At 72.7% G+C, this 57,671-nt stretch carries 36 protein-coding genes and 3 pseudogenes (2 of these 39 cut by a window edge); 27 read left to right on the top strand and 12 right to left on the bottom strand.

What is annotated here, in order from left to right; translation table 11 throughout:
- A protein-coding gene (locus ACIGNX_RS00490; protein ID WP_396534716.1) for an ABC transporter substrate-binding protein crosses the window boundary here: on the bottom strand, positions 1-73 show its 5' portion. 1,280 nt of this gene lie to the left of the window's left edge; 73 of the gene's 1,353 nt are visible here — the first part of the coding sequence; the start codon lies at positions 71-73; its stop codon lies beyond the left edge, outside the window.
- Positions 74-176: 103 nt separating this feature from the next.
- On the opposite strand from ACIGNX_RS00490, the gene ACIGNX_RS00495 reads away from it, so the two are divergent.
- The 8 genes from ACIGNX_RS00495 to ACIGNX_RS00530 all read left to right on the top strand — a co-directional run bounded on the left by ACIGNX_RS00495 (position 177) and on the right by ACIGNX_RS00530 (position 11,366).
- Positions 177-1,340 (top strand): LacI family DNA-binding transcriptional regulator, encoded by a 1,164-nt coding sequence (locus tag ACIGNX_RS00495; protein ID WP_396534718.1) that lies wholly within the window; start codon positions 177-179, stop codon positions 1,338-1,340.
- A 423-nt stretch (positions 1,341-1,763) separates the two neighbouring features.
- Positions 1,764-3,410, top strand: a complete 1,647-nt coding sequence (locus ACIGNX_RS00500) for a glycoside hydrolase family 27 protein (RefSeq protein WP_396534720.1) — start codon at positions 1,764-1,766, stop codon at positions 3,408-3,410.
- 63 nt (positions 3,411-3,473) lie between these two features.
- On the top strand, positions 3,474-4,907 hold the full coding sequence (locus ACIGNX_RS00505) for a family 43 glycosylhydrolase (RefSeq protein WP_396534722.1): 1,434 nt from the start codon (positions 3,474-3,476) through the stop codon (positions 4,905-4,907).
- A gap of 41 nt (positions 4,908-4,948) precedes the next feature.
- Positions 4,949-6,322 carry a glycoside hydrolase family 43 protein gene (locus ACIGNX_RS00510; protein WP_396534724.1) on the top strand — a complete coding sequence of 458 codons (1,374 nt, stop codon included), beginning with the start codon at positions 4,949-4,951 and terminating at the stop codon, positions 6,320-6,322.
- A 399-nt stretch (positions 6,323-6,721) separates the two neighbouring features.
- Positions 6,722-7,987: an ABC transporter substrate-binding protein gene (locus ACIGNX_RS00515; RefSeq protein WP_396534726.1), complete on the top strand. Its 1,266-nt coding sequence runs from the start codon at positions 6,722-6,724 to the stop codon at positions 7,985-7,987.
- Positions 7,984-8,943: a carbohydrate ABC transporter permease gene (locus tag ACIGNX_RS00520; protein ID WP_396534728.1), complete on the top strand. Its 960-nt coding sequence runs from the start codon at positions 7,984-7,986 to the stop codon at positions 8,941-8,943. The genes ACIGNX_RS00515 and ACIGNX_RS00520 overlap by 4 nt, the downstream gene beginning before the upstream one ends.
- Positions 8,940-9,788, top strand: coding sequence for a carbohydrate ABC transporter permease (locus ACIGNX_RS00525; RefSeq protein WP_396534730.1), 849 nt, complete (start codon positions 8,940-8,942; stop codon positions 9,786-9,788). The genes ACIGNX_RS00520 and ACIGNX_RS00525 overlap by 4 nt, the downstream gene beginning before the upstream one ends.
- 24 nt (positions 9,789-9,812) lie before the next feature.
- Complete coding sequence (locus ACIGNX_RS00530) at positions 9,813-11,366, top strand: glycoside hydrolase family 43 protein (protein WP_396534732.1); 1,554 nt, start codon at positions 9,813-9,815, stop codon at positions 11,364-11,366.
- Between the two features lie 8 nt (positions 11,367-11,374).
- Here the strand turns inward: ACIGNX_RS00530 and ACIGNX_RS00535 are convergent, their stop codons facing one another.
- Positions 11,375-12,301 (bottom strand): zinc-binding dehydrogenase, encoded by a 927-nt coding sequence (locus tag ACIGNX_RS00535; RefSeq protein ID WP_396534734.1) that lies wholly within the window; start codon positions 12,299-12,301, stop codon positions 11,375-11,377.
- 83 nt (positions 12,302-12,384) lie between these two features.
- Here ACIGNX_RS00535 and ACIGNX_RS00540 point away from each other — a divergent pair, with 83 nt between their 5' ends.
- Positions 12,385-13,038, top strand: a complete 654-nt coding sequence (locus ACIGNX_RS00540) for a TetR/AcrR family transcriptional regulator (RefSeq protein WP_396534736.1) — start codon at positions 12,385-12,387, stop codon at positions 13,036-13,038.
- Positions 13,039-13,630: 592 nt separating this feature from the next.
- Here ACIGNX_RS00540 and ACIGNX_RS00545 read toward each other — a convergent pair.
- Positions 13,631-14,416: a FadR/GntR family transcriptional regulator gene (locus tag ACIGNX_RS00545; RefSeq protein ID WP_396534738.1), complete on the bottom strand. Its 786-nt coding sequence runs from the start codon at positions 14,414-14,416 to the stop codon at positions 13,631-13,633.
- A 126-nt stretch (positions 14,417-14,542) separates the two neighbouring features.
- Positions 14,543-17,401, bottom strand: coding sequence for a glycosyl hydrolase family 95 catalytic domain-containing protein (locus ACIGNX_RS00550; RefSeq protein ID WP_396534740.1), 2,859 nt, complete (start codon positions 17,399-17,401; stop codon positions 14,543-14,545).
- A gap of 418 nt (positions 17,402-17,819) precedes the next feature.
- Between ACIGNX_RS00550 and ACIGNX_RS00555 the strand changes: the two genes are divergently transcribed.
- The 3 genes and pseudogenes from ACIGNX_RS00555 to ACIGNX_RS00565 all read left to right on the top strand — a co-directional run.
- A complete protein-coding gene (locus ACIGNX_RS00555) occupies positions 17,820-20,636 on the top strand; it encodes a PQQ-dependent sugar dehydrogenase (protein WP_396534742.1) in 2,817 nt (938 codons plus the stop codon).
- Between the two features lie 79 nt (positions 20,637-20,715).
- Positions 20,716-22,413, top strand: coding sequence for a ThuA domain-containing protein (locus ACIGNX_RS00560; RefSeq protein ID WP_396534744.1), 1,698 nt, complete (start codon positions 20,716-20,718; stop codon positions 22,411-22,413).
- A gap of 17 nt (positions 22,414-22,430) precedes the next feature.
- Positions 22,431-23,804: pseudogene (locus ACIGNX_RS00565) on the top strand (RICIN domain-containing protein); the annotation flags it as partial.
- Positions 23,805-23,862: 58 nt separating this feature from the next.
- On the opposite strand, the gene ACIGNX_RS00570 reads toward ACIGNX_RS00565, so the two are convergent.
- Positions 23,863-24,909 carry a LacI family DNA-binding transcriptional regulator gene (locus tag ACIGNX_RS00570; RefSeq protein ID WP_396534746.1) on the bottom strand — a complete coding sequence of 349 codons (1,047 nt, stop codon included), beginning with the start codon at positions 24,907-24,909 and terminating at the stop codon, positions 23,863-23,865.
- A gap of 277 nt (positions 24,910-25,186) precedes the next feature.
- Here ACIGNX_RS00570 and ACIGNX_RS00575 point away from each other — a divergent pair, with 277 nt between their 5' ends.
- The 7 genes from ACIGNX_RS00575 (at position 25,187) to ACIGNX_RS00605 (ending at position 35,442) form a co-directional block, all read left to right on the top strand.
- A complete protein-coding gene (locus ACIGNX_RS00575; RefSeq protein WP_396534748.1) occupies positions 25,187-26,455 on the top strand; it encodes an ABC transporter substrate-binding protein in 1,269 nt (422 codons plus the stop codon).
- Positions 26,456-26,458: 3 nt separating this feature from the next.
- The gene (locus ACIGNX_RS00580; protein WP_396534750.1) at positions 26,459-27,424 is read left to right on the top strand and encodes a carbohydrate ABC transporter permease; all 966 of its coding nucleotides are present in this window, start codon (positions 26,459-26,461) and stop codon (positions 27,422-27,424) included.
- Complete coding sequence (locus ACIGNX_RS00585) at positions 27,424-28,251, top strand: carbohydrate ABC transporter permease (RefSeq protein ID WP_396534752.1); 828 nt, start codon at positions 27,424-27,426, stop codon at positions 28,249-28,251. The genes ACIGNX_RS00580 and ACIGNX_RS00585 overlap by 1 nt, the downstream gene beginning before the upstream one ends.
- A 1-nt stretch (position 28,252) precedes the next feature.
- Entirely contained in the window at positions 28,253-29,470 is a 1,218-nt protein-coding gene (locus ACIGNX_RS00590; RefSeq protein ID WP_396534754.1) for a mandelate racemase/muconate lactonizing enzyme family protein, read from the top strand.
- Positions 29,471-29,864: 394 nt separating this feature from the next.
- Complete coding sequence (locus ACIGNX_RS00595; RefSeq protein ID WP_396534756.1) at positions 29,865-32,252, top strand: ricin-type beta-trefoil lectin domain protein; 2,388 nt, start codon at positions 29,865-29,867, stop codon at positions 32,250-32,252.
- A gap of 198 nt (positions 32,253-32,450) precedes the next feature.
- A complete protein-coding gene (locus ACIGNX_RS00600) occupies positions 32,451-34,274 on the top strand; it encodes an alpha-galactosidase (protein WP_396534758.1) in 1,824 nt (607 codons plus the stop codon).
- A 64-nt stretch (positions 34,275-34,338) separates the two neighbouring features.
- A complete protein-coding gene (locus ACIGNX_RS00605) occupies positions 34,339-35,442 on the top strand; it encodes a ricin-type beta-trefoil lectin domain protein (protein WP_396534760.1) in 1,104 nt (367 codons plus the stop codon).
- A gap of 96 nt (positions 35,443-35,538) precedes the next feature.
- On the opposite strand, the gene ACIGNX_RS00610 is transcribed toward ACIGNX_RS00605, so the two are convergent.
- From ACIGNX_RS00610 to ACIGNX_RS00620, 3 genes are all read right to left on the bottom strand, one after another.
- On the bottom strand, positions 35,539-35,838 hold the full coding sequence (locus tag ACIGNX_RS00610) for an STAS domain-containing protein (protein ID WP_396534762.1): 300 nt from the start codon (positions 35,836-35,838) through the stop codon (positions 35,539-35,541).
- The gene (locus tag ACIGNX_RS00615; RefSeq protein ID WP_396534764.1) at positions 35,835-39,965 is read right to left on the bottom strand and encodes a SpoIIE family protein phosphatase; all 4,131 of its coding nucleotides are present in this window, start codon (positions 39,963-39,965) and stop codon (positions 35,835-35,837) included. The genes ACIGNX_RS00610 and ACIGNX_RS00615 overlap by 4 nt, the downstream gene beginning before the upstream one ends.
- Positions 39,966-40,150: 185 nt before the next feature.
- The gene (locus tag ACIGNX_RS00620; protein WP_396534766.1) at positions 40,151-41,125 is read right to left on the bottom strand and encodes a PaaX family transcriptional regulator C-terminal domain-containing protein; all 975 of its coding nucleotides are present in this window, start codon (positions 41,123-41,125) and stop codon (positions 40,151-40,153) included.
- Positions 41,126-41,315: 190 nt separating this feature from the next.
- Between ACIGNX_RS00620 and ACIGNX_RS00625 the strand changes: the two genes are divergently transcribed.
- Positions 41,316-42,680, top strand: a complete 1,365-nt coding sequence (locus ACIGNX_RS00625) for a PHB depolymerase family esterase (protein WP_396534768.1) — start codon at positions 41,316-41,318, stop codon at positions 42,678-42,680.
- Positions 42,681-42,732: 52 nt separating this feature from the next.
- Here ACIGNX_RS00625 and ACIGNX_RS00630 read toward each other — a convergent pair whose 3' ends face one another.
- On the bottom strand, positions 42,733-45,084 hold the full coding sequence (locus ACIGNX_RS00630; protein WP_396534770.1) for a family 43 glycosylhydrolase: 2,352 nt from the start codon (positions 45,082-45,084) through the stop codon (positions 42,733-42,735).
- 479 nt (positions 45,085-45,563) lie between these two features.
- Between ACIGNX_RS00630 and ACIGNX_RS00635 the strand changes: the two genes are divergently transcribed.
- Entirely contained in the window at positions 45,564-46,550 is a 987-nt protein-coding gene (locus ACIGNX_RS00635) for a LacI family DNA-binding transcriptional regulator (RefSeq protein ID WP_396534772.1), read from the top strand.
- 459 nt (positions 46,551-47,009) lie between these two features.
- Here the strand turns inward: ACIGNX_RS00635 and ACIGNX_RS00640 are convergent, their stop codons facing one another.
- The 3 genes from ACIGNX_RS00640 to ACIGNX_RS00650 all read right to left on the bottom strand — a co-directional run bounded on the left by ACIGNX_RS00640 (position 47,010) and on the right by ACIGNX_RS00650 (position 51,377).
- On the bottom strand, positions 47,010-48,017 hold the full coding sequence (locus ACIGNX_RS00640; protein ID WP_396534774.1) for an SMP-30/gluconolactonase/LRE family protein: 1,008 nt from the start codon (positions 48,015-48,017) through the stop codon (positions 47,010-47,012).
- 63 nt (positions 48,018-48,080) lie between these two features.
- Positions 48,081-50,138, bottom strand: a complete 2,058-nt coding sequence (locus tag ACIGNX_RS00645; RefSeq protein ID WP_396535638.1) for a PQQ-dependent sugar dehydrogenase — start codon at positions 50,136-50,138, stop codon at positions 48,081-48,083.
- A gap of 429 nt (positions 50,139-50,567) precedes the next feature.
- Complete coding sequence (locus tag ACIGNX_RS00650) at positions 50,568-51,377, bottom strand: alpha/beta fold hydrolase (RefSeq protein WP_396534776.1); 810 nt, start codon at positions 51,375-51,377, stop codon at positions 50,568-50,570.
- Between the two features lie 294 nt (positions 51,378-51,671).
- Between ACIGNX_RS00650 and ACIGNX_RS00655 the strand changes: the two genes are divergently transcribed.
- The 6 genes and pseudogenes from ACIGNX_RS00655 to ACIGNX_RS00680 all read left to right on the top strand — a co-directional run.
- On the top strand, positions 51,672-52,427 hold the full coding sequence (locus tag ACIGNX_RS00655; protein WP_396534778.1) for a GAF and ANTAR domain-containing protein: 756 nt from the start codon (positions 51,672-51,674) through the stop codon (positions 52,425-52,427).
- A 253-nt stretch (positions 52,428-52,680) separates the two neighbouring features.
- A pseudogene (locus tag ACIGNX_RS00660) lies at positions 52,681-53,175 on the top strand (hypothetical protein); the annotation flags it as partial.
- Positions 53,176-53,347: 172 nt separating this feature from the next.
- A pseudogene (locus ACIGNX_RS00665) lies at positions 53,348-53,521 on the top strand (DNA ligase); the annotation flags it as partial.
- Positions 53,522-53,526: 5 nt separating this feature from the next.
- Complete coding sequence (locus ACIGNX_RS00670) at positions 53,527-55,119, top strand: M20/M25/M40 family metallo-hydrolase (protein WP_396535640.1); 1,593 nt, start codon at positions 53,527-53,529, stop codon at positions 55,117-55,119.
- A gap of 187 nt (positions 55,120-55,306) precedes the next feature.
- A complete protein-coding gene (locus ACIGNX_RS00675; protein WP_396534780.1) occupies positions 55,307-56,362 on the top strand; it encodes an HD domain-containing protein in 1,056 nt (351 codons plus the stop codon).
- Positions 56,363-56,420: 58 nt separating this feature from the next.
- On the top strand, positions 56,421-57,671 hold the 5' portion of the coding sequence (locus ACIGNX_RS00680; protein WP_396534782.1) for an ATP-binding protein. 1,233 nt of this gene lie beyond the right edge of the window; 1,251 of the gene's 2,484 nt are visible here — the first part of the coding sequence; its start codon is at positions 56,421-56,423; the stop codon falls past the right edge of the window.

The raw sequence follows: 57,671 nt of genomic DNA on the forward strand, positions 1-57,671 counted from the left end.
AGCCGGCGAGCAGCGACGCGGCCAGCGCGGCGGCGGCGATCGCGTGTGGACCGAAGCGTCGTGGACGGGACAAGAGCCTCCCTCTCGTGAGCTAAATCGTGTTAGCTTCCCAGGGTTTCGGGACGTCGCCGTCCGGGTTCCGGGGTCGGTGCGTCCCTTGGGGACGGAGGATCCCGGTGGGGCGACGACGCATCACGCTGGCCGACGTGGCCAAGGCGACCGGTGTCTCGACCACGACCGTGTCGCTCGTGCTGGCCGGTCGCGGCGCGGAACTGCGCATCTCCGACGAGGTGCAGCAGCGCGTGCGGTCGACCGCCCAGGAGCTGGGCTACCGGCGCAACACCCTCTCGGTGGGGCTGCGCACCGGGCACACCCAGACGATCGGCTTCGTGTCCGACACCGTGGCGTCCTCGCTGCTGGCCGGGAACATGATCAAGGGCGCGATGGAGGCCGCGCACCGGCGGGGCTTCATGCTGTTCTGCGGCGAGAGCGGCGGTGACCCGGACGTCGAGCGCGCGCTGGTCGAGGCGATGCACGACCGACGGGTCGACGGGATCATCTTCGCGGCCATGTACACCCGCAAGGTCGCCGTGCCGGAGGGGTTGGACCACGGTCCGGCCGTCCTGCTCAACGCGCTGCCCGCGGCCTACTCGCCCGTGCCCGCGGTGCTGCCGGACGAGGTGGAGGCGGGTCGGGCCGCGGCGCGCGTCCTGGTCGAGGCGGGGCACCGGGAGGGCGTCCACCTGGTCGGCGCCGGGCCCGGGCTCGACGACGTGCCGCCGAACAGCATCGCCGCCCGGGAGCGCCTGATCGGCATGCGCCAGGTGTTCGAGGGCGCGGGCGTGTCCGTCGTGAGCGCGCACCAGTGCCCGAAGTGGATGCCGGAGAACGGCTACGAGACGACCCGGCGCATCCTGCGCCACCACCGGCCGAAGGCCCTCGTCTGCCTCAACGACCGGCTCGCGTTCGGCGCCTACCAGGCGCTCGCCGAGGTCGGGCTGTCGGTGCCGGACGACGTGTCGGTGGTGTCGTTCGACGACCACCCGATCGCCTCGTGGATGCGGCCCCGGCTGACCACCGTCGCCCTGCCGCACCACGAGCTGGGCGTGCGGGCGGTGGAGGTGCTGTTCGCGGCGGCGGAGCGGCGCAGGCGTGCCCGGGGTGCTCCCGCCGTGCACCGCGTGCCCATGTCCGTCAAGCCCGGTGAATCGGTCAAACCCGTGTCCGCGCCCTCGCGCCGGCTCGACCTCCCGGCTGTTGTTCACGCTCACAAGACGAAACGACAAAGCGGGTTGGTTCAAGGGACCGAACGGCGTAATCCCGCGCCGGAGAGCTTTTAGCAGCACGAATCACCGCAGGCTGCGCCGAGCCGGGCGCGAGGTTCCGCACGTCGTTGCTAAAGTTAGCGCTCACAGTTTTAGCTTTGACCTCGCTTCGGCGCCCTGGCTACATTGGCGTGACAACGAAGGCCGCCGGCGCTCCGGGCGTCATCCCGCCCGCTCCCGCCGAGCGTCGCCGTGATCGCCGTCGACGATGACGTGGGGAATCCGATGCGACGAAGCCCAGTGGCACCGATCGCGGCCTTCCGCCGGCCCCGCGCGGTGCGCCGAAGAGCCGTGGCGACCCGCACCCGGCGGCGCTGACCGCCTGCCGACCCGCTCGCTGTCCGGTGGCGCACCCGGCCGCCGGACGGCTCTCGCACGCCCGTGCACCGGACACCCCTGCCGCCGACGCACCGACCCGTGAAGCTGAAAGAGGCGATGATGCCCACCCGTCAACGCGGACGACTCCTCCACCTCGCCACGGCGGCCCTCACGGCGCTGGGCGTGCTCACCGCGGCGCCCACCGCGCTCGTCGCCGAGGCCGCGCCCGGCAGCCCGGCCCTCACCCCGCCGATGGGCTGGAACAGCTGGAACAGCTTCGGCTGCGGCATCACCGAGGGGCAGGTCCGGCAGGCCGCCGACGCGATGGCGTCCTCCGGCATGCGCGACGCCGGCTACCAGTACGTCGTGGTCGACGACTGCTGGTTCGACCCGAACCGCGACAGCGCGGGCAACCTGCGCGCCCACCCGACGAAGTTCCCCAGCGGCATGAAGGCGCTCGGCGACTACATCCACGGCAAGGGCCTGAAGTTCGGCATCTACCAGGCGCCCAACGAGAAGACCTGCGCCCAGGGCACGGGCGCGCACCCCGGGGCCACCGGCAGCAAGGGCCACGAGGCGCAGGACGCCCGGTCGTTCGCCTCGTGGGGCGTGGACTACCTCAAGTACGACTGGTGCTCGGGCAGCGGCACGCGGGACGAGCAGGTCGCCCGGTTCACGATCATGCGCGACGCGCTGCGCGCCACCGGCCGCCCGATCGTCTACAGCATCAACCCCAACAGCTTCCACGCGATCACCGGCGACAAGTACGACTGGGGCGAGGTGGCCGACCTGTGGCGGACCACCGAGGACCTGCTCGACATCTGGCAGAACGGCAACACCAACAGCTACCCGATGGGCGTGGGCAACGTCCTGGACGTCACCGCGCCGCTGGCGGCCCAGACCGGTCCGGGCAACTGGAACGACCCGGACATGCTCGTCGTCGGCCGCCCCGGGCTGACCCTCACCGAGTCGCGCACCCACTTCGCCCTGTGGGCGCTGCTGGCCGCACCGCTCATGGCGGGCAACGACATCCGCACCATGTCGTCCGACATCAGCGCGGTGCTGCGCAACCCGCGCCTGATCGCGGTCAACCAGGACCGGTTGGGCGCGGGCGGCAGGCGGGTGCGCGACGACGGTGACGCCGAGGTCTTCGCCAAGCCCCTGGCGGACGGCTCCGTGGCCGTCGGCCTGATCAACCGGGGCGGCGGCACCGCCACCATCGCCACCACCGCCGCGCAGGTCGGCCTGACCGGCACCTCGTTCACCCTCACCGACCTGTGGACCGGCGCCACGTCCGGCAGCGGCGGCCAGATCTCGGCGAGCGTGCCCGCGCACGGCTCGGCGGTCTTCCGGGTCTCGGGCGGCTCCCCGTCGCCCGCCACGACCTCGCGCCTGCGCGGCACCGGTTCCGGCCGCTGCGTGGACGTGGACAACGCGGGCACCGCACCCGGCACGGCGACGCTCATCTGGGACTGCCACACCGCGGCCAACCAGCTGTGGACGACGTGGGGCAACGGCGAGATCCGGGTCTTCGGCGACAAGTGCCTCGACGCCTACAACCAGGGCACGACCAACGGCACCCGGGTGATCATCTGGACCTGCAACGGCCAGGACAACCAGAAGTGGACGCTGACCTCCGACGGGTCCGTCCGCAACGCCCGCGCCGGCCTGTGCCTGGACGTCAACCAGGCGGCCACCGCGAACGGCTCGACGCTGATCCTGTGGACCTGCAACGGGCAGAACAACCAGAAGTGGACCCGCGCCTGACCGACCGCGCGACCCGACACCACCGGCCCGACACCACCGGCCCGACACCGGGGGAGGAGCACCGTGCCCACCTGCCACGCGACCGTGACCGGCGGGTCGCTCCCCGACCCCAGCGCGTGCCGGGTCGGTGAGGACTACTACCTGGTGTGCTCGAGCTTCGAGTACTTCCCGGCGGTGCCGCTCTTCCACAGCCGCGACCTGCTCGGCTGGCGGCAGATCGGCAACGTCCTCGCCCGGCCGGAGCAGGTGCGGCTGCCCGCCGACGCGTCCGCCTCCCGCGGCATCCACGCGCCCGCCATCCGCCACCACGGCGGGCGGTTCCACGTCGTGGCGACCAACGCGTCGGCGGGCCGGGCCTTCCTGGTCACGGCCGACGACCCGCGGGGGCCGTGGTCGGACCCGGTGTGGCTCGACGTGCCCGGTGGCGCGGTCGACGTGGCGTGGGACGAGGACGGCGGCTGCTGGTGCGCCACGCCTGACGGCCTGGTGGCGCGCCTCGACCCGGCCACCGGGGCGGTGGTGGAGGGGCCGTGGCGGGCGTGGACCGACCACGGCCCGGACGGCTGCGCGCCGCCGCGCCTGCACCGCGTCGGCGACTGGTGGTACCTGCTCGCCGCCCGGGGGGACGGGCTCGTCGTCGCCCGCGCCCGCAGCCCGCGCGGGCCGTTCGAACGCGCGCCGGCCACCGGTGGCGCGTTACCGGGCTCCGGCCGCGTCGACCTGGTCGGCACGCCGGAGGGCGACTGGCGGCTGGTGCTGCCGGGAGCCGGTCGGCCGGGGCAGGAGGCGGTCCTGTCGCCGGTGCGCTGGGAGGAGGGGTGGCCCGTCGTCGGCGGGGGAAGCGCGACGACGGGCCACCCGCCGCCCCAGCCGGCGCGGGAGGACTTCGACGGGTCGACCCTCGCCCCCTGCTGGATCACCCCGCGCGAGCGCCCCGACGACTCGTGGTCGTTGACCGAACGCCCCGGCTGGCTGACCCTGCGCGCCACCGGCGACACCCTCGACCGGCCCGGCTGCACGTTCCTCGGGAAGCGCCTGCGGCACGCCGACTCGCGGGTGTCGGTGCGCCTGGAGCCCGGCGCGGCGCGGGCCGGGGTCAGCATCCGGTGCGACGAGGCGCACCACTACGACTTCGAGGTCGTGGCGGGCCGGGTCGACGTGGTGGCGAGGATCGGCCCGGTGCGCCAGGTCGTGGCGAGCCGGGCGGTCGACCCAGGCCCGGTCACGCTCACCGTCCTCACCCGCACCACCGAGCTGGTGCCGCCGTCGTCCGTGCGGCCGACCGACGAGCCGACGGGTGTCGACCCCGCCGGCCCGGACACCATCGCCTTCCACGTGGACGACGACCCCGCGCCCCTGGCCGAGCTGAGCGGGCGGTACCTGTCGCCCGGTTGCGCGGACGGCCTCCCCGGGCGGGTCGTCGGCATGTACGTCACCCGCGGGGTCGCGGCGTTCGACTGGTTCGACCACCGCGACCGGCTCTCACCGACCGGGTGAGAGCAGCGGGCCAACCGAGGTCCCCACCCGGAGGTTCACCCATGAAACCGTTCCCGGCCATCCCGCGGCGGGCGGCCGCCCTGCTCACCGCGCTGCTCTGCGCCCTGGTGCTCGCACCCGCCGCGGCCAGGGCCGACAACCCGATCGTCCAGCACATCTACACCGCCGACCCGGCCCCGTTGGTCCACAACGGACGCGTGTACCTCTACACCGGGCACGACGAGGACAACTCCACCTGGTTCACCATGAAGGAGTGGCGCGTCTGGTCCTCCGACGACATGGTGAACTGGACCGACCACGGCTCGCCGATGAACCTGGCCACGTTCTCCTGGGCCAAGCAGGACGCGTGGGCGGGCCAGGCGATCGAGCGCAACGGCAAGTTCTACTGGTACGTGCCGGTGGTCAACCGGGCCACCGGGCGGATGGCGATCGGGGTGGGCGTCGCCGACAGCCCCACCGGCCCGTTCCGCGACGCGATCGGCCGGCCGCTGGTGGAGAACGGCGAGATCGACCCGACCGTGTTCATCGACGACAACGGCCAGGCGTACCTGTACTGGGGCAACCCGAACCTGTGGTACGTGCGGCTCAACGCCGACATGACCTCGTTCTCGGGCAGCCCCACGCAGGTGCCGCTCACCACGGCGGGCTTCGGCTCGCGGTCCGGTGACGCCAACCGGCCCACCCTGTACGAGGAAGGCCCCTGGGTCTACAAGCGCAACGGCCTGTACTACAACGTGTTCGCGGCGAAGTGCTGCTCGGAGTTCATCGCCTACTCCACCGCGCCCAGCCCCACCGGGCCGTGGACCTACCGCGGCACGGTCATGCCGACCCAGGGCGGCAGCTTCACCAACCACGCCGGGATCGTGGACTTCAAGGGCGGTTCCTACTTCTTCTACCACAACGGCGCGCTGCCCGGCGGCGGTGGTTTCACCAGGTCGGTGGCCGTGGAGAAGTTCACCTACAACGCCGACGGCACGATCCCGACGATCAACATGACCACCGGTGGCGCACCGCAGGTGGGCACGCTCAACCCGTTCGCCCGGCAGGAGGCCGAGACCATCGCCTGGGGCTCGGGCATCGAGACCGAGCCGGCGTCCGAGGGCGGGATGAACATCGGCTGGATCGAGAACGGCGACTACGTCAAGGTGAAGGGCGCGGCGTTCGGCTCGGGCGCGCGGTCGTTCAGCGCGCGGGTCGCCTCGGCCGGGTCCGGCGGCACGGTCGAGGTCCGGTTGGACGGCCCGAACGGCACGGTGGTGGGCCGCTGCGGCGTGTCCGGCACCGGCGGCTGGCAGACCTGGACCACGGTGTCCTGCCCGATCAGCGGCGCGACCGGCACCCACGACCTGTACCTGCGGTTCACCGGTGGCAGCGGCTACCTGTTCAACGTGAACTGGTGGCAGTTCACCGCCTGACCGGCGTGCGGTGGTCGCGGGCGCCCGGCCCGCGACCACCGGTCGGCCGGGACCGTCCACTCAGGACCGAAGCGGCTGCGGCACCCCGAAGCTCCGGCGGGGCGGGTCCGCCTGGATTCCGAACCGATTCCGACACCTTAGATATTTCGCGTTCACAAAGTGATCCGGAGAAACGCTCACTGCGGGAGGTCGGAGTCGCGGAAACCGCGCGGTGCAAGGGTTCTTGACGGCCCCTGTGACACAGCTTACTGTCGTGAGCGCTAACAATCGGAGTTGAGAGCGAAACTTTCGGCCGCACGGTGCGGTGGGCACTCGACCCGGTTCACGCGATCGCCGGCCCGCGGCGCCCAGCCGCCGCGCGGCGATGCCGCCTGTTCTCGCACACCCTGGAGAAGCGTCGTGAAACTCCGCTCGCCCCTGCTCGCCGCCGCGGTCCTGGCCCTGCTCACCGCCTGCACGCCGGGCACGGGAGGCGGCGGCGGGGGAGGCGATGACAAGTCGTTCGACTTCTGGTCGTTCTCCGCCATCAACCAGAAGCTGACCGTGGACGCCTACCAGGCGAAGCACCCGGACGTCCAGATCAAGCTGACCGAGGTCGGCACGTCGACCGAGACCGCCCAGTCGCTGACCACCGCGCTGGCGGGCGGCAAGGTGCCGGACCTGGTGCTGATCCAGGGCGACAACCTGCCGCAGTTCGTGGAGCAGCCCCAGAACTTCGTCGACCTGCGCACGCTGGGCGCGGACGACATCAAGGGCGACTACCTGGATTGGGTGTGGAAGCAGAGCGTCGCCAAGGACGGCGAGGTGCTGGGCGTGCCCACCGACGTCGGCGGCATGGCCGTGGCGTACCGGACCGACCTGTTCGCCGCCGCCGGGCTGCCGACCGACCGCGAGGCCGTCAGCGCGCTGTGGCCGACCTGGGACGCGTTCATCGAGACCGGCAAGCGCTACAAGCAGGCCACCGGCAAGGCGTTCACCGACAACGCGGCGACCAGCGTGTTCTACCAGGCGGTCAACCAGGTCTCGGAGAAGTACTACAGCGCCGACCGCAAGCTGGTCTACAGCACCAACCCGCAGGTGAAGGCCGCGTTCGACCTCGGCATCAAGGCCGCCACCGCCGGGATCACGGCCGGGCAGTCCTCGTTCGAGAGCGCCTGGAGCGCCGGCATGGCGCAGGGCCAGTACGCCGCCGTGTCCGCCCCGTCGTGGATGCTCAACAGCATCCGCAGCACCGCGCCCGACACCAAGGGCAAGTGGGACATCGCGAAGATCCCCGGCGGCTCGGGCAACTGGGGCGGCAGCTACCTGGCCATCCCCAAGCGCGCGAAGAACCCGCAGGCGGCCTGGAACTACATCAAGGAGATGCAGTCGCCGCAGGGGCAGCTGGAGCACTTCGCCCGCGTCGGCGCGCTGCCCTCGACCCCCTCGGTGTACCAGGACGCCAAGCTCGCCGACGCCAAGGACCCGTTCTTCGCCGACGCGCCGACCGGCAAGATCTACACCGACTCGCTGCTGGGCCTCAAGCCGTTCTACATCGGCCCCGACAGCGCCGCCATCGGCCAGGAGTTCCTCAACGCCATCACCAACGTCGAGCAGAGCGGCGGCAACCCGGCCACCGCGTGGGACGACGCGGTGCGCAACATCAAGACCGCCATCGGCGAGTGACCACCGTGACCGCCACGCTCACCCCGGCACCGTCGGCCGCGCTGCCGCCCCCGGCCACGCCGAAGGGCCGGGGGCTCGTCGACCGCCTGTCGCCCTACGCCTACGTCGCACCCTTCTTCGTCATCTTCGGGGTGTTCGGGCTGTTCCCGTTCGCCTTCACGTTCTACGTCGCCCTGTTCGACTGGAACCCGATCGGCGACCAGGTGTTCATCGGGGTGGACAACTTCACCCGGATGCTCGGCGACCCCCGGTTCTGGAACGCCGCCGGGAACACGGTGAGCATCTGGGCGCTGTCGACCGTGCCGCAGCTGCTGCTGGCGCTGGTGCTGGCGCACGTGCTCAACCACGCGCGGCTGCGGTTCGCGCTGTTCTTCCGGATGTCGGTGCTGGTCCCGTACATCACGTCGGTGGCGGCCACGGCGATCGTGTTCGCGCAGCTGTTCGACCGGGACTACGGGCTGCTGAACTGGCTGCTCGGGCTGGTCGGCGTGCAGCCGGTGGACTTCGTGCAGTCCACCTGGGGCAGCCACCTGCTCATCGCGACCATGGTGACGTGGCGGTGGTTCGGCTACACCACCCTGCTCTACCTCGCCTCGTTGCAGGCCGTGCCCCGCTCGGTGTTCGAGGCGGCGGCCATCGACGGCGCGGGACCGTGGCAGCGGTTCCGGCACATCACGATCCCCTCGCTGCGACCGGTGATCATCTTCACCGTCGTCACCTCGACCATCGGCGGGCTCCAGATCTTCACCGAACCGCTGCTGATCGCCTCGGGCGCGCCGCTGACCTGCGGCGCGGTGCGGCAGTGCCAGACGTTGACGCTGTTCCTCTACGAGCAGGGCTTCGGGCAGTTCGAGTTCGGCTACGGCTCGGCGGTCGGGGTGGCCCTGTTCGTGATGGTCGTGGTGATCGCGGCGATCAACTACCTGCTGTCGACCCGGATCAAGGCGGACCGATGACGAGCACCGCGCCGCGCGGACGGCGCCCCGGCCGGGTCCGCTGGTACACCTACCTGCTGCTGTGCGCGGCGACGGCCGCGTGCCTGTTCCCGCTGTACTGGATGTTCATCGTCGCCACGACCGACACGGCCACCGCGACGAAGATGCCGCCCGAGATCGTGCCCGGCGGCAACTTCTTCCACCTCGTGGACCTGGTGCTCGACACCGTGCCGTTCGTGCAGGCGCTGCTGAACAGCCTGGCCGTGGCCACCGCGATCGGCGTGGGCCAGGCCGTGCTGTGCGCGCTGGCCGGGTTCGCCTTCGCCAAGCTGCGCTTCCGCGGCCGCAACGCGCTGTTCCTGGTCGTCGTGCTCACCATGACCGTGCCGACGCAGCTGTCCGTCATCCCGCAGTACATGATCATGTCGGAGCTGGGCTGGGTCGACACGTTGCAGGCGCTGATCGTGCCCGGCCTGGCCAGCGCGTTCGGCATCTTCTGGATGCGCCAGCACATCACCGCGACCATCAGCGACGAGCTGATGCAGGCCGCCCGGATCGACGGCGCGTCGACGTGGCAGGTGTTCTGGCGCATCGCGTTCCCGATCGTGCGGCCGGCGGCGTTCGTGCTGGGCCTGTTCGGGTTCGTCACGGCGTGGAACGACTTCCTGTGGCCGTTCATCGTGCTCAAGTCGCCCGAGCGCTACACCGCGCAGATCGCCATCAAAGCGCTGCAGAACAGCTACGACGTCGACCTCGGCCTGGCCATGTCCGGCTCGTTCCTGGCCACCATCCCCCTGGTCCTGCTGTTCGTCCTGGTCGGCCGGCGCATGGTCGCCGGCATCCTCGAAGGCGCCTTCAAGGGCTGAGAACCCCGCACGACAAGGAAAACGATGACTGCACCGAAGCCCGAGGCGTCCCACTACGACAACCCCGTGATCCCCGGGTTCCACCCCGACCCCAGCGTGTGCCGGGTCGGCGAGGACTACTACCTGGTGTGCTCCAGCTTCGAGTACTTCCCGGGCGTGCCGATCTTCCACAGCCGCGACCTGGTGAACTGGCGGCAGGTCGGCAACGTGCTGGACCGCCCGTCCCAGTTGCCGCTGCCGGCCGACGCGATGGCCTCCGACGGCATCTACGCGCCCACGATCCGGCACCACGACGGCCGGTTCTGGGTCATCACCACGAACGTCTCGCACGGCGGCAACTTCACCGTCACCGCCGAGCGGCCCGAAGGGCCCTGGTCGGACCCGGTGTGGCTGGACCTGCCCGGCATCGACCCCGACCTGGCCTGGGACGAGGACGGCAACTGCTGGTGCGCCTTCGCCGGTGCGCACGGGCCGACGTTCAACGGCGTGCAGGTCGCCCGCGTCGACCCCGCGGCGGGGAAGGTGCTGGAGGGACCGGTGCCCGCGTGGGAGGGCACCGGGTTGCAGTGGCCGGAGGCGCCCCACCTGTACCGCGTCGGCGACTGGTGGTACCTGCTGATCGCCGAGGGCGGCACCGAGCGCGGCCACACCGTGGCGGTGGCCCGCGCCCGCTCGCCGCGCGGGCCGTGGGAGTCGGCCCCGGCCAACCCCGTCCTGTCGCACCGCAGCACGAGCAGCCCCATCCAGAGCACCGGTCACGCCGACCTGGTCACCACCCCGGACGGGGACTGGTGGATGGTGCTGCTGGCCACCCGCCCGGTCGGGTACAGCCCCAAGTTCCACGTCCTGGGCCGGGAAACGTTCCTCACCCCCGTGCGGTGGGAGGACGGCTGGCCGGTCGTCGGCCCGGTGCGGGAGCGGGAGCAGGCGCCGCCCGGAGCCGGCCCGCGGGAACCCGCGCCGCGGCGGGACGACTTCGACGGACCCGCGCTCGCGCCGCAGTGGATCTCGCCGCGGTCGCGCCCGGACGGCGCGTGGTCGTTGACCGAGCGGCCGGGGTGGCTCGCCCTGCACGCCACCGGTCCCACGCTGGACGAGCCGGGCTGCACGTTCCTCGGCCGGCGCCAGCAGCACCCGGAGAGCCGCACCGACGTCCTGCTGGACCCCGCCGCCGGTCGCGCCGGCGTGACGGTCCGACTGGACGAGGGGCACCACTACGACCTGGAGGTGGCCGACGGGCAGGCCCGCGTCGTCGCCCGGATCGGACCGCTGCGCCAGGTCGTGGCCACCCGCGCCGTGCCGCCCGGCCCGGTGCGGCTGGTGATCACCACCCGGGCGGCCCGGAAGTGGTCGGCGGGGCAGGAGCGGCGGTCCGGCCTGCACGTGGCCGGGCCGGACTTCATCGCCTTCCACGCGGGTGACGACCCCGAGCCGCTGGCCGAGCTGGACGGCAGGTACCTGTCCACGGAGGTCGCCACCGGCTTCACGGGCCGGGTGATCGGCCTGTACGTCACCGAGGGCACCGCGTGGTTCGACTGGTTCGACCACGGGCCGCTCGACGAGCCGGGGAGCGACTGACCGGCGCGTCAGTCCAGCTCCAGCACCGCCTTGCCGTGCAGCCGCCGTTCCACCAGGGCCCGGACGGCGTCCTCGGCGTCGCGCCAGCTGCCGCGCCAGGACACGTTCGGGTCCAGCGCGCCCGCGTGCACCCGGTCCGCCAGCCAGGTCAGGTCCGGCCCGAGGTCCGGGCAGTCCAGCAGGAAGAAGGTGACCAGGGAGCGGTCGTGCCCGCCCGTGCCCTCGAGGGCTCCGGGCGGGAACACGGCCGGCTCGCCGGAGGAGCGGCCGACCGAGACGACCGTGCCGTGCGCGGCCAACCGGGCGTGTGCCGCGACCAGGTGCGGCCCGCCGACGACGTCGAGGGCGCCGTGGACCGGGTCGGCGAGTTCCCGGGGGTCGGCGACCACCTCGTCCGCGCCCAGCGCGCGCAACCGCTCGCCGTGGCGGTCGGGGTCGCCGGTGGTGGCGACGACGTGCGCCCCCGCTCGGTGGGCCAGCTGCACGGCGTAGCGGCCGACCCCGCCGGTGGCCCCGGTGACGAGCACCCTCCTGCCGAGGACCGGGCCCAGCCGGTGCAGGCCGCGCAGGGCGCTCAGCCCCGCCACCGGGATGGTGCTCATGGCCCCGGCGTCCGCGTCCGCCGGCACGACGCCCAGCAGGTCGGTGGGCACGGCGCGCAGCTCGGCCCAGCCGCCCGCGGGGGCGAGGGTGACCACCGGCGTGCCCTCGGCGGGTCCGGAGCCGTCGGCGGCGGCGCGCTCGACCACGCCCGCCGCGTCCCAACCGAGGACCGCGCCGTCGGGTGAGCCGGGGACCAGGCCCTTGACCTCGCCGGAGTTCAGCGAGGTCGCGGTGACCCGGACGAGCGCCTGGTCCGGGGCGGGCACGGGGTCGGGCGCCCGGCCGAGGCGCAGGCCGGCGGGGGCGGAGCGGTCGACGAGCAGTGCGCGCATGGCGGCCCTTCCCGGTTGTGGTGGCGCAAAGTGCCACTCAGTGGCAGAAGCGTATCAGTGGCCTGTGGGTTAGGCTGTCCCCGATGAGCGTCCCCGCCGTGCCCGAGACCCACCTGCCGCTGCGCGAGCGCAAGAAGCGGCGCACCCGTGAGGCGTTGCTGGCCACCGGGCTGCGCCTGTTCGCCGAGCGCGGGTTCGCCGAGACGACGTTGGACGAGCTGTGCGCCGCGGTCGAGGTCTCGAAGCGCACGTTCTTCCGCACGTTCGCCGGCAAGGAGGAGTTGGCCAACGCGCCGCTGCACGACCTGTGGACGCGGTTCCTGCGGGAGCTGGGCGAGGCGGAGCCCGCGGGGGAGGGGCTGGCGGACTTCCTGCTCGGCGTGCTGCTGGGCGTGCTGGACGGGATGGCCGACCCGGACTGGCCGGGCCGGGTGCTGACCTCGCGCCGGCTGGCCGAGCGCAACCCGTCGATCGAGGCGGACGGCCTCTACTTCTGCGACCGCACCACCCGGGCCGCCGTGGCCGTGCTGCGGGAGCGCTTCGACCTGCCGGACGAGCTGCCGGTGCTGCTGGCGCTGGACGTCCTGGTCGCCGTGTTCCACCGGGCCCAGGAGGCGTGGGCGGCGGCGGGCGCGGCTACGCGGGACTCCCTGCGCGACCACGTGGTCGCGGCGTGGGCGGCGGTGCCGGTCGGGCTGGGCACGCCCCTGCGACCGGTGCGGGGAACCGGCGGCTGAACCGCGGAGCTGCCGGAGCCCCGGGAGCTGTCGGAGCCCGGGGAGCTGTCGGGACCGCCCTGGCCGCCCGACCGGCGCGGCGGGTGCGGTCCGGTGGTCAGGCCCGGGCCCAGCGCTGGTTGGCGCCGGCGTGGCAGGTCCGCACGATCACGGCCGTGCCGTTGGCGGTCGCACCTGTCCCCGCAGCGATCCCCGGCGCCGATGTCGTCCGAGATGCCGTGGATGCCGAGGTACGCCACGGGCTGCGTGCCGCCGGCGCACCCGCTGATCTCACCGGGCGCGGCGATGGCGGCGACGGTGCGGAACGCGGTCACCCGCGCGCACGCCGGCGAGTAGCTCATCACGCCGCCGTAGCCATGGCGGCGTGGCGGCGGACAGCGCACCCGGGCGAGCCGGCGCGGCGCGCGACACCGCGCCGGCCCGGGTTCGGATTCCAGGCAGCCCGGGACCCGGTGCGAGAGGTCCCGGGGCGACCGCCGCGAACCGGCGGTCGAGGGCGACGAACCGTCGTGTGTCGTACCTGGACGAGGGTCGTCACTGCGATTTGTAGCACACATCCGCGCGGACGGTCCAGCCGCGCGCGGGCCGGGCATCAGCCGAACAGGCGACGCTGGATCTCGCTGCGGTAGTCCTGCAGGGTGTTGTCCAGGTGGACGGCGGCGGCCTGCGCGGCGGCTTCCGGGTCGCCGTCGCGGATGGCCTGGTAGATGGCGAGGTGCTCCTCGACCGCCTCGGCGGCGTGCCCGCCGATGGTGCCCCGCAGCCCGATGGTGCTCGACTGGCGCTGCAACCGGCGGGCCTCGCGCACGGCGGCGACGAAGAACTGGTTGTGCGAGGCCGCCGCCACGGCGAGGTGGAAGTCCTCGTCACCGCGGTCGAACAGCGCGGCCTCGCCGGTCAGGTGCCCCTCGCGGCACGCCTCGGCGGCGGCGCCGATGGCGCGCAGCTCGGCCGGGGTCGCGTGGATGGCGGCCAGCCGGCTGGCCGCCGTCTCCTGCACGCGGCGGAACTCGAACAGCATGTAGACGTGGTCGAGGTTGGTCGGCAGGAAGAACCCGCCCCACCGGGCCGAGCCCAGCATGCCCTCGTCGTCGGCCACGTAGAGCCCGCGGCCCTTCTGCGCCCGCACCCGGCCGATCGCGGACAGGATCTTGACCGCCTCGCGCACCACCGTGCGGCTGGTGCCCATCCGCGTGGCCAGCTCGTTCTCGGTCGGCATCCGGTCGCCGGGCCGCAGCTCCAGCTCGGCGATCAGCTGGAGGATCTGCTCGGCCACCAGCTCGTAGCCGGGCCGGTAGGGACCCGTCGACCCGGCGGTGCCGGGCTGCCCGGCCGACGCGTCCGCCTCGACCCCCGGCACCACTGCGCCATCCGTCAACGCCGCTCCTCCGTGACGGGTCGCCTGCACGAGCACGACGGCCAACACCGTCCGGACAGCTTACATCCGGCCGGGTCCCCGAGAGCAGCGAGGGGTCGCCTATGTGTATTACTTATCGAAGCTGCGTCAGGCCCTCCGGAGTTGGAATCGCTGGTTCGTCGCACCGGTCAGCGCCCACTGCGAGATGCGCGCGCCGTCGGCGGTGGAGGCCGACCACACGTCCATCGCGAGGCCGCTCTGCTGGTTGACCAGGCTCACCACGCCGCCGCCGTGGTCGACCAACCGCCACAGCTGGTTGGGCGTGCCGGCGTCGCGCTGCTGGGTGATGTCGGCCCCGCTCGCGGTGCCGGAGACCTGGAGCACCAGGCCGCTGTGCCTGGCCCGGACGCGGTAGTGGTCGCCGCTGGGCAGGAAGTCGAACTGCTGGTTGAGGCCGGTGGTGGCCGACCACTGGACCAGGGCCGCGCCGGCGGTGGTGGACGCGCCGTTGACGTCGGCGCGCTTGCCGCTGTGCTGGGCCACGAGCTGGTAGTACACGCCCGGCTCGACCAGCGGCGGCGGGCCCTGCGAGGTCACCCGGTAGGTGTGGCCCGCCTGCCCGGTGAACCGGACCAGGTCGGCCTCGACCCGCTCGGGCGTGATGACCGCGCCGCTGGTCGCGTCGCGCAGCTCGTAGGTCCCGGTGAACACCCGGCTGCGCACCCGCACCGGGCCGTCCCGGTCCGGGGTGACGGACAACTCCGTGGCGTAACCGCCGCTCCACACCGCACCGACCGCGTACCCGCCCCGGCCGCGCAGTCCCGCGACCCGGCCGCTCGGCCAGGCGGGCGGCAGCGCGGGCAGCAGGTGCAGCTCGCCGTTGTGGCTGTGCAGCAGCATCTCGGCCACGCCGGAGGTCGCACCGAAGTTGCCGTCGATCTGGAACGGCGGGTGCAGGTCGAACATGTTGGGCGCGAGGCGGTCGGGCGTCACCAGGGAGCGGATCAGGTCGTGCGCCCGGCCGCCCTCCTCCATCCGCGCCCAGTAGTTGATCTTCCACGCCAGGGACCAGCCGGTGCCGGCGTCACCGCGCAGCTGCAGGGTCCGGCGGGCGGCCTCGAACAGCTGGGGCGTGCCCCGCTTGGTGATCTGGTTGCTCGGGTGCAGGCCGTACAGGTGGGAGACGTGCCGGTGGTTCGGCTCGGTCTCGACCCAGTCGTACAGCCACTCCATGACGTTGCCGCGCGAGCCGACCCGCGTCGGCGCGAGCCGCTGGCTCGTCGCCCGGACCCGGCCGCGGAAGTCGTCGTCCACGCCCAGCACCTCCGAGGCGCGGGCGCAGCCCTCGAACAGGTCGCGCAGGATCTGCATGTCCATCGTGGGACCGGCGCACACGCTGGCGTTGGCGTGGTGGGGCAGTTCCGGCGAGTTCGACGGGTTGGTGACCAGCCACTTCAGCGTCGGTTCCTCCACGAGGGTGTCGAGGAAGAACTGGGCGGCGCCCTTCAGCGCGGGGTAGTAGGAGCGCAGGAACGCCACGTCGCCGGTGAACAGGTAGTGGTCCCAGATCATGGTGGCCAGCCACGCGCCGCCGGTCTGCCACATCCCCCACAGCGCGCCGTCGACCACGGAGGAGCCCCGCCAGCCGTCGGTGTTGTGGTGGGTGACCCAGCCCCCCGCGTTGTACTGGGCCTTCGCGGTGCGCGCTCCGGTGACGGTCAGGTCGTCGATCATCCGGAACACCGGCTCGTAGCACTCGCCGAGGTTCGTCGTGTCCGCCGGCCAGTAGTTCATCGGCAGGTTCGCGTTGATCGTGTACTTCGAGTCCCACGACGGCGCGAGCTGGTCGTTCCAGATGCCCTGGAGGTTCGCCGGCTGCGTGCCCGGCCGCGACGACGACAGCAGCAGGTACCGGCCGTACTGGAACAGCAGCGCGGAGAACTGCGGGTCCGCGACGCCGTTGTGCTGCGCGATCCGCACGTCGGTCGGCTGGTCCGCCGCCGGGGTCCGGCCCAGGTCGAGGGTGACGCGGCCGAACAGCCTCTGGTGGTCGGCCACGTGCCGGGCGCGCAGCACGTCGTAGGACGTGCCCTGGGCGGCGTTGAGGCGGCCGCGGGCGATGCCCTGGTAGTCGCCGGCCACGTTGCGGTAGTCGACGTAGCTGGTGCCGATCGAGATCAGCAGCGTGGCGCTGGTCGCGTTGGAGACCCGCAGCGTGCCGCCCGAGCTGCTCGTCGTCCCGCCCTCGGCCACGACCTTGGCCAGCACGAGGAAGCGGACCGAGCCCGCGATGCCGCGCTGGTCGCCCGACCGGCCGTCCAGGGCGATCGTGGTGCCGTCCGGGCTCGACGCCGTCGCCCGCTGGGGCGTGCTGAACGAGGCGGTGAACGTGATCGAGCCCGGGGTCTCGGCCGTCAGCCGCACGGCGATCACCTGGTCCGGCGCGCTGGCGATCACCTCGCGCCGGTACCGGACGTTGTTCGCGGTGTAGGTGACCGCCGTCGTGGCGGTGGTCAGGTCGAGCCACCGCTGGTAGCCCGACACCGTCCCCGGTGAGGGGAAGGCGAGCCGCAGGTCGCCGACCGTCTGGTAGGCCAGTTGGCCCGCCGGGTTGCCGAGCATGGCCTGGTCGATGAGCGACTGGGCCTGCGTCCACTGGTTGGCGAAGACCAGCCGCCGGATCTCGGCCAGGTTCGCCGCGCCGCGCGTGTTGGTGTAGTCGTGCGGACCGCCCGCCCAGACGGTGTCCTCGTTGAGCTGCAACCGCTCCGTGTCGGCGTTGCCGAACACCATCGCGCCGAGGCGGCCGTTGCCGACCGGCAGCGCGCGCAACCAGTCCGAGCCGGCCGGCCCGTCGTACCAGAGCGCCAGGTCGTCGACGGCGCGGACCTCGGGAGGCGCGGCCGACCCGGCCCGGGCCGAGGCGGTCCAACCCCCCGACGCCAGCGCGGTCCCGGCGCCCACGGCGCCGATCTTCATCAGCCGCCGTCGTGGCAGATCAGGCATGTGACCCTCCAAAGTGGACGTCATCGTCGACGCGCCGAGGCCCGTGGGCAAGGTAGCCACCGGTGAACCCGACCGTCAATCGGCGGCGAACGGTCGGTGTGAGCGATAACATCATCACGCGTGCGCTGACCTGGTCGAATCCACATTCGACGGCGGGACGTAACCGCTGGATCGGCGGAATTAGCTCATTCGGCCCAGCGGGTTAGCGCTAACAATTTTAGCAATTCCGGACATTGACGCCACGTGTCGCCGCCGTTACGGTGCCGAAAAGGCCCGGATGCTCGCCGAAGGCCCTCCACTGAGGACTTCCTCCAGCGATTCCCAGCATTCCCGCCCCCGTGCACCGCACCTCGTCGTCGCCGCGTCGCGCGCCCCGCGTCGAAGTACCCCGAACCCGCTCGAAGGGTGTGAGCCTGCCATGAGACACCGACTCCGGGCGGCGATGAGCGCCGTCCTCCTGGTGGCCGCCGGCGTGGCGGTGACCGCGGTCGGCTCCGCGCCGCCCGCCGCCGCGCACGCGGTCAACCCGAACGACTTCCAGCAGGTCGAGCTGGCCCGCGGGGTCGCCGAGGTCGGCGAGCCGATGACGCTCGCGGTGCTGCCGGACCGCTCGGTGCTGCACACCTCCCGCAACGGGACGCTGCGCCGCACCACCGCCGAGGGCGTCACGAGCGTGATCGGCACCGTGCCGGTCTACTCCCACGACGAGGAGGGCCTGCAGGGCATCGGGGTCGACCCGGGGTTCGCCACCAACCGGTTCGTCTACCTGTTCTACGCGCCCCCGCTGAGCACGCCGGGCGGCGACGCGCCCGCCACCGGGACCAACTTCTCGACGTGGAAGGGCGTCAACCGGCTGGCCCGGTTCACCCTGAACGCCGACTACACGCTCAACCTCGCCAGCCAGGTCACGGTGCTGGAGGTCGGCACCGACCGGGGCATGTGCTGCCACGTCGGTGGTGACATCGACTTCGACGCGGCCGGCAACCTGTACCTGTCGACCGGCGACGACTCGAACCCGTTCGACTCGGCCGGCTACACCCCGATCGACGAGCGGACCGACCGCAACCCCGCCTACGACGCCCAGCGCAGCGCCGGCAACACCAACGACCTGCGCGGCAAGGTGCTGCGGATCAAGGTGAACGCCGACGGGTCCTACTCGATCCCGCCCGGCAACCTGTTCCCGGTCGGCACGGCCGGGACGCGGCCGGAGATCTACGCGATGGGCCTGCGCAACCCGTTCCGCTTCAACGTGGACAAGGCGACCGGCACGATCTACCTCGGCGAGTACGGCCCCGACGCGGGCACGAGCAGCTCCACCCGCGGCCCGGCCGGCCTGGTGGAGTTCAACCGGATCACCGCCGCCGGCAACTTCGGCTGGCCCTACTGCGTCGGCTCGAACACCTCCGCCGAGGCCTACGTCGACTACGCGTTCCCCTCCGGCCCGTCCGGCAGCCGGTTCAACTGCGCCGCGCCGGTCAACAACTCGCCGCGCAACACCGGCCTGACCACGCTGCCCGCCGCACGGGCCGCGTGGATCAAGTACGACAACTGCTCCTTCGCCGCGTTCGGCTGCGGTTCGGAGTCCCCGATGAGCGCGCCGGTGTACCGCTACGACCCGGCCAACCCGTCGTCGGTGAAGTTCCCGGCGGCGCTGGACGGGCACGTGTTCGCGACCGAGTTCGGCCGGCGCTGGATCAAGACGATCGACGTCAACGCCGACGGCTCGCCCGGCCAGGTCAGCGACTTCCCGTGGCGCGGCACGCAGGTCATGGACGCCGCCTTCGGCCCGGACGGCGCGCTGTACGTGCTGGACTACGGCACGGGCTGGGGCAGCGGTGACGCCAGCAGCGCGCTGTACCGCATCGAGTACAACCCGGCCGGCAACAGGGCACCGACCGCGCGGGCCGCCGTCGACCGCACGTCCGGCAGCGCGCCGCTGTCGGTGACCTTCTCCTCGGCCGGCTCCTCCGACCCCGAGGGCGGCGCGCTGACCTACTCGTGGGACTTCGGCGACGGCGGCACGTCCGCGGCGGCGAACCCCACCCACACCTACACCGCCAACGGCCAGTACACCGCCACGCTCACGGTGACCGACCCCGGTGGCCGCACCGGTTCGGCCACCGTGGGCATCTCGGTCGGCAACACCGCGCCGGTGGTCCGGATCGACACGCCGGCCAACGGCTCGCTGTTCGCCTTCGGCGACTCGGTGCCGTACACGATCACGGTGACCGACCAGGAGGACGGTGCGGTCGACTGCGCCCGGGTGAAGCTGAGCTACGTGCTCGGCCACGACAGCCACGGCCACCCGATCAGCACGCGCACCGGGTGCTCGGGCACCATGCAGATCCCGGTCGACGGCGAGCACGACACGGCGGCGAACCTGTTCGCGGTGTTCGACGCGGAGTACACCGACCTGGGCTCGAACGGCCAGCCGCCGGTGACCACGCACACCCAGCACGTGCTCCAGCCGCGGCACCGCCAGGCCGAGCACTACTCGGCGCAGTCCGGCACCGGGCTCTACGACAAGGCGACTGCGGAGGGCGGCCGGACCGTCGGCGACATCCAGAACGGCGACTGGATCGCGTTCGAGCCGTACGCGCTCGGCGGGACGAACCGGTTCACCGCGCGGGTGTCCTCCGCCGGTGCGGGCGGCACGCTGTCCGTGCGGACCGGCTCGCCGACGGGCCCGGTGCTGGGCACGGCGACCGTGCCGGTGACCGGCGGCTGGGAGACGTTCACCGACGTGTCCGCCGCGCTGTCCACCGTCCCGACGGGCACGGTGACGCTGTACCTGACCTTCGCCGGCGGCAGCGGCACCCTCTTCGACGTCGACGCGTACACCTTCGGCACGGCGACCGGCACCCGGTCCGGGCCGATCGTCGGGTCCTCGGGCAAGTGCGTGGACGTCAACGGCGGCAGTTCGGCCGACGGGGCGAAGGTGCAGCTGTGGACGTGCAACGGTGGTGCCAACCAGCGCTGGGCGGTGAGCGGGACGACCTTGCGGGCGCTGGACAAGTGCCTGGACGCCTCGGGCACCGGCGACGGCAGCGTGGTGCGGCTGTGGACGTGCACCGGCGGTGCCTCCCAGAACTGGGCGCCCGGCGCGAACGGCTCGCTCGTCAGCTCCCAGTCGGGCAAGTGCCTCGACGCCAACGGCGGCAGCTCCGCCGACGGCACCCAGCTGATCGTCTGGACCTGCCACGGCGGCACCAACCAGCGGTGGACCCTGCCATGACCGGCGGCAAGCCCACCCCGGGCGCACCCACCCCGACCCCCAATATCCCCGAACCCAGGCCCGGCGAGGACGGTCCGAGATGAAGCGCTCCCTCACCCGACGCGTGGTCGCCGCGGCCGCGACCGCGCTCACCGTCACCGCGCTGGGCTCCGGCCCGCGGGCCGCGGCGGCCGACCAGCCCTACGACGTGCTGGTGTTCTCCAAGACCGCGGCCTTCCGCCACGACTCGATCGGCGCGGGCACCCAGCTGGTCCGGGACCTCGGCGCGGCGAACAACTTCACGGTCACCGCCACCGAGGACTCCGCCCAGTTCACCGCGACCAACCTCGCCCGCTTCGAGGCGGTGGTGTTCCTCAACACGACCGGTGACGTGCTGAACGCGACCCAGCAGACCGCGTTCGAGTCCTACGTCCGGGGCGGTGGCGGCTACGTCGGCGTGCACTCGGCGTCCGACACCGAGTACGACTGGCCGTTCTACGGCGAGCTGGTCGGCACCTACTTCACCTCCCACCCGGCGATCCAGCAGGCCACGATCCGGGTGGAGGACCGGGCGCACGCGGCCACCGCGCACCTCGGGGCGACCTGGACCCGGACCGACGAGTGGTACAACTTCCGCGGCAGCGTCCGCTCCACCGCCCGCGTGCTGGCCTCGCTGGACGAGTCGAGCTACTCCGGCGGCACGATGGGCGGCGACCACCCGCACACGTGGTGCAAGACCGTCGGCGGCGGGCGCTCGTTCTACACCGGCAGCGGCCACAGCCAGGCGAGCTACGCCGAACCCGGTTTCCGGGCGGTGGTGCTCGGGGGCATCCGGTACGCGGCCGGCCGCGCCAAGGCCGACTGCCGACCGGAGAACGGCTACACCGCGCTCTACAACGGCTCGACCGCCGGCTGGTCGCAGGCCGGACCGGGCGGTTTCACCAGCGGCGACGGCACGTTGACCTCGTTCGGCGGCCCCGGCCTGCTCTGGCACAGCGCGCGGGAGTACCGCTCGTACTCCCTGAAGCTGGACTGGCGCGTGGCCGGCGACGACGAGTCCGGCGTCTTCGTGGGCTTCCCGCCGAGCAGCGACCCGAACTCGGCCGCGGCCAACGGCTACGAGGTCCAGATCGACGCCACCGGGACCGACGACCGGACCACCGGCGCGATCAACGGCGTCAAGGCCGCCGACCTCGCCGCCCGCGACGCGGCGCTCAACCCGCCGGGCGAGTGGAACACGTTCGAGCTGCTCGTGGAGGGCGAGCGGCTGCGGGTGTTCCTCAACGGCGCGCTGGTCAACGACTTCACCAACACCGACCCGGCGCGGTCGCTGGTCTCCGGGCACGTCGGCCTGGAGAACCGTGGTGACGGCGACGAGGTGTCGTTCCGCAACGTCCGCATCAGGGAGCTGGGCGGCACGACCCCGCGCACCGGTCCCATCGTCGGGTCCTCGGGCAAGTGCGTGGACGTCAACGGCGGCGGTTCGGCCGATGGCGCGAAGGTGCAGCTGTGGACGTGCAACGGCGGCGCCAACCAGCGCTGGGCGGTGAGCGGGACGACCTTGCGGGCACTGGACAAGTGCCTCGACGCCTCCGGCACCGCCAACGGCGCGGCGGTCCGGTTGTGGACGTGCACCGGCGGGGCCGCCCAGAACTGGGCACCCGGCGCGAACGGCTCGCTGGTGAACGCGCAGTCGGGCAAGTGCCTCGACGCCAACGGCGGCAGCTCCGCCGACGGCACCCAGCTGATCCTCTGGACCTGCCACGGCGGCACCAACCAGCGGTGGACCCTGCCCTGAACCGAAGGAGCGCTCCGATGAGAACCACCGGCGAGGCGACCGCCTCCCGACAGACCCGACGACGGCCCGTGACGACCGCCGTGGCGGCCGTGCTGCTCGCGGCCGGCACGGTCACCGCGGTCGGCACGACACCGGCGGCCGCGGCGACGGTCGACACCACCGCGTGGTACGTCCTGGTCAACCGCAACAGCGGCAAGGCCCTGGACCTCTACAACTCGGCGACGAACGACGGCGCGCGCGTCACCCAGTGGACGCGCCACGACGGGACCAACCAGCAGTGGCAGTTCGTCGACTCCGGCGACGGCTACTACCGGATCAGGTCCCGGCAGTCGGGGAAGGTCCTCGACGTGCCCGGCTCGTCCACCGCCGACGGCGCGGCGATCCAGCAGTGGACCGACCACGGCGGCACCAACCAGCAGTTCCGGTTGGCGGACTCCGACAGCGGCGCCGTGCGGCTGATCGCCCGGCACAGCGGCAAGGCCGTCGAGGTGCAGGGCGCGTCCACCGGGGACAACGCCAACGTCGTGCAGTACACCGACCACGGCGGCACGAACCAGCAGTGGCAGCTCGCCAAGGTGTCCGGCGGCGGCGACCCGGGTCCCGGCCCGGGCACCGGCTGCGGCAAGGCCCCGACGCTGCGCAGCGGCACGCAGACGATCCAGAGCGGCGGCAAGAGCCGCAGCTTCATCCTGCGCATCCCCGACGGCTACGACAGCAACCGGCCGTACCGGCTGATCTTCGCGTTCCACTGGCGGGGCGGCACGATGAACGACGTCGCCTCCGGCGGCACGAGCGGGACCGCCTGGTCCTACTACGGGATGCAGGAGCAGTCCAACAACAGCGCGATCCTCGTCGCGCCGCAGGGTTTGGGCAACGGCTGGGCCAACTCCGGCGGCGAGGACGTCACCTTCACCGACGACATGATCCGGCGGATCGAGGGCGACCTGTGCGTCGACCCGAAGCTGCGCTTCTCCATGGGGTTCAGCTACGGCGGCGGCATGAGCTACGCGCTGGCCTGCGCGCGGGCCACCGTGTTCCGGGCGGTGATCGTCTACTCGGGGGCCCAGTTGAGCGGGTGCAGCGGCGGCACGCAGCCGATCGCGTACTTCGGCCTGCACGGCATCACCGACAACGTGCTCAACATCTCGATGGGCCGGTCGCTGCGGGACAAGTTCGTCGCCAACAACGGCTGCGCGGCCCAGAGCCCGCGTGAGCCCGCCGGCGGCAGCATGTCGCACGTGACGACGACGTACTCGTGCCGGGCGGGTTACCCGGTGCAGTGGGCGGCGTTCGACAACGGCCACATGCCCGGCCCGGTCGACGGCACCTACGCCGAGAGCGGCGTGCGGACCTGGACCAAGGGCGAGGCCTGGCGGTTCATCTCGCAGTTCTGACCGACCCCGACCGCGGCGTGGACCTCGACCCCCACGGGCGGGGTCCACGCCCCGGTCACCGCGGCGGGGCCACGGAACCGCGGGAGCGGACGGGCATCGGCACGCGGTGGACCGCACCGCGGCCGGTGCCGTGCTGCGCGGCTTCGGCGAGCAGGAGGTCGACGGCCTTGGCACCGAGGTCGTGGTGCGGCAGCGCCACGGTGGTGAGGCCGGGGCGCAGCCACGAGGCGACGGGGTGGTCGTCGAACGACACGACCGAGACGTCGTCGGGCACGGCGAGGCCCGCGTCCTGCAACGCCTGGTAGGCGCCGAACGCGAGCCGGTCGTCCAGGCAGATCAACGCCCGGGGCCGGTGCCGGTCCAACAGCTCCCGGGTCGCCCGGAAGCCGTGCTCGGGCAGCCACCACCGGCACGGGTGCCCGCTCGCCACGGCGACGCCCGCCTCCGCCAGCTCCTGGTGGATGCCGGTGAGCCGGTCCAGCGCGGCGATCCGCCCCGGCGGCACGTCGACGCCGGTCGGGTCCGCGCCGATGAGGTGGATGCCCTCGCCGTGGCCCGCGTCGAGGAGCACCCGCGCGGCCGTGCGCCCGCCCTCCACCTCGTCCGCCAGGACGCAGGGCAGCGGTGCCGGCTCGGGCGGCAGCACGTTGAGCAGCACGGCGGGACCCCCGGTCAGACCGGGCGGGATGCCCATCGCCCTGGTGTGCGCCGCGGCCAGCACGATGCCGTCGACGGGGTGGTCGCGCATCGCCTCGATCAGCGAGCGCTCGAAGCCGACGTCGCCCTCGGACTCGCCGAACAGCAGCGTCACGCCGTGCCGGCGGGCCGCGCCGAGCGCCCCCTTGACCAGGTCGCCTGCCAGCCGCGAGCTGACGACCGAATCGGACACCAGCGCGATCGTGCGCGTCCGGGCCCCGCGCCGCCCGAAGGGGACGCGGTTGCGGCGGTACTCCATCTCCGCCGCCGCTTCGAGGACCCGGCGCTGCACCTCCTCGGAGATCCGCAGGTCCCGCCCGCGGCCCGACAGCACCAGCGACACGGTCGTCTGGGAGACACCGACCACCTTGGCCACGTCGGCCAACGTGACCCGTCGTGTGCCCACCGTGGACTCCCGTTCTCCGAAGCCGATCGCGGTCCTCATCGATAAGTCTGACTCATAACGCCACTTTCTGGCTACTCATGACAGCGTTCGAACGGCTGCGCCGTCAAGGGAATCCGGTCGGGAGCTTCGATGACACCGTTGCACAGCACCGAGTTCGCCGTGATGCCGGTGGGGAAGCACCGGAGAGTTGATCAAGTAAGTAATACTCATCGTTCCCCTGTGGCGCGCGGATCGGTATGGTGAGCCGCAGTCGTGGCCCCTGGAGAAGCGAGCAGCGATGAAGCAGCGCACACCGCGGTCCGCTGCCCTGGCCCTCGTGCTGGCGTTGAGCGCCGGTTGCGGGAGCGCCTCGGTGTCGGGATCGTCCGGCGGTTCGGACGGCAGGCTCGTGGTCTGGGACTGGAAGTCCGGCGACGCGAGCGCGACCGCCTACGTCGACCGGGCGAAGGCCGACTTCGCCAGGAGCCACCCCGACGTCGAGGTCGAGTTCGTGGCCCAGCCGTTCGACCAGTACTACACCCTGCTCGGCGCGGCCATCCAGGCCGGCAAGGGCCCGGACGTCGTGCTGTTCAACGGCGGCGGCCGGCTCCGCGACCGCGTGGACTCGCTGCTGCCGCTGGACGACCACCTCGCGGGCGACCGGCAGCGGTTGGCCGGTTGGGACGCCTTCACGCAGGCGGGCAAGACCTACGCGGCCCCCGTGACGCTGCAGGGCCACCCGCTGTACTACGACAAGGCCCTCTACCGGCGGGCCGGGCTCGACCCCGAGGCGCCCGCCCGGACGTGGGACGAGTTCCTCGAGGACTGCCGCGCCATCGTCGCCAAGGCCGGTGCGAAGTGCCTCGCCGTGGGCAACAAGGAGGGCATCGGCATCCAGTTCTTCCTGTCCGCCATGGGGTCGGCCGTGCTCACGCCCGAGGAGTACGACGCGTGGATCGCGGGGCAGCGGGACTGGACCTCGCCGCGCGTGAAGCGGATCTTCGAGCTGTGGCGGCAGGTCGACGCGGCCGGGCTGAACAACGACGGCGCCAACTCGACCGCGATGTTCAACGACGCGTTCGCGGTCTTCCAGTCGGGCAGGGCCGCCCACGTCATCGGCCTGATGTCGGACGTCGGCCACTGGAAGGACTTCGCCGAGTTCCTGCCGCCCGAGGACGTCGGCGTCATGACGGCACCGGTGGTGGACCCGGCCGCGACGCCGAGCCTGCCCTACGACGGCGGCATCGGCTACGCGGTCACCAAGTGGACCCGGGACCCGGAGCTCGCCGCCGACCTCGTGCGGTCCCTGACGTCGACCGACGCCCTCCAGACCTTCTACGCCGACGCCGGCGCGATCGTCTCGGACACCTCGGTCGACGTCTCCGGCGGCGGCCCCGCCGTCACCGCGATCGCCGCCGGCACCAAGACCGGCAAGCCGGCGCTGCACGTCGCCCTGTCCAGCAAGACGGTCGACCTGATGGGCCGGCTGTCGCAGCAGTTGCTCAGCGGCTCGGTCACCGTGGACGACGCCGTGGCGCAGCTGGCCGCTTCCGACGCGGCGAGCTGACCCGTGCCGCCCGCGCCCCCCACGTCCTCGTTGCGCCCGCCCGGGATCGCGCCCCCCGAGGGGCGATCCGCACCGCCGGCCCGCCGCCGCCGCCGACGCCGCCGCGGACCGCTGGGCGAGCGACTGGCACCGGTCGTCCTGCTGGCGCCGACCGCGCTGATCGTCGTGGCGCTGCGCCTGTGGCCGCTGGCGCTGGGGGTGAACTTCTCGTTCACCGGCGACGGCGACCGCAACGGCACGCCGGTCGGGCTGGACAACTACGCGACCCTGCTCGCCGACCCGCTGTTCCGCCGGGCGCTGGGCAACGTGGGCCTGCTCGTGCTGCTGCTCCCGGTCGCGGTGGCGGTGCCGGGGCTGCTGGCCACGTTCATCCACCTGCGCGTGCCCGGCCACCGGGTCTACCGGGCGGTCTACTTCTTCCCGGCGGTGCTCTCGCCGGTGATCGTGGGCGCGATCTTCACCCTGCTGCTCGGATACGACGGGCCGCTGAACGACCTGCTCGGCGTGGTCGGCCTCGGGCCGGTGGACTGGCTCGGCGACCCGGACGTGGCGATCTTCGCGGTCGTCGGCGTGCACGTCTGGGCGACGTTCGGCATGGCGCTGGTGGTGTTCCTGGCCGGGTTCGCCGCGCTGGACCCCTCGCTGCTGGACGCGGCCCGGGTGGACGGCGCGTCCCTGGGGCAGACCATCCGGCACGTGATCGTGCCCGGCCTGACCCGCACGATCCAGTTCGTCTTCGTCACCACCATGATCGGCCTGCTGACCTCGATGTTCGGCCTGGTGTTCGTGATGACCGGCGGCGGGCCGGAGGCGTCGACCTACCTGCCCGAGTTCTACATCTGGGTGCAGCAGGGGCAGTTCGACCAGCCGGCGCTCGCCTCGGCCGCGGCCACGGCGCTGTTCCTGATCATGCTGCTGGTGGGGCTGGCCCAGATCGGCGTGCTGCGGCGCGCGGGGCGGGAGGGCTGATGGCCGGCCGGTGGTCGTCGCGGTGGGTCGTCGCGGTGCCGATGGCCGGGTTGGCGCTGGCGACGGTGTACCCCCTGCTGTTCACCGCCAACGTCGCCCTGAAGACGCGGCGCGAGTACGTCCTGGACCGCTTCTCGCCGACCACCTCCCCGCACTGGGGGAACCTCGCGGCGGCGTGGAACGGCGTCGGCCTGTCCCGGTACTTCCTGAACTCGGTCGTCGTCGTGGCGTGCTCGGTCGCGCTGCTGCTGCTGTTCGGGTCGATGGCGGGGTTCGCGCTGGCCCGCCTGCGGTTCCGCGGCTCGTCGGCGCTGTACCTGGGCTGCCTGGCGGCGCTGTTCATCCCCTTCCAGGTGATCATGGTGCCGCTGACCAGGGTGCTGGCCGACGCGGGCCTCGTCGACACCTACCCGGGCCTGGTGCTCGCCTACGTGGCGCAGTTCCTGCCCTTCACCGTCTTCCTGATGACGAGCTACTACGCGACCGTGCCCGCGGAGGTCGTGGACGCGGCCCGCGTCGACGGCAGCACCACGCTGGGCGCGTACTGGCGGATCATGCTGCCGATGGGCGCGCCGGCGCTGCTGTCGGTCGGCGTCCTCGACGCGCTGTTCTGCTGGAACGACGTGCTGATCTCCCTGCTGGTGATGCCGTCGGCCGACCACCGCACGCTCATGGTCGGCGTCACCTCGCTGCGGGGGCAGTACTCGGGCGACATCCCCGTCTTCGCCTCCGGCGTGCTCGTCGCGGCGGTGCCCGTCCTGGTCGTCTACCTGTTCCTGCAACGCCGGATCGCCGACGGCGTCACGGCCGGAGCCACGAAGGGCTGATATGCGCATCACCGGTTATCGGACCCTCACGACCGCCCAGGACTGGGGGCGCCCGGTGGGCGACGCCAACGGCGTCTTCGCCGACGGCCTCATCCGGGTGCCGATCGTCCTCGTGCACACCGACGTGGGCATCACCGGCGTCGGGATCGGGTCGCACGTGGAGGTCGAGGCGGTCTTCGCCGCGATCGAGGGCGAGGACCCGCGTGCCGTCACCGCCCTGTACGACCGGATGCTGCGCCGGACGTTCAAGGCGGGCCACGCCGGCGCGGTGTTCGGCACGATCGGCGCCCTCGACACCGCGCTGTGGGACATCAAGGCCCAGGCCGTCGGCGAGCCGCTGTGGCGGCTGCTGGGCGGGCGCGACCGGCGCGTGCCCGCCTACGCCTCGGGGTTGGACATCGAGCTGGGCGACGACGAGCTGGTCGCGGTGTACGAGACGTACGCCCGGCACGGGCTGCGGGCGGCCAAGATCAAGGGCGGCCTCGACGTGGAGCGGGACCGGGACCGCCTCATCCTGGTGCGCGACGTGCTCACCGCCGCCGGGCGCGGGGCGCGGCCGGGGCTGATGCTCGACGTCAACGAGTCGTTGAGCCGCAAGCAGGCGGTCCGCCACGTCGGCGAGCTGGAGCGCACGCTCGACCTGATCTGGGTCGAGGAGCCCGTCCGGCGCTGGGACGCGGAGGGGCACGCGGCCGTGGGGCGGGGCGTCCGGGCGTCGGTGGCGTCCGGGGAGAACCTGACCGGCCTGGAGCAGTACCGGCCGCTGGTCGCGGCGGGCGCGGTCGACGTCGTGCAGGCGGCCGCGGGCTGGGGCGTCACGCACTTCCTGCGCGTCTCGGCCCTCGCCCACGCCCACGACCTGCCGGTGAGCCCGATCGGCACCACACCGGTCGGCCTGCTGCACGCCGCGACCGCCGTGCCCAACCACCTGGTCAGCGAGTTGCAGGACCTCCAGCCGCCGGCGGGGCTGACGCTGGACCTGCACGTGGAGGACGGCGCGTTCGTCCTGGGCGACGCGCCGGGGCTGGGCATCCGCGTGGACGAGGAGGCGATCGCCGCGTCGGGCCCGCTGCTGCCGCCCGCGCCGCCGGACGGCCCGCACGTGCGGCCGGAACGCGCCGGCCAGCGCCTGCTGGCCGTGGTGCACACCCCGGCCACCGCACCCGACCCGCGCCAGCCGCCCGCCGCCGTCACCGCCGAACCACCTGCCACCCGCTGACCTGCTGCCCCTGACCTGCCGCCCCTGACCTGCCGCCCGCTGACCGACCGCCCGCTGACCGACCGCCCGCTGACCGACCGCCCGCTGACCGACCCCTGCGGCACCCGACCGCCGACCGCTCGACCCGCGCGGGGCCTCGCTCGCGGGCGGGTGAGCCGCCACCCGCCCGCGGACACCCCGCACCTCACCACCCCGCACCTCACCACCCCGCACCTCACCACTCCGCGCCCCACCACCCGTGCGCCGTCATCCGGCCCGGCTCGCACAGCCACCCGTCAACCCCCTGCCTCACCCCCACCTCACCCCGACCATCGGCCGAACCTGTCGTGCCACAACGACGTGCGCACCGGACGACCCGACCGGACCTCGCGCACGCACACCCCCAGGAGGTCCCTTGTTCGCGTCCCCGTCCCGCGCGGTGCGGAGGGCGGTGTCGGCCCTCGCCGCCGCGCTGCTGGCCGCACCCGCGGCCGTCGCCCTGGCCGCTCCCGCGCAGGCCGCCACCACCACCCTCTACGCGTCCCCCTCCGGCACCGGCACCGCGTGCACCGCCACGCAGCCGTGCTCCCTGACCGCCGCGCAGACCGCGGTGCGGTCGCAGAACGCCGGGATGTCCGGCGACCTCGTCGTGCAGCTGGCCGACGGCGTGTACCGGCTCGCCGAACCCCTGCGGCTGACCGCGGCCGACTCCGGCACCAACGGCTACCGCGTGCTGTGGCAGGCGGCGCCCAACGCGCGCCCGGTCATCAGCGGTGCCAGGGCCGTCACCGGGTGGTCGCTGGTCGACTCCGCGAAGAACATCTGGCGGGCGACCGTCCCCGCCGGCACCGACTCCCGGCAGCTCTACGTCAACGGCGCGATCGCCACCCGCGCCCGCACCCAGGTCAACCGGGCCGACTTCACGTTCACCGGCACGGGCATGCGGTTCTCCAACACCGCCCTGAACTACCTGAACAACCTGGCCAACCAGAGCCGGGTCGAGGTGGAGAGCGTCAACTCCTTCACCGACCGGTACTCGCCGGTGCAGAGCATCAGCGGCAACTTCCTGACGATGCAGCAGCCCGCGTGGAACAACAACACGTTCGGCTACGACACGTTGGCCGCCCCGCACCGCGCGGGACCGCTCTACCTGGCCAACGCCTACGAGTTCCTGGACTCGCCGGGGGAGTGGTACCTCAACCCGGGCACGGGCGCGCTGTCCTACATCCCGTTGGCCGGCCAGAGCATGAGCACCGCCGCCGTGGAGCTGCCGGTGCTCCAGTCGCTCGTCGACGTCGGCGGCACCTACGACGCGCCGGCGCACCACATCTCGTTCAGCGGCATCACCTTCACCGGCACGAGCTGGCTCGGCCCCAGCGGCAACCAGGGCTACGCCGACCAGCAGACCGGCGCGTACCTGGCGGGCACCTGGAACTGGCCCGCCGACCGGATCACCTCGTGCCAGAACGGGTGCGCGCAGTTCGAGGCCGCGCGGCCGCACTGGTCCCAGATGCCCGCGGCCGTGCAGGTCTCCGCCGCCGACACCATCGCGTTCAGCGACTCGCAGTTCGTCAACCTCGGGCAGACGGCCATCGGCATCGGCAACGACGCCAACGCCCACGCGAGCGGCGTCGGCCTGGGCGCGAGCAACATCACCGTGACCCGGTCGGAGATCGCCCGCGGCTCGGCGGGCGGCATCGTGGTCGGCGGTGTGCGCGCCGACGCCCACCACCCGGCCGACCAGCGGATGGTCAACCGGAACATCACCATCAGCCACAACCGCATCCACGACCTCGGCATCGAGTACCGCGGCAACGTCTCGGTCCTCAACACCTACGTCAGCACCGCCACCGTGGCCAACAACGAGGTCTACAACATGCCGTACTCGGGCATGTCCCTCGGCTACGGCTGGGGCGCGAACGACGCGGGCGGCAGCAACCACTACGCCAACCGCGGCCTGTACAACTACCAGCCCCGCTACACCACGCCCACCACCGCGTCCAACAACCGGCTGCTCGACAACTACATCCACGACGTGATGCAGCAGATGAACGACGGCGGCTGCATCTACACGCTGGCGTGGAACCCGGGCGCGTCGATCAGCGGCAACCACTGCCTGCGGACCAACGGCTACTTCGGCCTCTACTTCGACGAGGGCTCGAAGTACTACTCCGCCACGGGCAACGTCTTCTCCGCCACCGGCACGTGGGCCACCGCGAACTACTGGGGCGGCGAGAACATGGGCAACTGGACGCTGACCAACAACTGGTCGACCAACGGCAGCACCAACATCACCAACGGCGACCGCGGCAACGTCGTGTCCGGCAACGTCACCGTCACCAACAACAACTGGCCGGCCGGTGCGCAGGCGGTGATGGCCAACGCCGGGCCGGGCGGCGGCGGCACGGGCGGACCGCAGAACGCGATGCTGGTGGGCGGCCAGTCCGGCCGCTGCTTCGAGGTGCCCGCCGGCGCCGCGAACGGCGCGCAGGCCCGGCTGTGGGACTGCACCGGCGGCGCCAACCAGCGCTGGACCTACACCGCGGGCAAGCAGCTCGTGGTGAATGGCACCAAGTGCCTGGACGCCAGCGGTCAGGGGACCGCGAACGGCACCGCGGCGATCGTCTGGGACTGCAACGGCCAGGCGAACCAGCAGTGGAACGTCAACGCCAACGGCTCCATCACCGGCGTGCAGTCCGGGCTGTGCCTCGACGCCGCCGGCAACGGGACCGCGAACGGCACCCTGATCCAGCTCTGGTCGTGCCACGGCGGCGCGAACCAGCAGTGGGCCGTGCGCGGCTGAGGGACCGGGCGGGTGACCGGTGCTGCCGGTCATCCGCCCGTCTCAATTGTGAGCGCTAACTACGGGCTTTCCTTGACACCATCAGGTTGTCGACACCACACTCGGACCCGCAGATCGCCGGTATCTCGCTTCCCATGTGAACGCGAACAATCCGCGCGGTCGGCGGCAGCGCTCCCTCGACGACGAGCAGGAGGCACGGTGCGTGGAGCCCGGACACCGTTACCGAGGCGAGCGGGCGCGCTGCTCGCCGCCGTCGCGCTCTCGGCCGCGACCGTGACCGCCGGATCGCCGGAACCGGCCTCGGCGTGGGACAACGGGGTGGCGACGACCCCGCCGCTGGGGTGGAACAGCTACGACTCGTTCAACTGGACCGTCACCGAGGCCCAGGTCAAGGCCAACGCCGACTACATGCGCGACAACCTCAAGCAGCACGGGTGGCAGTACGTCGTGGTCGACTGGGCCTGGTACTACCCCGGACGCGGCACCGGCAGCCCCAACCAGGACGCCGACTTCCAGCCCAGGCTGCGCACCGACGCCGGCGGCCTGCTCCTGCCCGACACCACCCGCTTCCCCTCCGCCGCCGGCACGAACGGGTTCAAGCCCCTCGCCGACTACATCCACGGCGCCGGCCTCAAGTTCGGCGTGCACCTGATGCGCGGCATCCCCCGCCAGGTCGTCGCCGACGACCTCCCGGTGCCGGGCACGAGCTGCCGGGCGAGCCGGATCGCCAACAACACCACCGCCGCCTGGCTCAACCTCAACTGGGGCCTGGACATGGCCAACCCGTGCGCCCAGTCCTACCTGGACGCCCAGTTCCGGCTGCTGGCCTCGTGGGGCGTCGACTACGTCAAGGTCGACGACATCGCCGCGCCCACCTACCGGCAGGCCGAGGTCGAGGGCTACAAGCTCGCGATCCAGCGCAGCGGCCGACCGATGGTCCTGAGCCTCTCGCCCGGCCCGACGTCCACCGGCAACGGCGCGCACGTCGCCGCGAACGCCAACATGTGGCGGGTCGTCAACGACCTGTGGGACAACTGGTCCTCGCTGGACGCCCTCTTCGAGCGGTTGAACGCGTGGACGCCGTACCGCAAGCCCGGCGCGTGGCCCGACCCCGACATGATCCCGATCGGCCGGTTGTCCCAGCAGGGACCGGTGGGCGCGCCCCGCTACTCCAACCTCACCCCCGACGAGCAGCGCACCCTGATGACGTTGTGGTCGATCACCCGCTCCCCGCTGATGTGGGGTGGCGACCTGACCCAGAACCGCGCGTCGGAGCTGGCGCTGATGACCAACGCGGCCGTGCTCGCGGTCGACCAGCACAGCACCGACAACCGGCAGCTCTTCTCGGGCACGCAGACGGCGTGGACCGCCAACGCGCCGGGCAACCAGGACAAGTACCTCGCCCTGTTCAACCGGGGCTCCGCCACCGCCACGGTGTCCGCTCCGCTGGCCGACCTCGGGATCGGCTCCGCCGCGGTGGTCGACCTGTGGTCCGGCGCGGACCTCGGCACGGTGAGCGGCACGCTGTCGCGCTCCCTGCCCGCCCACGGAGCCGGCCTGTACCGGCTCACCCCGCGCACGACCGTGCCCGTGCCCACCGCGGAGACCTTCACCGCCCGGCACAGCGGCAAGGTCGCCGACGTCTACAACGCCTCCGCGGCCGACGGCGGCACCGTGGTGCAGTGGGCGCCCAACGGCCAGGCCAACCAGCGCTGGCGGGTGCGCGACGTCGGCGGCGGCCTCAACGAGGTGGTCAACGCCGGCAGCGGCAAGTGCCTGGACGTCTACGGCGGCGCGTCGGCCACCGGGGACGGCGTCCGGGTCGTGCAGTGGACGTGCAACGGCGGCGCCAACCAGCGGTGGCGCGTCGAGGACGCCGGCGGCGGTTACGCGCGCCTGGTCGCCCGGCACAGCGGCAAGTGCCTGGACGTGCTCGACGCCGCCACCACCGACGGCGCGCAGCTCGTGCAGTGGACCTGCACCGGCGGCGCCAACCAGCAGTGGCGGCGGCAGAGCGCCTAGCGCGGCCGCCACGCGAGCACCCGGCACGAGGTGCCGGTTCACGGTTCAACCCCAGGAGAACACCATGCGACCACGCCTCCGACTACTCGCCGCCTGCGCCGCGGCGCTGGTCACCGCCGCGCTGCTGCCCGCGGGCCCCGCCGCCGCCGAGTCCAACGGCGGGGTGCGGGTCATGCCGCTGGGCGACTCCATCACCGAGGGGACCCAGGTGCCGGGCGGCTACCGGATCGGCCTGTGGCAGCGCCTCGCCGCCGGCAACTACCGCACCGACTTCGTCGGCTCGCAGTTCAACGGCCCCGGCTCGCTCGGCGACCACGACCACGAGGGCCACCCCGGCTGGCGCATCGACCAGATCGACGCCAACATCGTCACCTGGCTGCGCAACACCACCCCCCGCACCGTGCTGCTGCACATCGGCACGAACGACATCCTGCAGAACTACAACGTGTCGGGCGCGCCCGGCCGGCTGTCGACGCTGATCGACCGCATCACCGCCACCGCGCCGAACGCCGACGTGTTCGTCGCGACGATCATCCCGCTGGCCAACTCCGGCCAGGAGGCCGCGGCCCGCACCTTCAACGCCGCGATCCCCGGCATCGTGCAGGGCAAGGTGAACGCGGGCAAGCGCGTGCGCCTGGTCGACATGCACTCCGCCCTGACCACGGCCGACCTGATCGACGGCGTGCACCCCACCGCCACGGGCTACGACAAGATGGCCGCGACCTGGTACAGCGCGCTGCGCTCCGTCCCCGGCAGCATCGGCGACCCGATCGCCTCGCAGGGCAGGCAGATCGTCGGCGTGCCCTCGGGCCGCTGCCTCGACGTGCCGGGGTCGTCGACCACCAACGGCACGCAGCTGCAGCTGTGGGACTGCCACGGCCAGGCCAACCAGTCGTGGACGCTCAACTCGGCCAAGCAGCTCGTGGTCCTCGGCACCAAGTGCCTGGACGCCTACGGCCGCGGCACGACCAACGGCACCCAGGTCGTGACCTGGGACTGCCACGGCGACACCAACCAGCAGTGGAACGTCAACGCCAACGGCACGATCACCAGCGTGCAGTCGGGCCTCTGCCTGGACGCCTACAACCTGGGCACCGCCAACGGCACCAAGCTGGTGCTGTGGACGTGCACCGGGCAGCCGAACCAGCAGTGGGCGCTGCGCGGTTGAGCCGGTCCCGGTGACCCGTGGCGCGCCGCTCGCCCGAACGGCGCGCCACGGCCAGGACTCCGCGGATCGGGACTCCGCGGGTCAGGGCACCACGGGTCAGGGCACTTCTTCCACGGTGGTCAGCTGGGCGAGCCCGGAGACGGCGAGCACGGGCCGCAGCAGCGGTCCGGTGCGCACCGTGATGTCGTCGGCGTAGGCGAACAAGGAGTGCAACGCGCTGCTGTCCAGGTACTCGACCGCGGTCAGGTCGACCACCAACGGCCCGCCCGCGGTCACCTCCTTCGCCACCGCGGCGGCGAACACGTCGTTGTTGCTCATGTCGATCTCGCCGACGACCGCCAGGACGCGCGAACCGTCGGGCCGGGACGTGGTGGTGATGGTCAGCGCAGGGGTCACGGGACGATCCTCGTGTGCATCTCGACGGTGGTGCCGGTCGCGCCGGGCAGGACGGTGACGCTGTCGACCAGGCCGCGCATCACGTGCAGCCCGCGACCCCGCCGCCCGTCCGACACGGGTTCCGGCGCCCGCCACGCGCCGGTGTCGGTGACGACGAGGCGCACCTCGTCGGGCAGGGCGGTCGCCCGCAGCCGGATCGGCCGGCCGGGGTGGTCGCGGTGGCCGTGCTCGACGGCGTTGGTGCACGCCTCGCCGGCGGCGACCAGGATGTCGAACGTCTGCTGCGCGGTGATGTCGCAGCTGTCCAGCCAGGCCCGCAGCGTGTGGCGCACCGGCGCCAGCTCGCCGGGCGCGGCGGAGAAGGTGACGTCCAGCGGCGCGGGGTGGCGGTAGACCAGCAGCGCGACGTCGTCCTCGTAGCCGTTGGGCGGCGCGAGGTCGGCCATGACGCGGCTGGCCAGCTCGTCCACCGGGACGTCCCGCGCGTCCTGCATCGCGGAGGCGGCGGCGTCGATGCCGTCGGTGATGGGCCGGCGGCGGCGCTCGACCAGGCCGTCGGTGTAGAGCAGCAGCGTGGCGCGGGCCGGCACGGAGATGGTCGCCTCGGGGCGCTCCCGGTCCGGCCGCACCGCCAGCGGCAGGCCGCGGCCCTGGTCGAGCATCCGGCTGGCACCGTCGGGCAGGACCAGGATGCCCGGCGGGTGGCCCGCGCTGGAGTACACGAGCTCGCCGGTCGCGGTGTCGAGCACGGCGCAGAACAAGGTGGTGCAGATCGCGCCGGGGAGGGTCGCGCCGAACCGGTCCAGCGCGGTGAGCGTGCGGGCCGGGCTCAGCTCCTGGAGCAGCAGCGCCCGGCAGGCGCTGCGCAGCTGGCCCATGACGGTGGCGGCTTCGAGGCCGTGGCCGACGCAGTCGCCCACGACGACCGCCGTGCGCCCGTCGGGCAGCGCGAACGTGTCGTACCAGTCGCCGCCGACCTTCAGCGGGCGGCTCGCCGGCTCGTAGCGGACCGCGAAGCCGTCGGGCAGCCGGGCCGGGCCGAGGATGGCGCGTTGCAGGGCCAGCGCGGTCTCCCGCTGCTGGTCGATCTGGTGCATCCGGTGCAGGCCCTGGCCGAGGTGCCCGGCCAGCAGGGCCAGCAGCGTCAGGTCCTCGGTGGACAGCGTGGGCCGCCCCTGCGGCTCGACGCGGACCACGAGCACGCCCAGCGGGTGCTCCAGCGTCACGGACACCGCTCCCGACCCCTGCGCGACGGGGGACAGCAACGGGCCGGTGCGCAGCGCGTCGAGCGACTCGCGCGTCCGCGGGGACAGCTCGGCCCACGTGGTGGGCTCGCCGACGCACACCAGGTCCGGCTCGCCGCCCGGCCGGAACAGCACGCCGAGGACGCGGCGGGCGTTCCACAGGCCCCGCAGCTCCTCCAGCACCCCGCGCAGCGCGGCGGGCGTGGTCTCGGCGCGGGAGAGCTGGAGGTTCACCGCGGCGAGCGCGGTGCTGCGCTGCACGGCGTAGTGCTCGGCGGTGACGTCGCGGATCGTGCCGACCGTCACGTGCCGCCCGCTCTCCGGGTCGGTCACGCGGTTGAACGAGGCCGCCACCCACAGGCGGTGCCCGTCGCGGTGCGTCACGGGCAGCACCTCGGTGCCCGACCCGTGCTCCATGAGCTGGGCGAACACCTCGCCGGTGCGGCGGTGCGCCTCCGGGTCCTCCTCCAGCGAGGGCCACCACGGGTGCAGCGGGGTGTAGGGCAGGCCCTCCGGCCCGTAGCCGAGGAGCTGGGCGAAGGTGGCGTTGATCTCGACCACGGCGCCGTCCTCGTCGATGACGAAGAACCCCTCCTGGAGCGAGTCGATCAGCGCGGTCCGCCAGGCGGTGTGGTGGTTGCGCAGCCGGGCCAGCTCCACGTTCGCCCGCACGCGGGCCAGCAGCTCGGCCGCGGAGAACGGCTTGACCAGGTAGTCGTCCGCGCCCGCCTCCAGGCCCTCGATCGACGCCTCCTGGCCGGCGCGGGCGGACAGCAGCAGCACCGGCACGCCGGCGGTGCGCGGGTCGGCGCGCAGCACGGCGACCAGCTCCAACCCGTCCATGCGGGGCATCATCACGTCGCTGACGACCAGGTCCGGCGGCGTGGCCCGCACCGCGTCCAGCGCGGCCCGGCCGTCGTTCACCGTGATCACCTGGTAGTGCGGCGCGAGCAGCCGGCGCAGGTAGTCGCGCATGTCGGCGTTGTCGTCGGCCACCAGCACCCGGCCCGACGCCTGCCGCCCGTCCGAGGGCGGGATGGCCGCCACCACGGCGAGGTCGCCGCCGCCCGTCGCGCCGGGCAGCCAGCGCATCGCCTCCTGCACGAACGGGTCGGCGGTGGAGCTGACCACGTCCGCGCCCGCGGTGTCGGTCACCGAGTCGGCGGGCAGGTGGGCGTGGCCGAACGGCAGCCGGATGGTGAACTCCGTGCCCGCGCCCACCTCGCTGCGGGCGGTGATCGTGCCGCCGTGCAGGCCGACCAGCTCGCGGACCAGGGCCAGGCCGATGCCGCTGCCCTCGTTGGAGCGGGCGCGGGCGTTGTCGATGCGGTGGAACCGCTCGAACAAGCGGGGCATCTCGCTCTCCGGCACGCCGATGCCCGTGTCGGACACGGTGATGGCGGCGTGGTCGCCGTCGTCCCGCACGGCGACCCGGATCGTGCCGTGGAACGTGAACTTCAGGGCGTTGCTGAGCAGGTTGAGGACGACCTTCTCCCACATCGACCGGTCGACGTGCACGGGTGCGGCCAGCGGCGGGCAGTCCACCTCGAACGCCAGCCCGGCGCGTTCCACGGCCGAGCGGAACACGCTGGCCAGCTCGCCGGTGAACGCGGCCAGGTCCACCGGCTCGTACCGGGCCTGCATCCGCCCGGCCTCGATGCGCGAGAAGTCCAGCAGCGTGTTGACCAGCTTGCCCAGCCGCAGGCCGTTGCGGTGCACGGCCGCCAGCTCCTCGCGGACCGGCTCGTCGTCGGCGAAGCGGTCCCGCAGCTCCTGCACCGGTCCCATGATCAGCGTCAGCGGCGTGCGGAACTCGTGGCTGATGTTGGAGAAGAACGCGGTCTTGGCGCGGTCCAGCTCGGCCAGCTCCTCGGCCCGCCGCTGCTGGGCCTGGTAGCTCCGCGCGGACGCCACGCCCGCCGCCACGTGCCCGGCGACCAGCTCCACGAAGCCGCGGTAGCCGTCGTCCAGCGGCCGGTAGCGGTTCAGGCCGGCGACCACGAAGCCGTAGGGGCTGCCGCCCTGCTGCTGGAGCGGTGCGACGAGCGCCTGCGCGGGCGGAGCCGGCCAGTCACCGGTCGGCAGCTCGCCGAACGCCGGGTCGGCCAGGTCCACCAGCACCGCCTCGCCGCTCGCCAGGCGCTTGCCCGGCCACGTGGCGCCCTCGTCGTCGGGGGGCAGCACCGCCGGCGCGGCCGGGTGCGGGGTGGTGATGCCGGTCGCCCCGGCCAGCCGCGCCGTGCCGTCGTCGTCGAACAGGTAGAACAGGCTGAACGGCAGGTCGCGGAGGTTGCGCTCGAGCTGGCGGCAGGAGAAGCCCAGCGTCTCCTCCTCGGTGCGCACCACGCTCGGGTCGGAGCCGAGGTCGCGCAGCGTGGCCATCCGGCGCTCGCCGATGACCCGCTCGGTGTCCTCGCTGACCACGCACAGCATGCCGACCACCACGCCGTCGTCGCCGCGCAACGGGCTGTAGGAGAACGTGTGGTAGGTCTCCTCGGGGTAGCCGGAGCGCTCCAGGATCAGCAGCAACGCCTCGTCCCAGGTCGCCCGGCCCGTCGCCAGCACGGTGTCGATGCGGGGTCCGATGTCGCCCCAGATCTCCGCCCACACCTCGCGCGCCGGGCGGCCGAGCGCCCACGGGTACTTGCGGCCCAGCGTGTCGCGCCGGTAGGCGTCGTTGCAGAAGAACGTCAGGTCCGGACCCCACGCCATCCACATCGAGAAGCGCGAGGCCAGCGTGATGCTCACCGCCGTCCGCAGGCTCTGCGGCCAGCCGTCCGGCGTGCCGAGCGGGGTCGCCGCCCAGTCCACGGCGGCGAGGTCCGGGCCGACACCGTCGTCCGCCGCGAACACCTCGGCCCAGTCCCCGTCGGAACCCGCCACCGAACACCCTCCGCTCACCGATCGCGCCGTACGACGTCACGAGAGCACCGAGTGCGCGCACGGCCCGTCGCCCGACCGGAAGGATAGGTCACCCGCCCGGGGTCATCAGGACGGCGGGCGACGTCGCAGGTGAGGGGCTCGCCGCACCCGCCGGCGCGGTGACCGCGCGCCGGCCGCCGCGCCGGTCAGCGGCTCGGTTCGGTGATGGCCTCCGCGCCCTGGAGGCCCCGCAGCACGTCGGCGACCGTGTGCGCCCGCACGTCGGTGAGCGGCTCGGTCGTGAAGCGGCTCGCGACCGCCCGGACGTGCTCCTGGGCGGGACCGGCGAGGCCGTCGTAGACGGCGGCGAACAGGCCGCGCGCCCGTTCGCGCGGCCAGGTGGGCGGGAGCAGGGCCAGCGGCAGGCGCGGGTCCAGGATGGGCAGGCGGCGGTAGGTGTCCATGACCTCGGTGCGGGCCCGGACGGCTTCCACGCCGGTGATCCGGGAGCCGCCGATGTCGGGCAGCAGCGGGCTCCAGCGCCGGATGAACGCCTCGTAGTGCCCGGCGATCGCGGCCGTGTCCCAGGCGTCGAGGGGATCGCGGCCGGCGTTCGCGCCCAGCTCGACGTGGCGCGCCCGGAAGACCGTCATGGCGCCCCCGGCGAGGTCGGCGAGCTGTGACCGGGCCTTGGCGGTCACGTCGTGGGGCGAGATCCACAGGCCGTCGTACAACGGTGCGCACCCCAGCCAGCGCAGCCGGTTGCGCAGCTCGCGCCGCCGGGCGACCTCCTCCTGCGGCAGCGAGAAGGCGATCAGCGTCCACCACCGGTCCCACGGCCGGTCGTCGGCCGCGGCGGCGACCAGCCAGCGACCGCCGGCGGCCAGGTTCAGGGCGGCGGCCGCGGTGAGCCGGTAGGAGCTGTTGCGGCCCTGCCTGCTGCCCTCCAGCACGCCCCGGCGGGCGAGCCTGCTGATGGTGGCCCGCGCCCCCGCCTGGCTCACCCCCGCCTCGGCGAGCAGCGCGACGATCGCCGCCGACGGCAGCCACGCCCTGTTCCGCAGCGTGTAGTCGGCCAGCAGGGTCACGGTGAGCCCCTGCGGCGAGTTGCCGTGCTGCCGCCGAGGTAGCCGGACGCCGTCCTCCGGGAAGATCTCCTCGATGTCGTACGGGCTGGTCACGGCGGCTCCGCTGCGGGTCGGGGGCGGTCGGCACCGACTGTAACGGGGGTCCGAAAGGAGCACCCGCGGCTGTCGAGACGGTCGATTGACAGTTATTGGCTCTGTCGACAACCTAAGTGTCACATGTCGGAGGTCGGCCACCGGAGCGCCCGGCCGATCCGACCCTGCGCGACACAAAGGAGTCGAGCGCATGAAGGCCAAACCGAGCCTGTTGCTCGCCGCGGCGGCGTCGCTGCTCGTGGCGGGCCTCGTCACCGCCTCGCCCACGCCCGCGTCCGCCGCGTCGCTGACGGAGGTCACCAACTTCGGCAGCAACCCCGGCGGGATGCGGATGCACGTCTACGTGCCGGACTCGCGCCCGGCCAACCCCGGGATCGTGGTGGCCATGCACGGCTGCGGCGGGTCGGGCCCCGGCTTCTACTCGAGCAGCGAGTTCGCGTCGCTGGCCGACCGGTACGGGTTCGTCGTGATCTACCCGAGCGCCCAGCAGGAGGCCGGGTTCGGCAAGTGCTTCGACACCTGGTCCGACGCGGCCAAGCGGCGCGGCGGCGGCAGCGACCCGGTGTCGATCGTGTCGATGGTGACGTACGTGGAGCAGCGCTACGGCGGCGACCCGAACCGGGTCTTCGCCACCGGCTCCTCGTCCGGCGGCATGATGACCAACCACATGCTCGCCCTCTACCCGGACGTGTTCAAGGCCGGTGCGGCGTTCATGGGCGTGCCGTTCAACTGCTTCGCCAACGCCGCCGACTACCCGCCCGGCAGCAGCAAGTGCACCGGCGGTGGCGGCGCGAACCGCACCCCGCAGCAGTGGGGCGACGCCGTGCGGCAGGTCAACCCCGGGTTCACCGGCACGCGCCCGCGGGTGCAGCTCTGGCACGGCACCGCCGACACCCTCGTGCCGTACGCGTTGCTGCAGGAGGAGGTCGAGCAGTGGACCGACGTGTTCGGCCTGAGCCAGACGCCGACGTCGACCGACACCCCGCAGCCCGGCTGGAACCGCCGCCGCTACAACAACGCCTCGGGCACCACGCTGGTGGAGGCGTACAGCATCCAGGGCGCGGGGCACAGCCTGCCGTCCACGGGCATGGCCGCCCAGGCCGTCGCGTTCTTCGGCCTCGACCGGCCCGGTGACCCGACCTCCACCACCACCACCACCACGACCACGTCCACGACGACCACCACCACGACCACCACCACAACGACGACGACCACCACGACCACACCGCCGCCGTCCGGCGCCTGCCGCGTCTCCAGTGCCGTCAACGCCTGGAACAACGGCCTGACCGAGACCATCACGATCACCAACACCGGCGCCACCGCCGTCAACGGCTGGTCGCTGGTCTTCACCCTGCCCGGCGGGCAGACGATCACGTCCGGCTGGAGCGCCACCTACTCGCCCACGTCCGGGCAGGTGACGGCGCGCAACGTCGCGTACAACCCGGTGATCGCGCCGAACGCCTCGATCGGCATCGGCTTCCAGGCGAGCCACACCGGCAACACCGCCAAGCCGACGTCGTTCTCCCTCAACGGCTCGGCCTGCACCACCGCCTGACGCGACGAGGCGGCCCGGGGGAGCCCCGGGCCGCCTCGCCCCACCCGTCAGGTCAGCGGCACGTGAGCGCGTCGTACGGCACCGAGAGCTCCGTCGACACCTCGCTCCCGTCGACCACGGCCTTCGCCGTCACCTTCGCCGAGCCCGCGGCCAGGGCGCTCTGCCGGGTGTTGAAGGGGTGGAACCGGGTCTTGCCCGCCTCCACGTCGTCGAACGACTTGGTGCCGAACGGCGTCTCCACCACCACGTCCACCGGCCCGCGCTCACCGTTGGTCACGTGCACGGTCAGCTTGGCGTTCGGCCCCGCGCACCGGGTGTCCGCGGTGCCCGTGACCCGCAGCGACGGCCTGGTGAAGCGCCAGCTGTCGACCTCCACCAGGTCGCCGCCCTGCGGACCGGTGAACGTGAAGTACACGTCGTGCACGCCGGACACGCCGCGCAGGGCCGTCCCCACCTCGGTCCACTCGCCGACCGGCCCGTCCACCGGGATGGTGGCGACCACGGGACCCACGCGGTCGTCCAGGCGGACCTGGATGCCGCCGCCGGCCACGAGCGGCTTGACGCGCGCCGACACCCCGTTCGCGCCGCTGCCGAAGTCGACCGACGACAACGACGTCCAGTCACCGTCGTCCACGTCGTGCAGCGCGAGCCGCGGCACGTCGTTCGGCGCGTTGAGGCGCTTGGTGGCCAGTCCCTGCTGCCACGCGATCGTCTCCGCCTCGACCACCCGGTACGGGTCGAGGTGGCGGATCTGCTCCACACCGGCGAAGTCGCCGATCACCTCCTTGACCGTGCCGTCGGCGTTGAACTCCAGCTTCGCCAGGTGCGGGCTGCGGAAGCCCTGCGTGGCACCGCCGGTGATGCGCCGGTTCAGCGTCTGGGCGTGGTAGGTGAAGTAGAACTCGCCGTTCAGCTCGAAGACCGACTGGTGGTTGTTGCCGCCCGCGCCGAAGTAGGTGCCCGGGTTCTTGAAGATCACCCCGGCGTAGTTCCGCGGCGTCCACGGCCCCATCGGGTCGTCGGCCATGAGGTAGGCGATCGCGCCGGTCGGCGGGCCGTTCGGGTCGATCGGGCCGCCGAAGCCGAAGTTGGACGAGTAGGAGTAGTAGTACTTGCCCTGGCGCTTGAAGACGTGGCCCGCCTCGAACACCAGCGGCGCGTCGATCGTCTCGGCCGCGCCCACCGTGCTGATCATGTCGTCGCCGAGCCGGATCACGCGCGTCGACTTCGGGTGGTTGGTGTTCTCGGCGGAGTTGGAGTTGTCGTTGCCGCCACCGCCGAAGTACAGGTAGCCCTGGCCGTCGTCGTCGACGAACACACCCGGGTCGAACAGCCAGTTGCGGCCGTCGGACGCGCCGGGCGTCTGGGCGGTGACCAGCAGGCTGCCGCGCTCGTCGCGCCACGGCCCGAGCGGCGAGTCGCCGACCAGGACGCCGGTGGCCGCGCCGTTGTTGGCGAAGTACAGGAAGAACTTCTCCTTGCCGTCGACCACGCGGCTCTGGACCGCGGGCGCCCACGACTGCGAGGCGTACTTCGCCAGGCCGTCGGGCCCGGCCACCGGGATCTCGCCGTGGTCGGTCCAGTTGACCAGGTCGTCGGAGGAGATGACGGTGATCGTGTTGATGCCGCCGTAGGTGTTGGTCGGCGAGGTGCCGTCCGGACCCGGGCGGTACACCTGGGTGTCGTTGGTCAGGTACAGGTAGACCCGGCCGTCGTGCACGAACGCGTCGCCGTCCGCGCCGAACTTGTGGGAGATCAGCGGGTTGCCCTCGCCGGGGTTCTTGCCCAGCACCTCGATGGTGGTCGACGGGACGAACTCCCGGAGGGTGACGTCGTCGACCTTGAAGTCCATCAGGTGCGTCGCCGGCGCCGCCGCCGGGTCGGCCGTCCACGGCGTCTCGACGAACAGGCGCGGCGTCGTCACGGACTGCCCGGCCGGGATCGTGAACGTGCCCTGCACCAGCCCCCACTGGCCGCGCGGCACGGTGCCGGTGCCCAGGTTGGTGTAGGTCGACCCGCCGTAGTGCATGGTCACGAAGAACTGCTTGGTCGCCGGGCTCGCCGGGTTCTCGTACTTCACCCACGCCGTGACCGTGTAGGTCTTCCCGGCGGCCACCTTGCCGGCGAGGTCCTGCGCCGGCCCGGAACCGGTGGTCCTGCGGTCGGTCACCAGCACCGCGCCGGACCCGGCGTGGGCGTCGCCGGTGGGGGACAGGGTCGCGGAGTCCGTGGCGTTGCCGTTGTTGACGGTCCACCCGGACAGCCCGGCCTCGAAGCCGGGGTTGGTGATCAGGTTCGGCCCGGCGGCCGATGCCGCCGGGGCCACCGCGAGGCCGGCCGCGAGCAGGGCGGTGAGGACGACGGCTCTGAGCCGTCCCGGCCGCTGTGGGCGTTGTCGGTGCACGTGGTTCTCCTCGAGAACTCGGGACAGGGTGGGGACCGGAAGCGCGCCCGAAATCTTTCGGGGTGAGCGTCAGTACCGGAGGAGGCCGGCAAAGGGCACGGCACTCCTCCGGCACGACGGACGGACGAGTGTGATCGTTAACATGTCACCGTGCGCGCAAGGGCAGTCAGCGCGAGGTGAGATCGGGGGGTCGGCGGTGTGAACAGGATGTTGCCGACAGTGTTAGCGATAACAGAAATCCCTGTCAACGATCGACCGCTGCTAAAAAGTTCGGCGGAACATTTAGCGCACGGCCGCGTTGACTGACCAAAAGGGACTTGGCTACATTGACTTGCTGGTCACCGTCGATCGGCAGCCATGTCGAAACTTTCGGTTGCGGACGACCACCCACTGGCCGAGTGGTTGCCGCGACGCCCGCGTGCGCGGGTGCCGCGCGGATGGGGACGCTAGTGGGGAACAGGACATCCGGTGCGCCCGCCATGGCGGACGTCGCGCGACTGGCCGGCGTGTCGCACCAGACCGTGTCGCGGGTGCTCAACGGCCACCCGTACGTGCAGGAGCGCACGCGCCTGCGGGTCCAGGCGGCGATCGACGAGCTGGGGTACCGCCCGAACCGGGTCGCCCGCGCGCTGGTCACCGGCCGGTCGCAGCTGATCGGCGTGGTCGCCCAGAACACGACGCTGTGCGGCCCCTCCTCGCTGCTGGCCGCGTTCGAGCAGGTGGCGGCGGAGGCGGGGTTCGTGGTGACCACGCACCGGGCGAACGTGCTGGACCGCGAGTCGATCACCAAGGCGTTGGAGCGGCACCGCGACCAGCGGGTGGCGGGCATCGTGGTGATCGCGCCGACCACCTCGGCGCACGACGCGGCGGACACCGTGCCCCCCGACGTGCCGCTGGTGATGGTCGACGGCGACTCGCGCCGCCCCACCCCGACGGCGACCGTCGACCAGGTGGCCGGGGCGGTCGCGGCGACCCGGCACCTGCTGGAGGCGGGTCACCGGACGGTGTGGCACGTGTCCGGCCCGCCGGACTGGTTCGACAGCGCGGGCCGGATCGAGGGCTGGCGGTCGGCGCTGGAGGCGGCCGGCGCGGAGGTGCCGCCGATCGTGCCGGCCGACTGGAGCGCCGCGTCCGGGTACCGGGCGGGCCAGGTGCTGGCGCGGATGCCGGAGGTGACGGCGATCTTCGCGGCCAACGACCACCTGGCGCTGGGCATCCTGCGGGCGATGAGCGAGCGCGGCAAGCGGGTGCCGCACGACGTGAGCGTCGTGGGTTTCGACGACGTGCCGGAAGCCGCCTACTTCATCCCGCCGCTGACGACGGTCCGCCCTGATTTCGACGCCGTCGCGCGCGACGCCCTCGCGCTGTTGATGGCGCAGATCGACGGCACCGCGGTCGTCGGACCGCGCCGGACCTCGACGCCGACCCTGGTGTGCCGGGAAAGCGTGCGGCCGCCGTTGACGTGACCGGGCCACGCGCTCCGGCAGCGCTCCCGCCCGGCCTGATGCCGTCGGTGAGCTGAAAGCGGCACCGGATTTTCCGCATTCCCCTTCGTTGACGGAGCGGGTAGGACCGGTTGACTCGAAGTGGCGCCCGTTTCGGGATTGTCGACCGCTGTTGTCCGGGAACGTTCCCGGGTGGCAGTCGGCCCGTTCGGCACCGGAGCTGCGAGGACCCGCGATGCGAGTGCGGGACGTCCCGGACACCGGTCCGTCCTCACCCGGAGTGCGGTGGGCGGCGCCGGTGGGCAGGATCGCTGCCGACCGGCGGCACGGTCACCGTCGGGGACGACGCGAAGTACCGCGGATCGACGCCGCCCTCCGGCTCGTCCGCCTTGAACGGCGCGGCGTGCTCCTGAGCCGGTAACCGGCACCGAAGCGGCCCCCCGTCCGGCAGCGCCTCCGCCGGACGGGGGACCACGCGCCTCAGTACGGGTTGCCGGGCACGTTCAGGCGCACCTGGTAGAGGCCGAAGTTGCCGGACACCCCGGAGGTCAGGTAGAGCGTCCGCCCGTCCGGGCCGCCGAACGCCGCGTTGGTGACGTTGCGGCCGGCGGAGATGGTGCCGAGCTGTTGGCCCGACGGGGAGAAGACGTGCACCAGGCCCTCGTCGTAGGAGGCCCAGTACAGGTTGCCGGCGCAGTCGACCGTCGCGCCGTCGGGCGTCCGGATGCCGGCGAACGTCGTGCGGTTGCCCGGGGTGCCGTCGGTGGCGACGGTGTACTTCACGATCGTGTTGTTGCCACCCGCGCCCACGTACAGCGTCGTGCCGTCGGGCGACAGGACGATGCCGTTGGGCTGCGACAGGGTGTTGTCGACCAGGGTGACCACGCCGTCGCGCACGCGGAAGACGCTGGTCCGGCCGCCCTGCTCGTCGGCGCGGTTGCCGCGCTGGAAGTTGGGGTCGGTGAAGTAGGTGCTGCCGTCGCGCCCGATGGTCAGGTCGTTGGGCGAGTTGAACGCCCGTCCCTGGTAGTTCGCCGCGACGGTGGTTCGGCCGCGGTCGGCCAGGCTGTAGGCGGAGACGGTGCGGTTGTCGTGCGTCGCGGCCAGCACCCGCGTGCCGTCGGGGGTGATCGCGAGGCCGTTGCTGCCGGAGTTCGCGATGAAGGTGTCGAAGGTGGACGGTGGCGTGAAGCGCAGCACCGACGACGGCTGCACCCCCTGCGGGCCCGTGGGGTTCTGCATGTTCGACAGCAGCAGGGTGCCGGTCCGCTGGTCCCAGGTCGGGCCCTCGAGGAAGTTGAACCCGCCCCGGACGAGCTGGGCGGTGACCGAGGTGGTCGGCAACGGCGGCCCGTAGGTCGCGCCCGGGGTGCACGGCGAGGCCGGCGCGGCGTCGGCGACCGCGCCGGGCGCCACGGCGCCCGCGATGGCGATCGTCACGGCCGCGAGCGTCCTCGTGCGGCGGCGCGGTGTCCTGCGGTGGGTCATGGGGACTCCGTTTCGTGGTCGGGACCGCGTGGGGCGGAGCGGTCGCCCCGCCCCACGACGAGCTCACCGTCCTAATTGGACCTTGAAGATGCTCTCGTTGCTGTTGTTGGCGATGCTGTCCTTGTCGCCGTAGTTGCTGGTGGTCAGCCACAGGCCGCCGTCGGCCGACGGCTCCACGGTCCGCAGCCGGCCGTAGGTGCCGTTGAGGTACTGCTGGACGTTGGTCAGGCCGTCGCCGGAGATCTCCGCCCGGTACAGCCGCGCGCCGCGCAGGCACGCGATGTAGAGGGCGTCGCGGACCACGGCGATGCCGCTGCACGAGCCCTCGGCCACCGGGTAGGTGCGCTTCGGCGCGATGAACCCCGCCTCGCCGCAGCTGCCCGTGGTGCCCTCGCAGCTCGGCCAGCCGTAGTTGCCGCCGCGCACGATCAGGTTCGTCTCGTCCATGACCGAGTTGCCGAACTCCTGCTCCCACAACCGGCCCTGCGAGTCGAAGGCCAGGCCCTGGGGGTTGCGGTGGCCGTAGCTCCACACCGGCGTGCCGAACGGGTTGTCCGAGGGGACGCCGCCGTCGCGGTTGATGCGCAGCACCTTGCCCGCGAGGTTGGCGCGGTCCTGCGCCCACGCGCCGTTCTGGCCGTCGCCGGTGGCGACGTAGAGCTTGCCGTCCGGGCCGAACCGCAGCCGGCCGCCGTTGTGGTACTTGTTGCGCGGGATGCCGGTGAGCAGCACCTCCGGGCTGCCGGTGAGCGTGCCGCCGGTGTAGCGGATGCGCACCACGCGGTTGTCGGTCGTGGTGGTGTGCATGACGTACAGCCACGGGTCGGCGGTGAAGTCGGGGGCCACGGCGAGGCCCAGGACCCCGCCCTCGCCGTCGGTGCCCGCCGCGCCCGGCACGCGCCCGAGGCTGGTCTTCGCGCCGGTCGCCGGGTCGAGGCGGACGACCTCGAACGTGTCGCGGCGGCCGAAGAGCACCTGGCCGTCGGGCAGGGTGGTCAGGCCCCAGGGCAGGTCGGTCTCGGTGGTGACCCTGGTGACCGAGCACAGCGCCGTGGCGCAGGAGCCCCCGGTGGTGACCGCGACGGCGGTGCTCGGCGTCGAGCGGTTGGCCTGCGCGTCGCGCGCCCGCACCTGGTACTGGTAGCGGGTGTTCGCGGCCAGGCCGCTGTCGGTGAACGTCGTCGCGGTCGCGCCGCTGGTGGAGCCGACCTGGACGCCGTCGCGCAGGACCTCGTAGCCGGTGACGGCCACGTTGTCGGTGGAGGGCGACCAGCGCACGGTGACGGTGGTGCCGGACGCGGTCGCCGTCACGCCGGTGGGCGTGGTCGGCGGCTGGGTGTCGGCCTGGCACTGCGGCACGGTGACGGTGACCGTGGGGCTGGCCTGTGAGACGTTGCCCGCCGCGTCGCGGGCGTTGACGTACAGGCCCCAGGTCGCGCCCGGCGTGACGGTCAGGTCGGCCGTCACCGCCGTGCCGGGCACCGAGGTCATGAGCTGCCCGTCGTGGTAGATGTCGTAGAACGCGACCGCGACGTCGTCCGTGGACGCCGACCAGGACAGCGTCACCCCGGTGCAGGTCAGGTTCGAGGTGCGGGGATCGGCCGGTGCGGTCGGCGGTGTGGTGTCGACCCCGAGCCGGACCAGTTGCCACTGCTGGTTCGCGCCGCCGGTGTCGGGGGCCTGGACGAGCCGCGCGCCGTCGGCGGTGGAGGAGTTCTGCACGTCGACGGCCTTGCCGCCCGCCCGGTTGAGCAGCCGGGCGTAACCGCCGGAGGAGTCGGCCAACCGGAACTGCTGGCCCGCGCGGCCGGCGTCGGTGGCCTGCACCAGCCCGACGCCGTCGGCGGTGGACGGGAACGTCAGGACCTTGCCGCTGTGCCGGGACTCGACGCGGTAGTAGCCGCCGCCGGAGTCGACGAACCGCCACTGCTGCCAGGCACCGTCGTTGCGGGTGTACTGGGAGATCCGGGCGTTCTCGGTGGTGGCGCGGCCGTAGACGTCGAGCGCCTTGCCGCTGTTGCGGTTGACGAGCACGTACCAGGCGTTGGGGTCGACCGAGGCGGCCGACGCGGCGGGCACCGGGAGCAGGACGCCGAGGACCGACAACACCACCACCCACACCGCCCGCGGTCGCGAGCGGGGGACGGCGCTCTTCCTGGTCGCGAGGGGATCTCGCATGGTGTTCCTCTCACGGGAATGCAAGGCAATCGCCTTGTTATCGCTAACAAAGATGAGGCGGCGGAATGCCGCGTCGATGGCGGTCGACGTGCATCGCGGTGGTCGAGCGGAGGTGTTCCTAGACGCGCTGGGCGGCGGTCGAGGGCGCGACCGAACCAGGTCTGCGGCGGAACGACAGCGACCCGGGTTCCTTGCGCGCACGTGGAGCCATGCCTCGCCTCCTTGCGAGCAGGGTGCGTCCTGGTCGTCGCGAGTGCCGGGTCAGCACGATTGGGAGCGTTCCCAGCACGCACCGTAGCGCAGCGCGTTCATCTCCGACAAGACCGCTGACCGGGTACCCGGAGTTCGTTAGCGCTAACAGCGAGTGGCGTCTCAATTGCCGGGCGCAACCCCCAGGAAGGCGACCAGGGCGGTGGTGAAGTCGGGGTTGCCGATCGTGGTGCCGTGGTCGCCTGCCACCACGAGGAGCCGGGCGCCGGGGATCGCGTCGGCGAGGACGTGCGGACGTCGGGCGAGCGGGTCGTCGTCGCCCGCGATCACGAGCGTCCGGGCGGTGACGGCCGCGAGGTCGATCCCGCCCTGGTGGGCGGAACGCGCCTGCGCCGCCAGCGAGCGGAGGTCGGAGCCCACCGCTTCGGCGAACGCGCGCAGCCCCGCGACCTCCGGCGGCAGGGGGCCGGGGTCGTCGGACAGCAGCGCCTCGGCCAGCACGTCGTTGGGCAGCACCCTGGTGTCCACCCCGCCGACCTCGACCACCCCCGCGCCGACCCCGCCGACGACCAACCGGCGCACGGCCGGCTCCTCGGCCGCGGTGAGCAGCGCGACCACCGCGCCCATCGAGTAGCCGACGAGGTCCACGGCGGGGGCGCCGAGGGCGGCGATGACGGCCCGCAGGTCCCGCGCCATCCGCGGCTCGCCGTACCGGGCCGGGTCGGGCGACTTCCCCGACGACCCGTGACCGCGGGCGTCGACCCCGACGACGTCGCGGCCGGCGGCGGTCAGGGCGGCCACCACCCCCTGCCCGGCCCACTCGGCGAGGGTGTTGGCGCTGAACCCGTGGTGCAGCACCACGGGAACGCCGTTCGCCGCGCCGCCGTCGGCCGCCCACCGGTGGAAGGCGATCTCCGTGCCGTCGTCGACCACGAGGGTGGACGTCCGCGGTGCGGGGAGCGAATCGGCCATGGGTGCCTCCGGGTCCGTCGTCGGGGTCCCATCGTCGCGCCCGACCCGCGGTCGTCGGCGTGCGGGCCCGGCCGGCGTCGCTCGGTGCCGGCGGTCGGGCGGCGGGTGCGCCGCGGGGCCGCCGTGATCGACCCGCGGTGCGCCGGATCATGTCGAGCGACGTTCGACCGGGTCGGGGCGGTCGGCGTCGGGACCGGATTCCAAGGTCGGCGTGGCATGCGCGGGACCGGATCGGGCAACTCTCCGTACTGCGCGCCGACCCGGCGCGGGCCGATCCCGGTACTGGAGGCTGCGGTGGGTGTGGGCGAGGGGCGCAATCCGCGCGAGGAGTGGTCCGGTAGCGCCCTCGCGGGGGAGGACCTGGCCGAGCTCGCCTCGCGCCTGGGTGACCTGGCGCGTTACCTGCAGCAGCAGGACAACGTCGTCGACACCCTCGGTGGGATCGTGAAGACCGCCGTGGACACCGTGCCCGGCGCGCGGCACGCGGGCGTGTCGGTGGTGCGGGAGGGCAGGTCGATGCGCACGGTGGCGGGCAGCGACGAGCTGGTGGGACGGGTCGACCAGGTGCAGATCGACCTCGCGCAGGGGCCGTGCCTGGACGCGCTGTACGACCGGCGCACGGTGTCGCTGCCGGACATGGCGCGGGAGCACCGGTGGCCCGGGTTCGCCGTCCGCGCCGCCGAGCTGGGCGTGGGCAGCATGCTGTCGTTCCAGCTCTACGTGACCGAGGACGACCTGGGGGCGCTGAACCTGTACTCGACCGAGGCGCACGCGTTCACCGAGCAGTCCGAGCAGATCGGGTCCCTGTTCGCGGCGCACGCCGCGGTGGCGATGGCGGACGCCCTGAAGATCGAGGACCTGTCCCGGGCGATGGGCACCCGGGACCTGATCGGCCAGGCCAAGGGCATCCTGATCGAACGCCTCCGGATCACCGGCGACCAGGCGTTCGCCGTGCTGGTGCGGGCGAGCCAGGACACGAACACCAAGCTGACCTCGGTCGCCGAGTACCTGGTCCGCAGCGGTGAGCTGATGGGCCCGTCCCAGCCCTGACGCTCGCAACACCGACGCTCGCGACACCCGCAGGGGACGACGAGGCGGCCGGGGTCGTCACGACGCGCCCGGCCACCCCATCGGGTGGTGCCGGCGCGCTGTCCGACCGGCGGTTGGTCCCACGGGTCGAGGGCGCTCGTCGTGGCACCTCGGACCCACGGCCCGGCTACCCCGCACCCCACCCCCGAAACCGGTTGGAGCGGTCGTCGCACCGGGGGTGCTCGGGTCGCGGTCGAGCGGATTCCCGGTGACGATGAACGCCGCCCGCGGCGGGAGGTGGCCGACGGGGGAGAGGTGGGCGGTCGAGTTCGAGTGGGACGGCTACCGCGGCGTCGCGTACTCCCGGGGCCGTGACGTGCGGGTGCTCAGCCGCGACCACCTCGACCTCACCGACCGCTTCCCGCAGCTGCGGGTGCTGTCCGACGTGCTGCGCGGCCGCACGGCCGTGCTCGACGGGGAGATCGTGGCGCTCGGCCCGGACCAGCGGCCCGGCTTCCAGTTGTCGCAGCGGCGCACGCGCACCTCGGCCGGCGTGCGGGCCCTGCGCGTGCCGCCGGTCGCGTACTACGTGTTCGACCTCCTGCACCTGGACGACCGGCCGGTGTGGCACCTGCCCCACGCCGAACGGCGGGCGCTGCTCACCGCGCTGGCGCTGCCCGGTGAGCACGCGATCCAGGTGCCGCCGAGCTTCCCGGACGCGGAGCCGGCGACGATCCGGCGCGTCGCCGGGCAGCACGAGCTGGAAGGCATCGTCAGCAAGCGCGCCACCTCCCGCTACGAGCGGGGCCGGCGGTCGCCGTCACGGGTCAAGACACCGCTGCGCCGCAACCAGGAGGCCGTGAGCGGCGGCTGGAAACCGGGCCGGGCCGCCGTTCCGGCACGCTGGGCTCGCTGCTCCTCGGCGCGCACGGCGACACCGGCTGGTCTGCACAGGACACGTCGGCACCGGCTTCTCCGCCCGGGCGCTGGTCGACCTGCGTCGCCTGCCGGCCGGCCTCGAACGCCGCACCAGCCCGTTCGGCACGCCGGTGCCCCGCGAGTTCGCCCGCGACGCCCACTGGGTCGACCCGGTCCTCGTCGGCGAGGTCGAGTTCCGCCAGTGGACCGGCGACCACCGCCTGCGCCACCCGTCGTGGCGCGGCCTGCGCGAGGACCTCGCCCCGGAGGACGGGCGCCTGACCACCCCGTCGAGCCCCGGCACGCCGGCGGTCGGCCGGCCGGGCCACGGGCCGGTGCGCGCATGGACGACCCGCGTCCGGGTAGTCGGAGGTCTCCCGAGGAGGAGGACCCGATGACGAGTGGCGCGGTGCGGGCGGAAGAGGTGCACGACTACCTGAACGGGCACCGTGACCGGATCGTCGAGGAGTTGATCGGCTGGGTGCGCGTGCGCTCGGTCGCCGGCGTGCCCGAGCACGGGATCGACCTGGTCCGGTCGGCGAACTGGCTCGCCGCGGCACTCCGGGAGACCGGGTTCCCCACCGTGGAGGTGTGGGACGCGGGCGGCGCGCCCGCGGTCTTCGCGCAGTGGTGCGCGGAACCGGAGGCGCCGACGGTCCTGGTCTACAGCCACCACGACGTGCGCGCGGCGAAGGACGAGCAGTGGGAGGAGACACCGCCGTTCGAGCCGGCGTTGCGCGACGAGCGCCTCTACGGGCGGGGCGCGTCCGACGCCAAGGGGCAGGTGCTGGCGCACGTCTGGGGGGTGCGGGCGCACCTGGCCGCGACCGGCCGCACGGCGCCGGCGGTGAACCTGAAGTTCCTGGTCGAGGGGGAGGAGGAGGCCGGGTCGCCGCACTTCGCCGCGCTGATCGAGGACCACCGCGACCGGCTCGACGCCGACCTGGTCGTCTTCTCCGACACGCTGCTGTGGCGGGCCGACCACCCGGCGATCTGCACCAGCGTGCGGGGGCAGCTCAACGCGCACATCGAGGTGTACGGGCCGCTGCGGGACGTGCACAGCGGCGCGGTGTCCGGGCCCGCCCCGAACCCCGTCGAGGAGCTGTGCAAGCTGCTCGGGCGGTTGCACGACGACAAGGGGCGGGTGGCCCTGCCGGGGTTCTACGACGACGTGGCCGAGCCGTCCGAGCGCCTGCGGGCCGACCTCGCCGCGCTGCCGTTCACCGAGGAGGACTGGCTGGCCCGGTCCGACACCCGGACCGTGGGCGGCGAGGTCGGCTACACGGTGCTGGAGCGGCTGTGGGCGCGACCGGCGGCCGAGGTGCTCACCGTGGTCGCGGGTGACCCGGTCGGGGTGCCCAGGGCCGCCATCCCGGCGGTCGCCAGTGCCGACCTGAGCATCCGCACGGTGCCGGACCAGACGGTGGCCGCCGTGGCCGCGCGGTTGCGGGCCTGGGTGGCGGAGACCATGGGCGACAAGGTCCGCTACGAGCTGACCGTGGCCGAGGAGAACGGCCAGGAGCCGTACCGGACGCCGGACGACCTCCCGGCGGTCGACGCGCTCGCGGCCGCGGTGCGGGACGGGTTCGGGACCGCGCCCGGTCGGATGGGCAACGCCGGTGGCGGACCGGCCGAGCTGCTGGCGCGGAGCCTGGACGCGCCGGTGGTCTTCTTCGGCACGGGTCTGCCGGAGGACCGGTGGCACGACAGCGACGAACGGGTGTTGGTCGACGTGCTGCTGGCCGGAGCCGCCACCCTGGCCTGCCTCTGGCCGCGCCTGGCCGACCCCTCCTGATCCAATCGGGCACGCCGGGACTCGGGTGGTGGTGCGGGGGTCTTGCGGGCGGCTCGTGCGGACCTCCGCCGTCACGTTCGCCCCGCGTCCGGCGAGCACATGATTGTCCGGCGGTGGTCCGAGCTCGCCCGGGTGGTCGGCGCACGCCGCGCGGTCGACCGTCGGCCCGCGGACCGACCCGATCGCGGTGACGATCGGCGTCACCCTTGCGGGTGTTTCCCGGTGGCAGGGGACCGGCGGCCATCGGCACGGTGCGCCGGCCATTGTCGACCGCAATCAGGCGGACCACGGCTTTGTCGCCGACCTTATGCTCGCCACAGACCGGCACGTGCCTCCGCTCGAACGGGTGATAAATCATTATCCCACCCGACTTGGGATGATCCGCGCACCCACCGGTTCCGCGGGCCGGTCGTCGAGAAATTCCCCCGGACAGGTGTTAATGGCTCGGTCGAAAGCGCAACCGGTCGTGGATCGGCCTGCTAGGGTCCGAGTGCTCGTCGGACCAGAGAAGGCCGGGGTAGGGGTGCGCCGTCATCTTGGGTGCCCGAATTCCTCGTGCGACCACAGGGAGCAGGGAATGAACGACGCGCTGATCGTGGAGAAGACGGCGCAATTCGTGCGCAACGAGTTGTTCGCCGAATCGTCCGGGCACGATTGGTGGCACGCGCACCGGGTGCGCCGGCTCGCGCTCGCGCTGGCGCGCCGGGAAGGCGCCGACCTCCACGTCACCGAGTTGGCCGCGCTGCTGCACGACATCTCGGACTACAAGCTGAACGGCGGCGACCACGAGAAGGGGCCGCTGATCGCGTTCGAGTGGCTGACCGCGATCGGGGAGAGCCGGATCAGGGCCGGCGCCGTCGCCGAGATCATCGCGAACATGTCGTTCAAGGGCGCCGGCACGCCGACCCCGATGGCCACGGTCGAGGGCAGGGTGGTCCAGGACGCCGACCGCCTCGACGCGCTGGGCGCGATCGGCATCGGGCGGACGTTCGCCTACGGCGGTTACGTGGGCCAGGTGATGCACGACCCCGATTCCCGACCGCAGTTCCACGCGACCCACCGGGACTACCTGAATCGTCAGGGAACGGTGATCGACCACTTCGCCGAGAAACTCCTCCTGCTCAAGGACAGGATGAACACGGAAACCGCTCGCGTGGTCGCCGAACGGCGGCACCGGGTATTGGAGGAATTCCTGCGTGAATTCCACCTGGAGTGGGCCGCGGAGGACGTCGGGGAACCGTGACGCAAGGCGGCGCCGAACGCGGGGTGAGGCGCCGGGGGAGCAGGGGAGGCCGCGACCGATGTCGATTCTGCCGTCCGACTCGACGGGAAGCGTGGAGTACCGCAACAACGCCGGATCGGCCGGCCAGGTGGTGCAGGTCGGCGTCATCCACGGCGGCGTCAGCATCTACGGCTCGGTCGACCTGCCGGACGCGGCGGTCCGCACGCTGCCCGGCGACGTCACCTCGTTCACGGGCCGCCAGGCCGAGTTCCAACGGGTCCTCGACGGCGCGTCCGGCAACGCCGCCGGCAACGTCGTCAGGATCATCGTGATCGACGGCATGGCGGGCGTGGGGAAAACGGCCTTCGCCGTGCACATCGCCCACCAGCTGGCTCCCCGCTTCCCGGACGGCCAGATCTTCCTGCGGCTCTACGGCCACACGCCGGGGCACCAGCCGGTGGACCCCTCCGACGCGCTCTACACCCTGCTGGTCGTGATGGGCGTCGCGCCGCAGCAGATCCCGCCCGGCCCGGACGCGCGGGCGGCGCTGTGGCGCGACCGCTCGGCCGACAAGCGGCTGCTGCTGCTGTTCGACGACGCCACGAGCAGCGCGCAGGTCAAACCGCTGCTGCCGGGCGGGCCGGGCAACCTCGTGCTGCTGACCAGCCGGCGCCGGCTCACCCTGCTCTACGACGCGTTGCCGGTGACGCTCGGCGTGTTGGGGGCCCAGGAGGCCGAGAGGTTGTTCCAGCAGCTCGCCGGGGTCGACGCGGACGACAGCGTCACCGGCATCGTGCGCTCCTGCGGGTACCTGCCCCTGGCGATCAGCCTGATGGCGGGCCACCTCAAGCACCACCGGGCGTGGACGCCCCGGCACCTGCTGGACGAGCTGGACGCGGTGCCGGGCGGGTTGGAGGCGATGTACGCCGAGGACGACTCGGTCGCCACCGCCTTCGACCTCTCCTACCGGGACCTGACCGCGGACCAGCGGCGGCTGTTCCGCCGGCTCGGCCTGCACCCGGGCGGCGACTTCGACACCCACGCCGCCGCGGCCCTGGGCGACCTCGACGTGCCGGCGTCCCGGCGGATCCTGGACTCGCTGTTCTCCTGCCACCTCGTGGAGGAGGTGACCCGCGGGCGGTACTCGTTCCACGACCTGATCAAGGCGCACGCGCGGGGGCTGGCCCTGGCCGACGACGCGACCGACCGGGAGGCGGCCGTCGGGCGCCTGCTGCGGTACTACGTCGTCACGGCTCGCGCCGCCGACCGCCACCTGGCCCGACGCCGGCGCGGCCCGGACGGCGGCCCGGACGGTGGTCCGGACGGCGGC

This window comes from Actinosynnema sp. NPDC053489 (genome assembly GCF_044544865.1).
Taxonomy (GTDB): Bacteria; Actinomycetota; Actinomycetes; order Mycobacteriales; family Pseudonocardiaceae; genus Actinosynnema.

What these genes read in the sequence shown, in the direction of transcription:
- ACIGNX_RS00540 (WP_396534736.1), top strand. Translation starts at nt 12,385, where the DNA reads ATGAGCGTCCCCGCCGTGCCCGAGACCCACCTGCCGCTGCGCGAGCGC.
- ACIGNX_RS00585 (WP_396534752.1), top strand. Translation starts at nt 27,424, where the DNA reads ATGGCCGGCCGGTGGTCGTCGCGGTGGGTCGTCGCGGTGCCGATGGCC.
- ACIGNX_RS00590 (WP_396534754.1), top strand. Translation starts at nt 28,253, where the DNA reads ATGCGCATCACCGGTTATCGGACCCTCACGACCGCCCAGGACTGGGGG.
- ACIGNX_RS00575 (WP_396534748.1), top strand. Translation starts at nt 25,187, where the DNA reads ATGAAGCAGCGCACACCGCGGTCCGCTGCCCTGGCCCTCGTGCTGGCG.
- ACIGNX_RS00635 (WP_396534772.1), top strand. Translation starts at nt 45,564, where the DNA reads ATGGCGGACGTCGCGCGACTGGCCGGCGTGTCGCACCAGACCGTGTCG.
- ACIGNX_RS00650 (WP_396534776.1), bottom strand. Translation starts at nt 51,377, where the DNA reads ATGGCCGATTCGCTCCCCGCACCGCGGACGTCCACCCTCGTGGTCGAC.
- ACIGNX_RS00640 (WP_396534774.1), bottom strand. Translation starts at nt 48,017, where the DNA reads ATGACCCACCGCAGGACACCGCGCCGCCGCACGAGGACGCTCGCGGCC.
- ACIGNX_RS00550 (WP_396534740.1), bottom strand. Translation starts at nt 17,401, where the DNA reads ATGCCTGATCTGCCACGACGGCGGCTGATGAAGATCGGCGCCGTGGGC.
- ACIGNX_RS00500 (WP_396534720.1), top strand. Translation starts at nt 1,764, where the DNA reads ATGCCCACCCGTCAACGCGGACGACTCCTCCACCTCGCCACGGCGGCC.
- ACIGNX_RS00530 (WP_396534732.1), top strand. Translation starts at nt 9,813, where the DNA reads ATGACTGCACCGAAGCCCGAGGCGTCCCACTACGACAACCCCGTGATC.
- ACIGNX_RS00555 (WP_396534742.1), top strand. Translation starts at nt 17,820, where the DNA reads ATGAGACACCGACTCCGGGCGGCGATGAGCGCCGTCCTCCTGGTGGCC.
- ACIGNX_RS00535 (WP_396534734.1), bottom strand. Translation starts at nt 12,301, where the DNA reads ATGCGCGCACTGCTCGTCGACCGCTCCGCCCCCGCCGGCCTGCGCCTC.
- ACIGNX_RS00510 (WP_396534724.1), top strand. Translation starts at nt 4,949, where the DNA reads ATGAAACCGTTCCCGGCCATCCCGCGGCGGGCGGCCGCCCTGCTCACC.
- ACIGNX_RS00560 (WP_396534744.1), top strand. Translation starts at nt 20,716, where the DNA reads ATGAAGCGCTCCCTCACCCGACGCGTGGTCGCCGCGGCCGCGACCGCG.
- ACIGNX_RS00625 (WP_396534768.1), top strand. Translation starts at nt 41,316, where the DNA reads ATGAAGGCCAAACCGAGCCTGTTGCTCGCCGCGGCGGCGTCGCTGCTC.
- ACIGNX_RS00525 (WP_396534730.1), top strand. Translation starts at nt 8,940, where the DNA reads ATGACGAGCACCGCGCCGCGCGGACGGCGCCCCGGCCGGGTCCGCTGG.
- ACIGNX_RS00605 (WP_396534760.1), top strand. Translation starts at nt 34,339, where the DNA reads ATGCGACCACGCCTCCGACTACTCGCCGCCTGCGCCGCGGCGCTGGTC.